Source organism: Pseudomonas lyxosi (assembly GCF_047758685.1).
GTDB classification, from domain to species: domain Bacteria; phylum Pseudomonadota; class Gammaproteobacteria; order Pseudomonadales; family Pseudomonadaceae; genus Aquipseudomonas; species Aquipseudomonas lyxosi.
The window spans coordinates 2,051,375-2,107,404 of record NZ_CP180481.1; the positions used below are offsets into that span (position 1 = coordinate 2,051,375).

At 60.0% G+C, this 56,030-nt stretch carries 54 protein-coding genes (2 of these 54 running past the window's edge); 29 read left to right on the forward strand and 25 right to left on the reverse strand.

Going from position 1 to position 56,030, the window contains the following annotated elements; all coding sequences use genetic code 11:
* The 11 genes from rnr to ACMXYI_RS09610 all read left to right on the forward strand — a co-directional run.
* Positions 1-1,498: the 3' portion of a ribonuclease R gene (rnr, locus tag ACMXYI_RS09560; protein ID WP_415773032.1), read on the forward strand. The gene continues 1,133 nt to the left of window position 1, outside the view; only the last 1,498 of its 2,631 coding nucleotides appear in the window; its start codon lies beyond the left edge, outside the window; the stop codon is at positions 1,496-1,498.
* Complete coding sequence (rlmB, locus tag ACMXYI_RS09565; RefSeq protein WP_415773033.1) at positions 1,495-2,262, forward strand: 23S rRNA (guanosine(2251)-2'-O)-methyltransferase RlmB; 768 nt, start codon at positions 1,495-1,497, stop codon at positions 2,260-2,262. Before rnr ends, rlmB begins: the two co-directional genes overlap by 4 nt.
* Before the next feature lie 314 nt (positions 2,263-2,576).
* Positions 2,577-2,999 carry a 30S ribosomal protein S6 gene (gene rpsF / locus ACMXYI_RS09570; protein ID WP_003217491.1) on the forward strand — a complete coding sequence of 141 codons (423 nt, stop codon included), beginning with the start codon at positions 2,577-2,579 and terminating at the stop codon, positions 2,997-2,999.
* A 28-nt stretch (positions 3,000-3,027) separates the two neighbouring features.
* Complete coding sequence (rpsR, locus tag ACMXYI_RS09575) at positions 3,028-3,258, forward strand: 30S ribosomal protein S18 (RefSeq protein ID WP_002551829.1); 231 nt, start codon at positions 3,028-3,030, stop codon at positions 3,256-3,258.
* A 36-nt stretch (positions 3,259-3,294) separates the two neighbouring features.
* Positions 3,295-4,188 carry a hypothetical protein gene (locus ACMXYI_RS09580; protein ID WP_415773034.1) on the forward strand — a complete coding sequence of 298 codons (894 nt, stop codon included), beginning with the start codon at positions 3,295-3,297 and terminating at the stop codon, positions 4,186-4,188.
* A 19-nt stretch (positions 4,189-4,207) separates the two neighbouring features.
* A complete protein-coding gene (gene rplI / locus ACMXYI_RS09585) occupies positions 4,208-4,654 on the forward strand; it encodes a 50S ribosomal protein L9 (protein WP_033055552.1) in 447 nt (148 codons plus the stop codon).
* A 119-nt stretch (positions 4,655-4,773) separates the two neighbouring features.
* A complete protein-coding gene (dnaB, locus tag ACMXYI_RS09590) occupies positions 4,774-6,168 on the forward strand; it encodes a replicative DNA helicase (RefSeq protein WP_033055553.1) in 1,395 nt (464 codons plus the stop codon).
* A gap of 101 nt (positions 6,169-6,269) precedes the next feature.
* Complete coding sequence (locus tag ACMXYI_RS09595; protein WP_415773035.1) at positions 6,270-8,573, forward strand: YgiQ family radical SAM protein; 2,304 nt, start codon at positions 6,270-6,272, stop codon at positions 8,571-8,573.
* A 320-nt stretch (positions 8,574-8,893) separates the two neighbouring features.
* On the forward strand, positions 8,894-12,169 hold the full coding sequence (locus ACMXYI_RS09600; RefSeq protein WP_415773036.1) for a DUF2126 domain-containing protein: 3,276 nt from the start codon (positions 8,894-8,896) through the stop codon (positions 12,167-12,169).
* Positions 12,170-12,257: 88 nt separating this feature from the next.
* Complete coding sequence (locus tag ACMXYI_RS09605; RefSeq protein WP_415773037.1) at positions 12,258-14,744, forward strand: circularly permuted type 2 ATP-grasp protein; 2,487 nt, start codon at positions 12,258-12,260, stop codon at positions 14,742-14,744.
* A complete protein-coding gene (locus ACMXYI_RS09610) occupies positions 14,744-15,646 on the forward strand; it encodes a transglutaminase family protein (protein ID WP_415773038.1) in 903 nt (300 codons plus the stop codon). Before ACMXYI_RS09605 ends, ACMXYI_RS09610 begins: the two co-directional genes overlap by 1 nt.
* A 90-nt stretch (positions 15,647-15,736) precedes the next feature.
* Here ACMXYI_RS09610 and ACMXYI_RS09615 read toward each other — a convergent pair whose 3' ends face one another.
* Positions 15,737-15,928 carry a hypothetical protein gene (locus ACMXYI_RS09615; RefSeq protein WP_018928487.1) on the reverse strand — a complete coding sequence of 64 codons (192 nt, stop codon included), beginning with the start codon at positions 15,926-15,928 and terminating at the stop codon, positions 15,737-15,739.
* A gap of 68 nt (positions 15,929-15,996) precedes the next feature.
* Positions 15,997-16,584: a TIGR00730 family Rossman fold protein gene (locus ACMXYI_RS09620; RefSeq protein ID WP_033055560.1), complete on the reverse strand. Its 588-nt coding sequence runs from the start codon at positions 16,582-16,584 to the stop codon at positions 15,997-15,999.
* A gap of 343 nt (positions 16,585-16,927) precedes the next feature.
* Between ACMXYI_RS09620 and azu the strand changes: the two genes are divergently transcribed.
* Positions 16,928-17,374: an azurin gene (gene azu / locus ACMXYI_RS09625; protein WP_046054918.1), complete on the forward strand. Its 447-nt coding sequence runs from the start codon at positions 16,928-16,930 to the stop codon at positions 17,372-17,374.
* 65 nt (positions 17,375-17,439) lie between these two features.
* On the opposite strand, the gene nadE is transcribed toward azu, so the two are convergent.
* From nadE to ACMXYI_RS09640, 3 genes are all read right to left on the reverse strand, one after another.
* On the reverse strand, positions 17,440-18,267 hold the full coding sequence (nadE, locus tag ACMXYI_RS09630) for an ammonia-dependent NAD(+) synthetase (RefSeq protein WP_415773039.1): 828 nt from the start codon (positions 18,265-18,267) through the stop codon (positions 17,440-17,442).
* A gap of 4 nt (positions 18,268-18,271) precedes the next feature.
* Entirely contained in the window at positions 18,272-19,507 is a 1,236-nt protein-coding gene (pncB, locus tag ACMXYI_RS09635; RefSeq protein ID WP_415773040.1) for a nicotinate phosphoribosyltransferase, read from the reverse strand.
* Between the two features lie 119 nt (positions 19,508-19,626).
* A complete protein-coding gene (locus ACMXYI_RS09640) occupies positions 19,627-20,532 on the reverse strand; it encodes a LysR family transcriptional regulator (protein ID WP_415773041.1) in 906 nt (301 codons plus the stop codon).
* A 174-nt stretch (positions 20,533-20,706) separates the two neighbouring features.
* Between ACMXYI_RS09640 and amaB the strand changes: the two genes are divergently transcribed.
* The 8 genes from amaB to ACMXYI_RS09680 all read left to right on the forward strand — a co-directional run bounded on the left by amaB (position 20,707) and on the right by ACMXYI_RS09680 (position 30,647).
* Entirely contained in the window at positions 20,707-22,197 is a 1,491-nt protein-coding gene (gene amaB / locus ACMXYI_RS09645; RefSeq protein ID WP_415773042.1) for an L-piperidine-6-carboxylate dehydrogenase, read from the forward strand.
* 213 nt (positions 22,198-22,410) lie between these two features.
* Entirely contained in the window at positions 22,411-23,694 is a 1,284-nt protein-coding gene (gene amaA, locus ACMXYI_RS09650) for an L-pipecolate oxidase (RefSeq protein ID WP_415773043.1), read from the forward strand.
* 364 nt (positions 23,695-24,058) lie between these two features.
* Complete coding sequence (locus tag ACMXYI_RS09655) at positions 24,059-25,192, forward strand: branched-chain amino acid ABC transporter substrate-binding protein (protein ID WP_033055567.1); 1,134 nt, start codon at positions 24,059-24,061, stop codon at positions 25,190-25,192.
* Positions 25,193-25,362: 170 nt separating this feature from the next.
* The gene (locus ACMXYI_RS09660) at positions 25,363-26,277 is read left to right on the forward strand and encodes an ABC transporter permease subunit (protein WP_309674883.1); all 915 of its coding nucleotides are present in this window, start codon (positions 25,363-25,365) and stop codon (positions 26,275-26,277) included.
* Positions 26,278-26,280: 3 nt separating this feature from the next.
* Positions 26,281-27,564 carry a high-affinity branched-chain amino acid ABC transporter permease LivM gene (gene livM / locus ACMXYI_RS09665; protein ID WP_415773044.1) on the forward strand — a complete coding sequence of 428 codons (1,284 nt, stop codon included), beginning with the start codon at positions 26,281-26,283 and terminating at the stop codon, positions 27,562-27,564.
* A complete protein-coding gene (locus tag ACMXYI_RS09670; protein WP_415758136.1) occupies positions 27,561-28,436 on the forward strand; it encodes an ABC transporter ATP-binding protein in 876 nt (291 codons plus the stop codon). The genes livM and ACMXYI_RS09670 overlap by 4 nt, the downstream gene beginning before the upstream one ends.
* The gene (locus tag ACMXYI_RS09675; protein ID WP_415773045.1) at positions 28,433-29,149 is read left to right on the forward strand and encodes an ABC transporter ATP-binding protein; all 717 of its coding nucleotides are present in this window, start codon (positions 28,433-28,435) and stop codon (positions 29,147-29,149) included. The genes ACMXYI_RS09670 and ACMXYI_RS09675 overlap by 4 nt, the downstream gene beginning before the upstream one ends.
* A 730-nt stretch (positions 29,150-29,879) precedes the next feature.
* Positions 29,880-30,647 (forward strand): SDR family oxidoreductase, encoded by a 768-nt coding sequence (locus ACMXYI_RS09680; protein ID WP_056746308.1) that lies wholly within the window; start codon positions 29,880-29,882, stop codon positions 30,645-30,647.
* 118 nt (positions 30,648-30,765) lie between these two features.
* Here the strand turns inward: ACMXYI_RS09680 and ACMXYI_RS09685 are convergent, their stop codons facing one another.
* From ACMXYI_RS09685 to ACMXYI_RS09715, 7 genes are all read right to left on the reverse strand, one after another.
* Positions 30,766-31,899, reverse strand: a complete 1,134-nt coding sequence (locus ACMXYI_RS09685; RefSeq protein WP_415773046.1) for an AGE family epimerase/isomerase — start codon at positions 31,897-31,899, stop codon at positions 30,766-30,768.
* Between the two features lie 177 nt (positions 31,900-32,076).
* Complete coding sequence (locus ACMXYI_RS09690) at positions 32,077-32,649, reverse strand: HupE/UreJ family protein (RefSeq protein WP_415773047.1); 573 nt, start codon at positions 32,647-32,649, stop codon at positions 32,077-32,079.
* Between the two features lie 35 nt (positions 32,650-32,684).
* Positions 32,685-33,299, reverse strand: a complete 615-nt coding sequence (gene ureG / locus ACMXYI_RS09695) for an urease accessory protein UreG (RefSeq protein ID WP_008157381.1) — start codon at positions 33,297-33,299, stop codon at positions 32,685-32,687.
* Positions 33,300-33,321: 22 nt separating this feature from the next.
* Complete coding sequence (locus ACMXYI_RS09700) at positions 33,322-33,996, reverse strand: urease accessory protein UreF (protein WP_415773048.1); 675 nt, start codon at positions 33,994-33,996, stop codon at positions 33,322-33,324.
* Complete coding sequence (gene ureE, locus ACMXYI_RS09705; protein ID WP_415773049.1) at positions 33,993-34,493, reverse strand: urease accessory protein UreE; 501 nt, start codon at positions 34,491-34,493, stop codon at positions 33,993-33,995. The genes ACMXYI_RS09700 and ureE overlap by 4 nt, the downstream gene beginning before the upstream one ends.
* Positions 34,494-34,743: 250 nt before the next feature.
* Positions 34,744-35,376 carry a TetR family transcriptional regulator gene (locus ACMXYI_RS09710; protein WP_415773050.1) on the reverse strand — a complete coding sequence of 211 codons (633 nt, stop codon included), beginning with the start codon at positions 35,374-35,376 and terminating at the stop codon, positions 34,744-34,746.
* A 156-nt stretch (positions 35,377-35,532) separates the two neighbouring features.
* A complete protein-coding gene (locus ACMXYI_RS09715) occupies positions 35,533-36,045 on the reverse strand; it encodes a hypothetical protein (protein WP_415773051.1) in 513 nt (170 codons plus the stop codon).
* 386 nt (positions 36,046-36,431) lie between these two features.
* On the opposite strand from ACMXYI_RS09715, the gene ACMXYI_RS09720 reads away from it, so the two are divergent.
* A complete protein-coding gene (locus tag ACMXYI_RS09720) occupies positions 36,432-38,507 on the forward strand; it encodes an AsmA family protein (protein ID WP_415773052.1) in 2,076 nt (691 codons plus the stop codon).
* A 113-nt stretch (positions 38,508-38,620) separates the two neighbouring features.
* Here ACMXYI_RS09720 and ACMXYI_RS09725 read toward each other — a convergent pair whose 3' ends face one another.
* Complete coding sequence (locus tag ACMXYI_RS09725; RefSeq protein ID WP_415773053.1) at positions 38,621-39,556, reverse strand: LysR substrate-binding domain-containing protein; 936 nt, start codon at positions 39,554-39,556, stop codon at positions 38,621-38,623.
* A 110-nt stretch (positions 39,557-39,666) separates the two neighbouring features.
* On the opposite strand from ACMXYI_RS09725, the gene ACMXYI_RS09730 reads away from it, so the two are divergent.
* From ACMXYI_RS09730 to ACMXYI_RS09740, 3 genes are all read left to right on the forward strand, one after another.
* Positions 39,667-40,305, forward strand: coding sequence for an FMN-dependent NADH-azoreductase (locus ACMXYI_RS09730; protein WP_415773054.1), 639 nt, complete (start codon positions 39,667-39,669; stop codon positions 40,303-40,305).
* Positions 40,306-40,611 (forward strand): DMT family transporter, encoded by a 306-nt coding sequence (locus tag ACMXYI_RS09735; RefSeq protein WP_008157366.1) that lies wholly within the window; start codon positions 40,306-40,308, stop codon positions 40,609-40,611.
* A 109-nt stretch (positions 40,612-40,720) separates the two neighbouring features.
* Positions 40,721-41,611, forward strand: a complete 891-nt coding sequence (locus ACMXYI_RS09740; RefSeq protein ID WP_415773055.1) for an alpha/beta fold hydrolase — start codon at positions 40,721-40,723, stop codon at positions 41,609-41,611.
* An 89-nt stretch (positions 41,612-41,700) separates the two neighbouring features.
* Here the strand turns inward: ACMXYI_RS09740 and ACMXYI_RS09745 are convergent, their stop codons facing one another.
* A complete protein-coding gene (locus ACMXYI_RS09745) occupies positions 41,701-42,588 on the reverse strand; it encodes a DMT family transporter (RefSeq protein WP_415773056.1) in 888 nt (295 codons plus the stop codon).
* Positions 42,589-42,684: 96 nt separating this feature from the next.
* Between ACMXYI_RS09745 and ACMXYI_RS09750 the strand changes: the two genes are divergently transcribed.
* The 3 genes from ACMXYI_RS09750 to ACMXYI_RS09760 all read left to right on the forward strand — a co-directional run bounded on the left by ACMXYI_RS09750 (position 42,685) and on the right by ACMXYI_RS09760 (position 45,106).
* Positions 42,685-43,479 carry an AraC family transcriptional regulator gene (locus ACMXYI_RS09750; RefSeq protein WP_415773057.1) on the forward strand — a complete coding sequence of 265 codons (795 nt, stop codon included), beginning with the start codon at positions 42,685-42,687 and terminating at the stop codon, positions 43,477-43,479.
* Positions 43,480-43,543: 64 nt separating this feature from the next.
* Entirely contained in the window at positions 43,544-43,849 is a 306-nt protein-coding gene (locus tag ACMXYI_RS09755; RefSeq protein WP_150656601.1) for a PsiF family protein, read from the forward strand.
* A 243-nt stretch (positions 43,850-44,092) separates the two neighbouring features.
* Positions 44,093-45,106 carry an AI-2E family transporter gene (locus ACMXYI_RS09760; RefSeq protein ID WP_149630185.1) on the forward strand — a complete coding sequence of 338 codons (1,014 nt, stop codon included), beginning with the start codon at positions 44,093-44,095 and terminating at the stop codon, positions 45,104-45,106.
* A 116-nt stretch (positions 45,107-45,222) separates the two neighbouring features.
* Here the strand turns inward: ACMXYI_RS09760 and ACMXYI_RS09765 are convergent, their stop codons facing one another.
* The gene (locus tag ACMXYI_RS09765) at positions 45,223-46,497 is read right to left on the reverse strand and encodes an Hsp70 family protein (protein ID WP_415773058.1); all 1,275 of its coding nucleotides are present in this window, start codon (positions 46,495-46,497) and stop codon (positions 45,223-45,225) included.
* Positions 46,498-46,794: 297 nt separating this feature from the next.
* Between ACMXYI_RS09765 and ACMXYI_RS09770 the strand changes: the two genes are divergently transcribed.
* A complete protein-coding gene (locus tag ACMXYI_RS09770; RefSeq protein WP_415773059.1) occupies positions 46,795-47,742 on the forward strand; it encodes a DnaJ C-terminal domain-containing protein in 948 nt (315 codons plus the stop codon).
* Positions 47,743-47,765: 23 nt separating this feature from the next.
* Positions 47,766-48,071 (forward strand): chaperone modulator CbpM, encoded by a 306-nt coding sequence (locus ACMXYI_RS09775; protein WP_415773060.1) that lies wholly within the window; start codon positions 47,766-47,768, stop codon positions 48,069-48,071.
* Positions 48,072-48,077: 6 nt separating this feature from the next.
* Here the strand turns inward: ACMXYI_RS09775 and ACMXYI_RS09780 are convergent, their stop codons facing one another.
* The 10 genes from ACMXYI_RS09780 to urtC form a co-directional block, all read right to left on the reverse strand.
* Complete coding sequence (locus ACMXYI_RS09780) at positions 48,078-49,205, reverse strand: sensor histidine kinase (RefSeq protein ID WP_415773061.1); 1,128 nt, start codon at positions 49,203-49,205, stop codon at positions 48,078-48,080.
* A 139-nt stretch (positions 49,206-49,344) separates the two neighbouring features.
* Entirely contained in the window at positions 49,345-51,045 is a 1,701-nt protein-coding gene (gene ureC / locus ACMXYI_RS09785) for an urease subunit alpha (protein WP_109627749.1), read from the reverse strand.
* Positions 51,046-51,220: 175 nt separating this feature from the next.
* Positions 51,221-51,529 (reverse strand): urease subunit beta, encoded by a 309-nt coding sequence (locus tag ACMXYI_RS09790; RefSeq protein ID WP_253416985.1) that lies wholly within the window; start codon positions 51,527-51,529, stop codon positions 51,221-51,223.
* Positions 51,529-52,062: a GNAT family N-acetyltransferase gene (locus tag ACMXYI_RS09795; RefSeq protein ID WP_415773062.1), complete on the reverse strand. Its 534-nt coding sequence runs from the start codon at positions 52,060-52,062 to the stop codon at positions 51,529-51,531. The genes ACMXYI_RS09790 and ACMXYI_RS09795 overlap by 1 nt, the downstream gene beginning before the upstream one ends.
* Positions 52,063-52,068: 6 nt before the next feature.
* On the reverse strand, positions 52,069-52,602 hold the full coding sequence (locus ACMXYI_RS09800) for a GNAT family N-acetyltransferase (RefSeq protein ID WP_415773063.1): 534 nt from the start codon (positions 52,600-52,602) through the stop codon (positions 52,069-52,071).
* Between the two features lie 9 nt (positions 52,603-52,611).
* Complete coding sequence (gene ureA, locus ACMXYI_RS09805; protein ID WP_007907366.1) at positions 52,612-52,914, reverse strand: urease subunit gamma; 303 nt, start codon at positions 52,912-52,914, stop codon at positions 52,612-52,614.
* A 45-nt stretch (positions 52,915-52,959) separates the two neighbouring features.
* Positions 52,960-53,799: an urease accessory protein UreD gene (locus ACMXYI_RS09810; protein ID WP_415773064.1), complete on the reverse strand. Its 840-nt coding sequence runs from the start codon at positions 53,797-53,799 to the stop codon at positions 52,960-52,962.
* Positions 53,800-53,829: 30 nt separating this feature from the next.
* Positions 53,830-54,528 carry an urea ABC transporter ATP-binding subunit UrtE gene (gene urtE / locus ACMXYI_RS09815; protein WP_123358638.1) on the reverse strand — a complete coding sequence of 233 codons (699 nt, stop codon included), beginning with the start codon at positions 54,526-54,528 and terminating at the stop codon, positions 53,830-53,832.
* A gap of 19 nt (positions 54,529-54,547) precedes the next feature.
* Positions 54,548-55,420, reverse strand: coding sequence for an urea ABC transporter ATP-binding protein UrtD (gene urtD, locus ACMXYI_RS09820; RefSeq protein ID WP_095127349.1), 873 nt, complete (start codon positions 55,418-55,420; stop codon positions 54,548-54,550).
* Positions 55,417-56,030: the 3' portion of an urea ABC transporter permease subunit UrtC gene (urtC, locus tag ACMXYI_RS09825; RefSeq protein WP_415773065.1), read on the reverse strand. It continues 466 nt past the right edge of the window; the window shows 614 of its 1,080 coding nt (coding positions 467-1,080); its start codon lies beyond the right edge, outside the window; the stop codon is at positions 55,417-55,419. The genes urtD and urtC overlap by 4 nt, the downstream gene beginning before the upstream one ends.

The window sequence follows — 56,030 nt, forward strand, 5'->3', positions numbered from 1 at the left end:
CTGCTTCTACGAAGCGGTGATTCACTCCCACGCTCGCCTGACCTACAACAAAGTCAGCGCGATGCTGGAAACGCCGAAACTCACCGAGGCGCGTCAGCTCCGTGGCGAGTACAACGACGTTCTGCCACACCTCAAGCAGCTTTACGCACTGTACAAAGTGCTGCTGGCCGCTCGTCACGTGCGTGGCGCGATCGATTTCGAAACGCAGGAAACCCGGATCATCTTCGGGACCGAGCGCAAGATTGCCGAAATCCGTCCAACCGTTCGTAACGACGCCCACAAGCTGATCGAGGAATGCATGCTGGCGGCCAACGTGGCCACCGCCGAATTCCTGAAAAAACACGAAATCCCTGCGCTGTACCGCGTCCACGATGGCCCGCCACCGGAGCGTCTGGAAAAACTGCGCGCCTTCCTTGGCGAGCTCGGCCTGTCCCTGCACAAAGGCAAGGACGGCCCGTCGCCGAAGGACTACCAGGCATTGCTGGCGAGCATCAAGGACCGTCCGGATTTCCATCTGATCCAGACCGTCATGCTGCGTTCGTTGAGTCAGGCGGTGTATAGCGCTGATAACCAGGGCCACTTCGGCCTGAATTACGAAGCCTATACCCACTTCACCTCGCCGATCCGCCGCTACCCGGACTTGCTCACGCACCGGGCGATTCGCAGCGTCATCCATTCGAAAATGGACACCCCGCACGTTCGCCGTGCTGGCGCGATGATCATTCCGAAAGCGCGCATCTATCCGTACGACGAAGCGATTCTGGAGCAGCTCGGCGAGCAGTGCTCGATGAGCGAGCGCCGTGCCGACGAAGCGACCCGCGACGTTGTGAACTGGCTCAAGTGCGAGTTCATGAAAGACCGTGTGGGCGAGTCGTTCCCGGGTGTGATCACTGCCGTGACCGGTTTTGGTCTGTTCGTAGAACTGACCGATATCTACGTCGAAGGCCTGGTGCACGTCACCGCGCTGCCGGGCGATTACTACCACTTCGATCCTGTGCACCACCGCCTGGCCGGTGAGCGTACCGGTCGCAGCTTCCGTCTTGGCGATACCGTTGAAGTGCGGGTCATGCGCGTCGACCTTGACGAGCGCAAGATCGACTTCGAGATGGCTGAAAAAACCATCAGCGCGCCGATTGGTCGCAAGAAGCGCGGAACTGAAACCGCTGCACCCGCTACCAAAACGGCTGCAGAGCCGGCCCCGGCGAAAACCGGTCGTCGTCCTGCCACGGAAAAAGCCGTAGAAGCCTATCGCCCGAGCGATGCCGCGGCGAAAAATGCTGAATTGCGCAAAAGCCGCGAAATGAAGCAGGCGTTGCTGTCTGAAGCGAAAAGCGGCGGTAAAGCGGCGTCTGGGGGAAAGACCGGACGGTCGGCGCCTGACAAGGCTCCCGGCGGCAAGCCAGCCAAACCGAGCAAACACCGTAAAGGCCCGCCGAAAGCGGGTTCTGCTCCGGCCGCCAAAAGCGGCGGGGCGCGTAAACCGAAGGCCAAGTCATGAGTCAGTTGGAAAAGATCTACGGCGTGCACGCTGTAGAAGCGTTGCTGCGTCACCACCCAAAACGCGTCAAGCAGATCTGGCTGGCTGAAGGCCGCAGCGATCCGCGGGTTCAGACGCTGATCGCGTTGGCAGCCGAAAATCGCGTCGCCGTCGGCAACGCTGAGCGTCGTGAACTCGACGCCTGGGTTGATGGCGTGCACCAGGGCGTGGTGGCGGACGTGAGTCCGAGCCAGGTCTGGGGCGAGGCAATGCTCGACGAACTGCTCGATCGATCCGAAGGTGCACCGCTGTTGCTGGTGCTCGACGGCGTGACCGACCCGCACAACCTCGGCGCTTGCCTGCGTTCGGCCGATGCGGCCGGTGCGTTGGCGGTGATCGTGCCGAAAGACAAGTCAGCCACGTTGACTCCGACGGTGCGAAAAGTCGCTTGTGGCGCGGCGGAAGTGATTCCGTTGGTTGCGGTGACCAACCTGGCGCGCACGCTTGAGAAACTCAAGCAGCGCGGCTTGTGGGTCGTCGGTACGGCGGGCGAGGCTGAGCAGAGTCTGTATCAGCAAGACATGACCGGCCCGACCATCCTGATCATGGGTGCGGAAGGCAGCGGCATGCGTCGCCTGACTCGCGATCTTTGCGATTATCTGGTGCACCTGCCGATGACTGGTAGCGTCAGCAGCCTCAACGTGTCTGTGGCGACTGGCGTTTGCCTGTTCGAGGCTCAGCGCCAGCGTAGCGTCAAAGCCGCCGGAACCGCCAAGAAGTCCTAAGCCAGTTGTAATCCCTGTGGGAGCGAGCTTGCTCGCGATAGCGGAGTAACATTCAGCATCAATGCCGAATGTTATGCCCTCATCGCGAGCAAGCTCGCTCCCACAGTAGTTTGTGGTGAGGCAAAAAATGGTGGGTGAACGAACTGTTCAAATAATCACCAATTGCCTTGCACCTCTTCTGTCCCTTCTCTACAATTGCGCCCCTTGCTGTGACGGCAGGCACGCATGTGTCTATCGCAAGCAAGTCCATAAGTGTCATTCACTCCTTGTCTGACCGCTTTTGAGCGGCAGGCTACAACCCGTAAGGAGCATTCATGCGTCATTACGAAATCATCTTTTTGGTCCACCCGGATCAAAGCGAGCAAGTCGGCGGCATGGTAGAGCGTTACACCAAGCTGATCGAAGAAGACGGCGGCAAAATCCACCGTCTGGAAGATTGGGGCCGTCGTCAACTGGCCTACGCAATCAACAATGTTCACAAGGCTCACTACGTGATGCTGAACGTTGAGTGCACTGGCAAGGCCCTGGCCGAGCTGGAAGACAACTTCCGCTACAACGATGCAGTGATCCGTAACCTGGTCATCCGTCGCGAAGAAGCCGTTACCGGCCAATCCGAGATGCTCAAGGCTGAAGAAAACCGCAGTGAGCGCCGTGAGCGTCGCGACCGTCCTGAGCACGAAGGCGCTGAAAGCGCTGATAGTGATGACAGCGACAACAGCGATAACGCTGACGAGTAATCCACGGACCTTTTGAGGAGCCTATTACATGGCACGTTTCTTCCGTCGTCGTAAATTCTGCCGCTTCACCGCTGAAGACGTGAAAGAGATCGATTACAAAGATCTCAACACTCTGAAAGCTTATGTATCCGAGACCGGCAAAATCGTTCCAAGCCGTATCACCGGTACCAAAGCACGTTATCAGCGTCAGCTGGCCACCGCTATCAAGCGCGCCCGCTTCCTGGCCCTGCTGGCCTACACCGACAGCCACGGCCGCTGAGACCGGGCAGTCGACACGTAGCAAAGGATTGAAAGCATGCGTGCCATAGCTGAGTTCATCATGCGCGGCCGTATGCAGGCCACTCTCGTAGTGGCCGGATGCGCAATATTGCCGTTGTTGTATTGGTTGGGTGCTGCCGCTGGTTGCCTTGTGCTCCTGCGGCGCGGATTGAAGGACGCCCTGGGCGTTCTTGCTCTGGGACTGCTGCCGGCGTTGATCTGGTGGCTTTACTCCGATGACCCACGGGCACTTCTGGTGCTGCTGGGGGCTTGGAGCCTTGCGTTGGTTTTACGCGCAAGCGAATCCTGGAACCGCGTGCTGCTGGTCAGCATAGCGATGGGAGTGGTGTTTTCAGTGGTGCTGGGGACGGCTTTTGGTCCCCAAATCGAGATGCTGGCGCAGGCTTTGATAAAAGTCATGCCGTCGCTACTCGGTGATGTCTACCAGAAGTTGTCGGTAGACGAGCAAGCGCATTTTGCGTCCCTGATTGCACCGGTCCTGACCGGCCTGATTGCGGCCTTGTTGCAAATCGTCAGTGTGCTGAGCCTGCTTGTCGGGCGCTACTGGCAGGCGTTGTTGTACAACCCGGGTGGTTTTGGTCGCGAGTTTCGCGCCATCCGATTCCCGCTGGGGCTGGCGATGTTACTGCTGGCGTTCATGCTTCTGGGACCGAACATCGGTCCGCAGATGGCCATGTTGACGCCGTTGTGCAGTGTACCGCTGGTGTTCGCCGGGCTGGCCCTGATTCACGGGCTGGTGGCGCAAAAGCGACTGGCCAGGTTCTGGCTGGTGGGGTTGTACGTCACGCTGTTGCTGTTCATGCAGCTGATCTATCCGTTGCTGGTGGTCTTGGCCATCGTCGACAGCCTGATTGATTTTCGCGGTCGTTCGACGCCGAAAGACGTCGATAGCGCGAACGGTGAAGGTTAAAAGTTAAGAGGATTTTCACATGCAACTGATCCTTCTGGAAAAAGTCACCAACCTGGGCAACCTGGGTGACAAAGTGAACGTTAAGGCTGGTTACGGTCGTAACTACCTGCTGCCTTACGGCAAAGCTACCGCTGCGACCGCTGCCAACCTGGCTGCGTTCGAAGAGCGTCGCGCTGAGCTGGAAAAAGCCGCAGCAGATCGTAAAATTTCGGCTGAAAGCCGCGCTGCCCAACTGGCTGAGCTGGAAGTGACTATCACTGCCACCGCTGGCGACGAAGGCAAGCTGTTCGGTTCGATCGGTACTCACGACATCGCTGATGCACTGACCGCCTCTGGCGTTGAAGTTGCAAAAAGCGAAGTTCGTCTGCCGAACGGCACTATCCGCAACGTAGGCGAATTCGACGTAGCCGTGCACCTGCACGCCGAAGTTGAAGCCACCGTACGCGTTGTCGTGGTAGCAGCTTAAGCAGCACTTGTCGGCTGGCACCCTCGGGTGCTTGCCGGTAACATCGGGCACGATCCTGTTTACAGGTCGTGCCCTTTGTCTTTCTGCAGTTCCTGATTTTCACAACTATTCAAGTGGCCATGAACGATATCTCCGCTCCCGAGCAATACGATCTGCAAACCGCTGCCCTGAAGGTGCCGCCGCATTCCATCGAGGCCGAACAGGCCGTGCTCGGTGGTTTGATGCTGGACAACAACGCCTGGGAACGCGTGTTGGATCAGGTGTCGGACGGCGATTTCTATCGACATGACCACCGTTTGATCTTCCGCGCGATCGCCAAGCTCGCCGACCAGAACTCGCCGATTGACGTCGTGACCCTTGCCGAGCAATTGGACAAGGAAGGTCAGACCTCGCAAGTCGGCGGCCTCGGATACCTTGGCGAACTGGCAAAAAACACGCCGTCCGTCGCCAACATCAAGGCTTATGCCCAGATCGTCCGTGCACGGGCGACGTTGCGACAATTGATCGGCATCGCCACCGAAATCGCCGACAGCGCCTTCAACCCGGAAGGCCGCTCGGCTGAAGAGATTCTCGACGAAGCCGAACGCCAAATCTTCCAGATCGCCGAGGCCCGGCCAAAAACCGGCGGCCCGGTGAGCGTGAATGACCTGTTGACCAAGGCCATCGACCGTATCGACACCTTGTTCAACACCGATAACGCCATTACCGGCCTGTCCACCGGTTACACCGACCTCGACGGTATGACCAGCGGCCTGCAACCGTCTGACCTGATCATCGTCGCCGGCCGTCCATCCATGGGTAAAACCACCTTTGCGATGAACCTGGTGGAAAACGCCGTGCTGCGCAGCGACAAATGCGTATTGGTCTACTCGCTGGAGATGCCAGGCGAATCGCTGATCATGCGTATGTTGTCGTCCCTCGGCCGTATCGACCAGACCAAGGTCCGTGCCGGTCGCCTGGAAGACGACGATTGGCCGCGCCTGACATCGGCGGTCAATTTGCTCAACGATCGCAAGCTGTTCATTGACGATACGGCCGGTATCAGCCCATCGGAAATGCGCGCACGGACCCGGCGTCTGGTGCGTGAACACGGCGATATCGCCCTGATCATGATCGACTACCTGCAATTGATGCAGATCCCGGGTTCTGGCGGTGACAACCGGACCAACGAGATTTCCGAGATCTCTCGTTCCTTGAAAGCCCTGGCCAAGGAATTCAACTGCCCGGTAGTGGCGTTGTCCCAGCTCAACCGCTCCCTGGAGCAGCGACCGAACAAACGCCCGATCAACTCCGACCTCCGGGAATCCGGAGCGATCGAGCAGGATGCCGACGTGATCATGTTCGTGTACCGGGACGAGGTGTATCACCCGGAAACCGAACACAAAGGCATCGCCGAGATCATCATCGGCAAGCAGCGGAACGGCCCGATCGGTACGTCACGACTAGCGTTCATCGGCAAGTACACCCGTTTCGAAAACCTGGCGCCGGGCAGCTACAACTTCGACGACGAGTAAGTTGCCGAGGGTTTCAATTTCCGACCATAGCCGTCGGAATTGGTTATTTTTTGTGCTATATTCCGCGCCCGCGATTTTTCATCTCAACACCGGTCATCGTCATGCAAACAGCCAAGCCGTTATTTGACTATCCCAAGTACTGGGCCGAATGTTTCGGTCCCGCGCCATTCCTGCCGATGAGCAGGGAGGAGATGGATCAGCTTGGCTGGGATTCATGCGACATCATCATCGTCACCGGTGATGCGTACGTTGACCATCCGTCGTTCGGCATGGCAATCATCGGCCGGCTGCTGGAGTCGCAAGGCTTCCGCGTCGGGATCATTGCCCAGCCAAACTGGCAGTCCAAAGACGACTTCATGAAGCTCGGCGAGCCGAACCTGTTCTTCGGCGTCGCGGCCGGCAACATGGACTCGATGATCAACCGCTACACCGCCGACAAGAAAATCCGCTCCGATGACGCCTACACTCCCGGCGGCATGGCGGGCAAACGTCCGGACCGCGCGAGCCTGGTTTACAGCCAGCGCTGCAAGGAAGCCTACAAGAACGTGCCGATCGTTCTCGGTGGCATCGAAGCTTCCCTGCGCCGCATCGCCCACTACGATTACTGGCAGGACCGGGTTCGCAACTCGATCCTGATCGACGCCTGCGCCGACATCCTGCTCTACGGCAACGCCGAGCGTGCGATCGTCGAAGTCGCCCAGCGTCTGTCCTACGGTCACAAGATCGAAGACATCACCGACGTGCGCGGTACCGCGTTCATTCGTCGCGACACGCCGAAAGACTGGTACGAAGTCGATTCCACGCGCATCGACCGTCCGGGCAAGATCGACAAGATCATCAACCCGTACGTGAATACCCAGGACACCCAGGCTTGCGCTATTGAGCAGGAAAAGGGTCCGGTTGAAGACCCGAGCGAAGCCAAGGTCGTGCAGATCCTGGCCAGTCCGAAGATGACTCGCGACAAGACCGTGATTCGTCTGCCCTCGGTTGAGAAAGTCCGCGGTGACGCGGTTCTTTATGCTCACGCCAACCGCGTGCTTCACCTGGAAACCAACCCGGGCAACGCCCGTGCGCTGGTGCAGAAGCACGGCGAAGTCGACGTCTGGTTCAACCCGCCTCCGATTCCGATGACCACCGAAGAAATGGACTACGTGTTCGGCATGCCCTATGCGCGCATTCCGCACCCGGCGTACGGCAAGGAAAAGATCCCTGCCTACGACATGATCCGCTTCTCGGTGAACATCATGCGTGGCTGCTTCGGCGGCTGCACCTTCTGCTCGATCACCGAGCACGAAGGCCGGATCATCCAGAACCGTTCCGAAGAGTCGATCATTCGTGAAATCGAAGAGATCCGCGACAAGGTCCCCGGCTTCACCGGCGTCATTTCCGACCTCGGCGGCCCGACCGCGAACATGTACCGCATCGCCTGCAAGACCCCGGAAATCGAATCCGCGTGCCGCAAGCCTTCGTGCGTGTTCCCGGGCATTTGCCCGAACCTGAACACCGATCACTCGTCGCTGATTCAGCTGTACCGCAGCGCCCGTGCCTTGCCGGGTGTGAAGAAGATCCTGATCGCTTCCGGTCTGCGCTACGACCTCGCGGTCGAGTCGCCGGAGTACGTCAAAGAGCTGGTGACCCACCACGTCGGTGGTTACCTGAAGATCGCCCCGGAACACACCGAGGAAGGTCCGCTCAATCAGATGATGAAACCGGGCATCGGCAGCTATGACAAGTTCAAGCGCATGTTCGAGAAGTACTCCAAGGAAGCCGGGAAAGAGCAGTACCTGATTCCGTACTTCATCGCCGCTCACCCGGGCACCACCGACGAAGACATGATGAACCTGGCCTTGTGGCTCAAGGGCAACGGCTTCCGTGCCGACCAGGTGCAAGCGTTCTACCCGTCGCCGATGGCCACTGCCACCGCGATGTACCACTCGGGCAAGAACCCGCTGCGTAAGGTCACTTACAAGAGTGACGCCGTGACCATCGTCAAGAGCGAAGAGCAGCGTCGTCTGCACAAGGCGTTCTTGCGTTATCACGACCCGAAAGGCTGGCCGATGCTGCGTGAGGCGCTGACCCGCATGGGCCGCGCCGACCTGATCGGGCCGGGCAAGAACCAGTTGATCCCGCTGCACCAGCCGGCGACCGACAGCTACCAGAGCGCCCGTCGCAAGAACTCGACTCCGGCCGGCAGCCATAAAGTGGCCGGGGAAAAGACCACCAAGATCCTGACCCAGCACACCGGTCTGCCACCGCGCGCCAGTGATGGCGGCAACCCGTGGGACAAGCGCGAACAGGCCAAGGCAGCGGCGTTCGCCCGCAACCAGCAGGCGGCCAAGGATCGCAAGGACGCGGCCAAAGGCAAGGGCCCGAAGCCTGCGCGTAAGCCGGTTGTACCGCGCTAAACGCTGACCGCTGATAACAGAACGCCAACCTTCGGGTTGGCGTTTTTTTTGTCTGCCGATCGTTCCCATGCTCTGCGTGGGAATGCCTCTAGGGACGCTCCGCGTCCAGTGACGCAGCGTCACGGGCTGCATTCCCACGCGGGAGTGTGGGAACGATCATTGGAACGCCACAATTATGTGCAAACGTCCCAATGCAAAATCTCCCATCGCCCGATTTTGGTGCTGTACTGCCTCAAGCAACCGGAGAAAGCGCCAGCGCCGCTGGATGGCATAAGTCTTGCGCGCTTTCGATAACGCTTAAGGCTCGCAGGAGGCACGCCGTGTCGATTCATGTCGCATTGCACCACGTCACGCATTACCGCTACGACCGCGCCGTCGAGCTCGGTCCGCAGATCGTTCGCCTGCGCCCGGCTGCCCACAGTCGCACGCGGATTTTGTCCTATGCGCTGAAAGTCTCGCCCGAGCAGCACTTCATCAACTGGCAGCAGGACCCCCAGGGCAATTACCTGGCGCGGTTGGTGTTTCCGGAGAAAACCGATGAGCTGCGGATCGAAGTCGATCTGCTGGCGGAGATGGCGGTCTTCAATCCGTTCGACTTCTTCCTTGAGCCCTACGCGGAAAAGATCCCGTTCGCCTACGCCGCGGATGAGCGCAAGGAGCTGGCGCCGTACCTGGAAACCTTGCCCCTGACGCCGAAGTTCAAGGCCTATCTGGATGGCATCGACCGTACCCCGCTGCCCAGTGTGGATTTCCTCGTCGCACTCAATCAGCGCCTGAGCGAAGACATTGGCTACCTGATTCGCATGGAGCCGGGCGTGCAAACGCCCGAACACACTCTGGAACATGCCTCCGGTTCTTGCCGCGACTCTGCGTGGTTGCTGGTGCAATTGCTGCGCAACCTCGGTCTGGCGGCGCGTTTCGTCTCCGGCTACCTGATTCAACTGACCGCCGACGTCAAAAGCCTCGACGGCCCGTCGGGCACTGACGTGGACTTCACCGATCTGCACGCCTGGTGCGAGGTCTATTTGCCCGGTGCCGGCTGGATCGGCCTGGACGCGACGTCAGGGCTGTTTGCCGGTGAAGGACACATTCCGTTGGCCTGCAGCCCCGATCCGGGCTCTGCGGCACCGATCAGTGGCTTGGTTGAACCGTGCGAGTGCGAATTCACCCACGAAATGTCCGTGGAGCGGATTTGGGAAGCGCCACGGGTAACGAAGCCCTACACCGAAGAGCAATGGCTGGCGATCCAGGCGTTGGGTCGGCAGATCGATGCCGACCTGCTGGAGGGCGATGTACGCCTGACCATGGGCGGCGAACCGACTTTTGTTTCCATCGACGACCCGGACGGTGCCGAGTGGAACACGGCGGCACTGGGGCCAGACAAGCGGCGTCTGTCCGCCGAATTGTTCCAGCGCATGCGCAAACACTACGCGCCCAAAGGCCTGGTGCATTTCGGTCAGGGCAAGTGGTACCCCGGCGAGCAATTGCCGCGCTGGTCGCTGAACTGCTACTGGCGCCGCGACGATGTGCCGATCTGGCACAACAGCGCGCTGATTGCCGATGAGCAGGAAGACTACGGTGCCAATGGCGAGCTGGCCGGACGCTTTCTAGCCAGCGTCGCCGAACGCCTGAAAATTCCGACACGCTTTGTATTTCCGGCCTACGAAGACAATTTCTATTACCTCTGGCGCGAAGGCACTTTGCCGCAGAACGTCAGCGCCGAAGACTCGCGTCTTGAAGAGCCTCTGGAGCGTGCGCGCCTGCGTAAAGTCTTCAGCCAGGGTCTGGACAAAGTCATCGGTCAGGTCCTGCCGCTGGCGCGCACCGCCAAGGGCGATCAGTGGCAAAGCGGCCGCTGGTATCTGCGCGATGAGCATTGCCGACTGGTGCCAGGGGATTCGCCGCTGGGCTATCGCTTGCCGCTCGGCTCGCAGCCTTGGGTGAAAGCGGCGGAGTACCCGTTCATTCATCCGGTGGACCCGAATCAGGATTTCCCTGCACTGCCCGACACGGCACAACTTCAGAGCCAAGGCGCTGCTGCCGTTGCTGAAGAGCGTGAGCCGAAGATCGACGAATCCGCCGACTGGCTGACCCGCACGGCGTTCTGCGCCGAAGCGCGAGAAGGGCGGTTGTACCTGTTCATGCCGCCGCTGGAGCGGGTCGAGGATTATCTGGAACTGGTCAGTGCCATCGAAGCCACCGCCGAGGAATTGCATTGCCCGGTATTGCTGGAAGGCTATGAGCCGCCGAGCGATCCGCGCCTGAGCAATTTCCGCATCACGCCCGATCCGGGTGTGATCGAGGTCAACGTGCAGCCGTCCTCCACGTGGGATGAATTGGTTGAGCGCACCGAGTTCCTTTACGAAGAGGCACGCCAGACCCGATTGACCACCGAGAAATTCATGATCGACGGCCGGCACACCGGCACCGGCGGCGGTAACCATTTCGTACTGGGTGGCGCGACGCCGGCTGACTCGCCGTTTCTACGCCGTCCGGATTTGCTGCGCAGCCTGATCAGCTATTGGCATAACCACCCGTCCTTGTCCTACCTGTTTTCCGGATTGTTCATCGGCCCGACGTCTCAGGCGCCACGGGTCGACGAAGCACGCAACGATGCCTTGTATGAACTGGAAATCGCCTTCGCCCAGATGCCTGAGCCGGGTGAGGAGTGCGCGCCTTGGCTAGTGGATCGACTGCTGCGCAACTTGCTGATCGACGTGACCGGCAACACTCACCGTGCCGAATTTTGCATCGACAAACTGTATTCACCGGACGGTGCTACCGGTCGCCTTGGATTGCTCGAATTGCGAGCCTTCGAAATGCCGCCCCATGCGCGCATGAGTCTGGCGCAGCAGTTGTTGCTGCGGGCCCTGGTGGCTCGATTCTGGCGCGAGCCTTATGCGCCGCCAAAACTGGCGCGCTGGGGCACTGAGCTGCACGATCGGTTCCTGTTGCCGCACTTTATCGAGCAGGACTTCGCCGACGTCATCGTCGACCTCAATGCCGCCGGTTATCCCGTGCGCGCCGAGTGGTTTGCGGCGCATCTGGAATTTCGTTTTCCCAAGGTCGGTGATTACGCCGTCAGCGGCATAGAGCTGCAATTGCGCCAGGCGCTGGAGCCCTGGCATGTGCTGGGCGAGGAGGGCGCAGTCGGCGGCACGGTACGTTATGTGGATTCGTCGCTGGAACGCTTGCAGGTCAAACTCACGGGCTTGGCGCCGCAGCGTTATCTGCTGACGTGCAACGGCATCCCGGTGCCATTGCAACCCACCGGGCGGGTCGGCGAGTTTGTCGCTGGCGTGCGTTTCCGCGCCTGGCAACCGGCCAACTGCCTGCAGCCGACCATCCCGGTCCACGCGCCGTTGGTGTTCGACCTGCTCGACACCTGGATGCAGCGTTCGCTGGGTGGCTGTCAGTACCACGTCGCCCACCCGGGTGGGCGCAACTACGACAGCTTGCCGGTGAACGCCAATGAGGCAGAGAGCCGGCGCATGGCGCGTTTTTTCCGCATCGGACATACGCCAGGGAAACTTCCTATACCCAATATGGAAATTAACGACGAGCTACCGATGACTCTCGATTTACGACGTTTCTAAACCGTACGCGACGCTCGGATTTTTCGTATATCCGGGCGTCATGAGCCTGCGTTAGTCTGACCGTTCTTTGCTGTCTGCCGAGCTTTCCATGCCTGACCTGCTTGACCGCTACCCGCTGACGGCGGGCACTTATCACGAACTGCTCGACGACAGCGGCGCGGTGCGCCCGCACTGGCGTCGGTTGTTCGACCAATTGCAACGCAGCACACCAACGCAATTGGTGCAGCGTCAGGCGCTGCTGACCCGGCAGATCCAGGAAAACGGCGTGACGTACAACGTCTACGCCGACCCCAAGGGTGCCGATCGGCCGTGGGAGCTCGATCTGCTTCCGCATGTGATTGCTGCTGATGAATGGCAACAGCTATCGGCCGGGATCGCCCAGCGGGCACGCTTGCTCAATGCTGTGCTGGCAGATTTGTACGGCCCGCAACGCTTGATCGCCGAGGGCTTGCTGCCTGCTGAGCTGGTCTTCGGTCACAACAACTTCCTCTGGCCCTGTCAGGGCATCACGCCGCCCGACGGGGCTTTTCTGCATCTGTACGCCGTGGATCTGGCACGCACGCCTGACGGTCGCTGGTGGGTGACAGCGGATCGGACGCAAGCACCGTCCGGTGCCGGTTATGCGCTGGAAAACCGCACCATCGTGTCCCGGGCCTTTCCCGAGTTGTACCGCGATTTGAAAGTGCAGCACCTGGCCGGATTCTTCCGCACGCTTCAGGAAACCCTGGCCCGTCAGGCGCCGAGTGATGATGAAGCGCCGCTGATCGTGCTGCTGACACCGGGACGTTTCAACGAAAGCTATTTTGAACATTTGTATCTGGCGCGCCAGCTCGGTTATCCACTGGTAGAGGGCGGCGACCTGACCGTCCGGGATGCCACGGTCTACCTGAAAACCTTGAGCGGACTGCGCCGGGTCCACGCGATCATGCGGCGGCTCGACGATGACTTCTGCGATCCGCTGGAGCTGCGCACCGACTCGGCCCTTGGCGTGCCAGGATTGCTGGAAGCGGTACGCCAAGGGCGGGTGCTGGTGGCCAATGCCCTCGGCAGTGGTGTGCTGGAGTCACCGGGATTGTTGGGCTTCCTGCCGAGGATCAATCAATTCCTGTTCGGCGAAGAACTGATTCTGCCCTCCATCGCGACCTGGTGGTGCGGTGAAGCACCGGTGCTGGCTCAGGCCCTGGAAAAATTGCCGGAGTTGTTGATCAAACCGGCTTTCCCATCACAGAGCTTCACGCCAGTATTTGGCCGTGATTTGAGTGAAAAACAGCGTCAGGAGCTGGCCGAGCGCATGCAGGCCCGGCCTTACGCCTATGTCGCGCAAGAATTGGCTCAGCTCTCTCAAGCCCCGATCTGGCAGGCTGAAGACGGTCATCTGCAACCTCGGGCTATTGGCATGCGCGTGTACGCCGTGGCCAGCCGTGAGGGTTATCGGGTTCTGCCCGGCGGCCTTACCCGGGTTGCCGCCGAGGCTGACGCCGAAGTAGTGTCGATGCAGCGTGGTGGCGCGAGCAAAGACACCTGGGTGCTGGGGGATCGTCCGCCGAGCGGTGAGCAATGGAAAACCCAGCGTACGATCGGTGTGCACGACCTGGTAAGACGTGATCCGTACCTGCCGTCGCGGGTGGTGGAAAACCTGTTCTGGTTCGGCCGTTACTGCGAGCGCTGCGATGACAGCGCGCGGCTGCTGCGAATCATGCTGGCGCGGTATGTCGATGGCGATGACCCGCAAGCCCTGGGGGCGGCGGTCGATCTGGGCGAACGATTGATGTTGTTGCCCGATGAAGGCGAGTTGCCGGAGCGTTTGCTGGCGGCATTGCTCGGCGACGACTGGTCGTTCAGCCTGCGCTCCAACCTGCAACGTTTGCAGTGGGCGGCATCGCAAGTGCGCGGCAAGCTCTCGCGGGAAAACTGGCAAGCGCTGGTGGAGTTGCAGCGCGAGGCCATGGAGCTGGAAGCCGAAGAGCCAGATTTCGGCGAATTGCTGGATTTCCTCAACCGTTTGGTGATGTCCCTGGCGGCGTTATCCGGTTTCGCCCTCGACGACATGACCCGGGACGAAGGCTGGCGATTCCTGATGATCGGCCGCCGGATCGAACGTCTGCAATTTCTCAGCGCCAGCCTGGCGGCATTTCTGCGCGGTGCCGGTGCTTTCGATCAGGCCGGACTGGAATGGCTGCTGGAGCTGGGCAACAGCAGCATCACTTACCGTTCGCGGTATCTGGCGGTGGCGCAACTGATCCCGGTGCTTGACCTGTTGCTGCTCGACGAGCAGAACCCCCATGCCGTGCTGTTTCAGTTGAAACTGGTGACTCGTACCTTGAAACGCTTGAATGACGACTTCGGTGTGCCTCGCGAAGCGGGCTTGCCGCAGTTGGTGGAACGCTTGGCACAGTTCAATCTGGGATGCCTGGAGAACTCATTGTTCGGCGAAGCCAGCGTTCGGGCGGCCATTGAGGGGCTGGCCGACCTGTTGCAAGAAATCGCCGACGCCAGCGGGCAAGTTTCGGATCGTCTGGCCTTGCGCCATTTCGCCCACGTCGATGACGTCAGCCAGCGCACGGTGTCCGTTTGATGAGCGCCCATTACCAGATTCTCCACGACACCCATTATCACTACGACAGCCCGGTCTCTCTGGCTCAGCAGCTCGCGCACCTGTGGCCGCGGTCGTGTGCCTGGCAGCGCTGCACCGAGCAGCAACTGCAGATCAGTCCCGACCCGACTTCGCGCCGCGATGAGCTGGATGTGTTTGGTAATCCGCTGACCCGGTTGGCGTTCGAGCGGCCGCACGATGAATTGCTGGTCAACGCCCGGCTCACCGTCGAAGTGCTGGCCCGGCCGGCTCTGGATTTCAATCAATCCCCCGCGTGGGAAGAAACCCGCAACGCGCTGACCTACAGCAGTCAGCCGCTTTCCCCCGAATTGCTGGAAGCGTGTCGTTACCGGTTCGAATCACCCTACGTGCATTTGAAGCGCAACTTCGTCGAGTTTTCCGAAAGCTGTTTTCCTCCGGGTCGGCCGCTGCTGTTGGGGGTTCAGGCGCTGATGGAGAAGATTTTCAGCGAATTCACCTTCGACGCTGAAGCGACCCAAGTGGCGACGCCGCTGGTGGAAGTGCTGGAGCGCCGGCGCGGTGTTTGTCAGGACTTCGCTCACCTGATGCTCGCGTGTGTGCGCTCCCGAGGGTTGGCGGCGCGGTACATCAGTGGCTACCTGCTGACCCAGCCACCACCGGGCCAGCCGCGACTGATCGGCGCCGATGCGTCTCATGCGTGGGTTTCAGTGTTTTGCCCGGTGCTTGGTTGGGTGGATTTCGATCCGACCAATAACGTGCAGCCGGCGCTGGAACACATCACCTTGGCCTGGGGCCGGGATTTTTCCGATGTCTCGCCGCTGCGTGGGGTGATTCTTGGGGGCGGCAGCCATGATCCCGAGGTTCGGGTGACGGTGATGCCTTTGGATGAACGTCGTTCGTGATTGCGGGGGATTTGTGAGGGTCAGCAACATCGTTGCTGACCCTGGACACAGATCCGGTGGGCCTGATCAGATCATCGGGCCCTGAGGGTCTCAGGCGTCGGGCGCCTGATCTTTCGGTGCTTCAACATCATCTTCTGCGGCCACTTCACCTTCTGCATCCGGGTTCAGTGCGGCGGCTTCTTCTTCAGCTGTAGCTTTCTTGCGCTGAAGCTTTTCCTCTTTCTTCTGCTCCTTGGCCAAGTCTCTCTGACGTTTGGCGAAGGAATAATTGGGTTTAGCCATGGGCGATCCTCTGGGGTCGAAGGTGAGGTTGAGCGGCGCGTATTCTGCCCTGTATCGATGCCCAGCCGTTAGCTGGGTTTTTGCTCGAGCCACTTTGGCACCACTGTCGGCTGCCAGGCGTCGAGTGCATCGAGCAGGGTTTGCGGCGATTCGCTCACTTGCAGCATGTCACGGTGCGGTTCCCGAACGAAGCCTTCGCCGACGATATGATCGAGAAAAGACGTCAATTTGCTGTAGAAACCGTTCACTTCCAGCAGCCCCAGCGGTTTGCCGTGGTAGCCGAGCTGGCCCCAGGTCCAGACTTCGAACAGTTCTTCCAGTGTGCCCAGGCCGCCGGGCAGGGCGATAAAGGCGTCACTGAGCTCGGCCATCCGCGCCTTGCGCGCATGCATGCCGTCGACCACTTCCAGACGAGTCAGGCCGCTGTGACCGATTTCCTTGTCTTTGAGGCTTTGCGGGATGATCCCGATCACTTCACCGCCGGCCGCCAGCGCAGCATCGGCGACGATGCCCATCAGCCCGACGGCACCGCCGCCATAGACCAGAGTCAGCTTACGCTCGGCCAATGCTCGCCCCAAGGCGACAGCCGCTTCACGATAAGCCGGGTTGGTGCCAGTGCTGGCACCGCAAAATACACAAACGGACGCTAAAGACATGCCTTACTCCATGGTCAGGATGGCCACAGAGTAAAGGCAGGCACGCGGCGTTCCAAGGTCTACACTTCGCGTTCAGGTGTTTCAAAGGTTCCGCTGGCGCCACAGGCGTAGGCGGCGAGCAAACTGCGCAACAGGCTGTTAAGGGACATGACTGACGCTCCAGATGGGTGAGTACGACCTGATGATAGGGCCGCACCAGACGTCTGGCTGGTAGATTGTTTCGATAGGTGTCATAGCCCGAAAGTTGTATACAATTTTTGATTCAGGTCATAGGAACTTGCGAAGTTTTCAGGCAGTCTTCTGTCCATTCGCACTTTTGTTAACCCTGCCTTGGAGATTCACCATGTTTGCCAAACTTGTTGCGGTATCCCTGCTGACACTGGCCAGCAGCCAATTGATGGCTGCTGAATGCAAGGTCACTGTCGATTCGACTGATCAAATGTCCTTCGATACCAAGGAAATCAGCATCGACAAGAGCTGCAAGACGTTCACCGTGGAGCTGAAACACTCCGGCAACCTGCCGAAAAACGTCATGGGTCATAACTGGGTGCTGAGTAAAGAGGCTGATATGCAGCCGATCGCCACCGCGGGCCTGGCCGCAGGCATCGAAAAGAACTACCTGCCGGAAGGTGACGCGCGCATCATCGCCCACACCAAAATCATCGGCGCCAAGGAAACCGACTCGGTGACCTTCGACGTATCGAAGCTCGATGCTGCCGAGAAGTACGGTTTTTTCTGCTCGTTCCCTGGCCACATCTCGATGATGAAAGGCACTGTTGTCCTGAAGTAATCGAATCCTTCTCATAAAAAAAGCGTCCACATGGACGCTTTTTTTGTGCCTGTCTGTTCGCTCAATCAAGGCGCGAACGGCATCACTCGCTTGTGATGAGTCTTTTTATACGTGTCACAAATGATCTTGAACGCTTCCTCACGCACCGGTTCGCCGTGCAGGAACGCGTCGATCTCGGCGTAGGTCACGCCGTGGGACGCTTCGTCCGGTTTGCCGGGCGACAGGTCTTCAAGGTCGGCCGTCGGGATTTTTTCCACCAGCGACTCCGGCGCGCCAAAGCTGCGGGCGATGTTCCGGACCTGGTTTTTTACCAGACCGCTCAGTGGCGCCAGGTCGCAAGCGCCGTCACCGAACTTGGTGAAGAAGCCCATCACCGCTTCCGCCGCGTGGTCGGTGCCGATCACCAGGCCCTGGGCTGCACCGGCGATGGTGTATTGGGCGACCATGCGCATCCGCGCCTTGGTGTTGCCGAGCACGAAATCCACCGAGACCGCGTGCTTGCCTTCGAAGGCCGCTACTTCACTGGCCAGGGCTTTGACCGCCGGGCCGATGTTCACGGTGTGGCGCTCGTCCGGGGCGATGAAATCCACCGAAGCCTGGGCGTCGTGTTCGTCAAACTGGGTTTCGTACGGCAAACGCACAGCGATGAACTTGTAGCTGTTGTCGCCTGTGCGTGTGCGCAGTTCGCGCATCGCACGCTGGGCCAACAGGCCGGCGGTCAGGGAGTCGACGCCGCCGCTGATGCCGAGTACCAGGGTCTTGAGCCCGGAGTTGACCAGGCAGTCCTGGATGAAGGTAATCCGCCGGGCGACTTCAGCCTCGAGGGCGGCCTGGTCGGCGAACGGCGGCTGGACCTTGAGCTGTTCAGCAATCTCACGCTGTTCGGCTTGCATGAATTCACTCCTTGCTAGATGTGCTTGATGTGCTGGAAAGGGCGGCAGGTACTTTGAAAACGTGTCGCAAATAGGCGACGAAATTCGGGTCTTTGCAGTGAGTCTTGCCAGGCTCATCGGAAATCTTTGCCACGGGCTGGCCGTTGCAGGCGGCCATTTTAAGCACGATGCTCATCGGTTCAACACCCGGAATATCGCACGTCAGGTTGGTGCCGATGCCAAAGCTGACATTGATCCGACCGCGCAGCGCCCGAAAAATCTCCAGGGATTTTGGCAGCGTCAGGCTGTCGGAGAACACCAGCGTCTTGCTCATCGGGTCGATGCCGAGCTTGTGGTAATGGGCAATGGCCTTTTCCGCCCAGAGCACCGGATCACCGGAATCATGGCGCAGGCCGTCAAACAGCTTGGCGAAGTACAGGTCGAAATCGCTGAGAAAGGCATCGGTGGTGATGCAGTCGGTGAGGGCGATCCCCAACAGGCCACGGTACTCGCGGACCCAGCAATCGAGGGCGGCAATCTGACTGTCGATCAGCCGCGGGCCGAGTTGTTGGTGGGCCATGATCCATTCGTGGGCCATGGTGCCCAACGGCTTCATGTCCAGCTCCCGTGAAAGGTGCACGTTGCTGGTGCCGACAAAACGACCGGGGAAATCGTGCTTGAGCACGTTCACCACTTCTTCCTGCACGCGGTACGAGAAGCGACGGCGAGTGCCGAAATCGGCGACCTGCAACTCGGACAATTCCTCCGCGCTGGCGTTGGCGGTGAGCCAGTCGAACTTGCGGTAGAGCTGCTCGCGCGCCTGTTCCAGGACGATCTCACGGTAGCGATAGCGGTTGCGCACTTCGCTGACGATGGACAGAAGCGGTACTTCGAACAGGATCACGTGCAGCCATGGCCCGCGCAGGCGGATGAACAGCTCGCCGTTTTCGATACCGGTGTGGACGTAGCGCAGATTGAAGCGGAATAACCCGAGAAAACGCAGGAAATCCGGCTTCATGAAGCTGATGCGCTCCATGAAGCTCAACTGGTCGGCGCTCAGGCTCAATTCGGCAAGGCGCTCGATCTGGAAGCGGATTTCCGCCAGATACGGGCGCAAATCTTCACTGTTACGGCAACGAAACTCCCATTCGACTTCCACGTTCGGGTAGTTGTGCAGCACCGCCTGCATCATCGTCAGTTTGTAGAAGTCGGTGTCGAGCAGGTTCTGCACGATGCGATCGCCAAACACGCTCTCGCTCATAACGGGGTTCTCCAGGCTGGCCGCGGCCCGTGGCAGCGACGTTGCAGCTGTTTCAATGAATGGGGCTAGTGGCGCATATCAGTGGTGAGGATTGCCAGTGTTTTTTGTGGATGACGTCCTCAAGGTGTCGCAGGGCTATCAATCTGCTCCAGCATCCACTTCACAAAATCCCGCACTTTTGGCACTTCCGCCGAATGCTCCGGGTACGCCAGGTAATAGGCATCGGTGCTCGGCATCGCGTGCTGCCAGGGTATGACCAGTTTGCCGTCGGCCAATTCCTCTTCCACCAGAAACCGCGGCAACAGCGCTACACCGCAGCCGACCTGGGCTGCACGGATGCACATGTAAAAGGTTTCGAAACGCGGGCCGTGGTAGCTGTGTTCGGTGTGGTAGCCCTGACTGTCGAACCAGTCGTGCCAGGCCTGCGGCCGGGAGGCGTTTTGCAGCAGGACCAGGTCGGTGAGTTGCGTAGGATCGGTGAACGGCGTGTCCGGCAGACTACCCGGTGCGCAGACCGGCACCAGCTCTTCGCCGAACAGCTTCAGGCATTCAGTGCCGGGGCGTGAGCCCTGGCCGAAGTAGAACGCCAGGTCGCTGCGACCTTGCAGCAGATCGTCGGCTTCCTGTTCGCTGCACAGGTCCAGATGGATCGAGGGATGGCGCAGACGCCAGCCTTTCAAGCGTGGCACTAGCCAGCGCGCGCCGAAGGTCGGAGGCGTCGAGACGCGCAGGACTTCGGTTTCACCGCCGTAGGAGCGCAGGTAGTGGGTCGACATCTCGACCTGCGTGAGGATTTTTCTTACCTCCACCAGATACAAATCACCGGCCGGGGTCATTTGCAGGCGACGGCGTACCCGGCGGAACAACAGGTGCTGCAGCAATTCTTCGAGTTGCGCGACCTGTTTGCTGACAGCACTCTGGGTCAGGTTCAGCTCTTCAGCCGCCCGGGTGAAGCTCAAATGCCGGGTCACGGCTTCAAAACACTGCAGCGCGGTGATCGACGGCAAGTAGCGTTTATTCAGCATTGGTTGTCCTTTTTCTTGTTTCTTTCTTACCAGCAATTCGCAGCATGAATAAACGGAATGATATCTCTCTTAAAGGTCGTTTGTTGGGTAACGTCGGGAGCGCTAAAACTACAGACCTCACCAGCCGAATTAATCCGGCTGCACGTTTTCTGTTTTTCGCTTGAGGAGTGACCCATGGTTGCCGCATTGCTTGATCGTCTTGGTGTGAACCCGGCCCTGTACCAGAACGGCAAAGTGCCGGTGCATTCGCCGATCGATGGCAGCCAGATCGCCGCCGTGAACTGGGAAGGCGCCGCTGAAGTCGAGCAGCACATCAGTCGTGCAGATCATGCGTTCGAATTGTGGCGCAAGGTCCCGGCCCCACGCCGTGGCGAACTGGTCCGCCAACTGGGCGATATTCTGCGTGAATACAAGGCCGACCTTGGCGAGCTGGTGTCCTGGGAAGCCGGCAAGATCACTCAGGAAGGTCTGGGTGAAGTTCAGGAAATGATCGACATCTGCGATTTCGCCGTCGGCCTGTCCCGTCAGCTGTACGGTTTGACCATCGCTTCCGAGCGTCCTGGCCACCACATGCGCGAAACCTGGCACCCCCTGGGCGTCGTTGGCGTCATCAGTGCGTTCAACTTCCCGGTTGCGGTCTGGGCCTGGAACACCGCGCTGGCGCTGGTCTGCGGTAACCCGGTGATCTGGAAACCGTCGGAGAAAACCCCGCTGACCGCCCTGGCCTGCCAGGCGCTGTTCGACCGCGTACTGAAGAACTTCAGCGACGCGCCGCCGCACCTGAGCCAAGTCATCATCGGCGGTCGCGATGCCGGCGAAGCCCTGGTCGATGACCCGCGTGTCGCGCTGATCAGCGCCACCGGCAGCACCCGCATGGGCCGCGAAGTGGCGCCGAAAATCGCCGCACGTTTCGCTCGCAGCATTCTGGAACTGGGCGGCAACAACGCAATGATCCTCGGCCCAAGCGCCGACCTGGACATGGCCGTACGAGCCATCCTGTTTAGCGCCGTCGGCACTGCCGGTCAGCGTTGCACCACGTTGCGTCGCCTGATTGCCCATGAATCGGTGAAAGAAGAAATCGTCACCCGCCTGAAAGCCGCTTACTCCAAAGTGCGTATTGGCAACCCGCTGGAAGGCAACCTGATCGGTCCGCTGATCGACAGGCACAGCTTCGAAAACATGCAGGACGCGCTTGAACAGGCCTTGAGCGAAGGCGGCCGGGTGTTCGGCGGCAAGCGTCAACTGGAAGACAAATTCCCTAACGCTTATTACGTCTCGCCGGCCATCGTTGAAATGCCGGAGCAGAGCGATGTGGTTTGCCACGAAACCTTCGCGCCGATTCTGTACGTGGTCGGTTACAAGGATTTCGACGAAGCGCTGCGCCTGAACAACGCCGTGCCACAAGGCCTGTCGTCGTGCATCTTCACCACTGACGTGCGTGAAGCCGAGCAGTTCATGTCGGCGGTGGGCAGCGACTGCGGTATCGCCAACGTCAACATTGGCCCGAGCGGCGCGGAAATCGGCGGGGCGTTTGGCGGTGAGAAAGAAACGGGCGGCGGTCGTGAATCCGGTTCCGATGCATGGCGCGGCTACATGCGCCGTCAGACCAACACCGTGAACTATTCGCTGGAATTGCCGTTGGCTCAGGGCATTACGTTCGACTGAGGTTTGAGTCAAACGGAGATCCCCTGTGGGCGCGGGCTTTTGTGGCGAGGGGATTTAGCGAATCGTCGCCGCCCCGTTGGACTGCGCAGCAGTCCCATTATTAGGGGCCGCTTCGCAGCCCAACGGGGCGGCGACGATTCGCTAAATCCCCTCGCCACATAGATCATCCACATTCAATGAATGTTTTTGTTAGGTTTCTGTTGGAGTCTGGCAATGCCGTTACGCGAAGAGTGTCTGTGGGAAAAACTGACGCCGCAAAGGCCTGACAACGCGGCGCTCAAGGGCGAAGTCACGGTCGATGTCTGCGTCATCGGCGCCGGTTTCACCGGTCTGTCGGCGGCGGTGCATCTGCTGGAAAAAGGCAAAAGTGTCTGTGTACTGGAGGCCCATCGCGCTGGTCATGGCGGTTCGGGGCGCAACGTCGGGCTGGTCAATGCCGGGATGTGGATTCCACCGGACGAGATCGAAGCCGGTTTCGGCGTGGCGGTCGGCAGTCAGCTCAATCGCATGCTCGGTGCGGCACCGTCCCTGGTGTTCAGCCTTGTGGATAAGTACAACATCGATTGCCAGTTACGCCGCGAAGGCACGCTGCACATGGCGCACAACGCCCGTGGCGAGGCGGACTTGCGCAGTCGTGAAGAACAATGGAAACGTCGCGGCGCGCCGGTGGAACTGCTGACCGGTCAAGCCTGCGAACAAGCGACGGGTACCAAAAAGATTGCCGCTGCGCTGCTCGATCGACGTGCCGGCACGATCAATCCAATGGCTTACACGTCGGGGCTGGCCAAAGCAGCCATCGGTCTTGGCGGTCAGTTGTTTGATCATTCCCCGGTGACCCGACTCGAACGTCAGGGCCAACGCTGGTCGGTACAAACCGCTCAAGGTTCGGTGCTTGCCGAGCAAGTCGTGATTGCCTCGAATGCTTATACCGAAGGTGACTGGACGGAATTGCGGCGTAACTTCTTCCCCGGTTATTACTATCAAGTGGCGTCGGTCCCGCTGACCGAAGAGGCCGCCCAGCAAATTCTCCCCGGTGGACAGGGTTCCTGGGACACCCGCCAGGTCCTCAGCAGTGTTCGTCGGGATAAGGATGGCCGTCTGCTGCTCGGCAGTCTCGGCAATGGCAATCAGAAACCGACCTGGTTCCTCAAAGCTTGGGCCGACCGGGTTCAGCAGCACTATTTTCCTTATCTCAAACCGGTGGAATGGGAGTGCACCTGGACCGGTTGCATCGCCTTCACCCCCGATCATTTGATGCGTTTGTTCGAGCCGGCGCCCGGTTTAGTGGCAGTCACCGGTTACAACGGCCGGGGCGTCACTACTGGCACTGTCGTCGGCAAAGCCTTTGCCGATTATCTGTGTAACGGAAATCCTCAAGCGCTGCCGATTCCCTTTGCGCCCATGCAGCCATTGGCGGGAGTGGGATTGCGCAGCTGTCTGTACGAGGCCGGATTCTCGCTGTATCACGCAGGCCAGTGCCTGCGGATCGTTATTTGATTGTTGAAATTTGTTGCTGGAAGCGGCGCTTTTTCGCGCAGCGACTAGCCTGTAAAAGGTGCGGGTTGTAGCAGTTCCGCACCAGCAGTGTGCACTTCGGTGACGCACGTTGTTACAGGCTGGTTGCACGTCGTTTAGCGCCGCGGTTGCAATGATGGCGCGCTCGGGTTGCGCCTTTAAAAATAAATGGTTTCACCTTCCGCGGTTTAGACGGTTGCACGCCCAATGAAAATGGGATCGAAACAGTCGAAATAACAATAAAGCAGCGACTTTTCTCAGAATAAAAAACCGATGGCACGGCCCTTGCTCTGAGCATTCAGGAAGTCGCAGTGCCAACTAAAAAAAAACCTTGGAGCACCACCTCATGTCCCAGACGTTTTACAAAAAAGGCTTTTTGGCCCTCGCAGTGGCAACTGCGTTGGGTGTTTCTGCGTTTGCACAGGCTGATGTGAAAATCGGCGTGGCGGGACCGATGACAGGCGCCAACGCGGCATTTGGCGAGCAGTACATGAAGGGTGCACAGGCTGCGGCCGATGCGGTCAACGCAGCGGGCGGCGTAAACGGGGAAAAAATCGTACTGGTCAAAGGCGACGACGCCTGCGAACCGAAACAGGCTGTGACGGTCGCCAAGGACCTGACCAACCAGAAAGTCGCTGGCGTAGTCGGTCACTTCTGCTCCTCCTCGACCATCCCGGCCTCGGAAATCTACGACGAAGCGGGCATCATCGCGATCACTCCAGGCTCCACCAACCCACAGGTTACCGAACGCGGCCTGGCTGCCATGTTCCGTATGTGCGGTCGTGACGACCAGCAAGGCATCGTGGCCGGCGACTACATCGTCGACGTGCTCAAAGGCAAGAAAGTCGTTGTCCTGCACGACAAAGACACCTACGGCCAAGGTCTGGCGGACGCCACCAAGGCACAGCTGGTCAAGCGCGGCGTAACGCCGGTGCTGTACGAAGGCCTGACCCGCGGCGAGAAAGACTTCAGCGCCGTGGTGACCAAGATCCGTGCGGCCGGTGCCGACGTGGTCTACTTCGGCGGCTTGCACCCGGAAGCCGGTCCACTGGTTCGCCAACTGCGTGAACAAGGCCTCAAAGACGTCAAGTTCATGTCCGATGACGGCATCGTGACCGACGAACTGGTGACCACCGCCGGTGGCCCGCAGAACGTTGACGGCGTGTACATGACCTTCGGCGCCGACCCGCGCCTGCTGCCAGACAGCAAGACGGTAGTGGACGAGTTCCGCAAAAAAGGCACCGAGCCTGAAGGCTACACCCTGTACGCCTACGCTTCGGTCCAGACCCTGGCAGCTGCCTTCAATGGCGCCAAGTCCAACAAGGGCGACGACGCTGCCAAATGGCTGAAAGCCAACAAGGTCCAAACCGTGATGGGCGAGAAGACCTGGGACGCCAAGGGCGACCTGAAAGTCTCCGACTACGTGGTTTACCAGTGGGACAAGGACGGCAAATACCACCAACTGGAAAAACAGAAGTGATATGAACTGCTGATTGCCCGGCGCCTTGTGCGCCGGGCCATCAATCAACATGTCCGTGCAGTACCTGTCTTTTCTCGTAGAGCTGCACACAACCGTGTTGCGCCGGCGGCTGAACCCCGGTCCGTCGTACACGGCTTCTGTGCAGTCTCTCAAATGCGTGAGATTGCGTTATGGATGGTATTTTCCTGCAGCAACTGGTCAACGGCCTGACCCTCGGGTCGGTCTATGGCCTGATCGCCATCGGCTACACAATGGTCTATGGCATCATCGGCATGATCAACTTCGCCCACGGCGAGGTTTACATGATTTCCGCTTACCTCGCGGCGATCAGTCTGGCTCTGCTGGCTTACTTCGGTATTGAATCCTTCCCTCTGCTGATGCTCGGCACACTGGTCTTCACCATCATCGTCACGGCGGTGTATGGCTGGGTCATCGAGCGCGTCGCCTACAAACCGTTGCGTAACTCCACACGACTGGCACCGCTGATCAGCGCCATCGGTATTTCCCTGATCCTGCAAAACTATGCACAGATCGCCCAGGGCGCCCGCCAACAGGGTGTACCCACACTGCTGACCGGTGCATGGCGAGTTGAAGTCGGGACCGGCTTCGTTCAGCTCACCTACACCAAGATCTTTATTCTGATCGCCGCATTTGCCGGGATGGCCCTGCTGACCTACGTCATCAAGTACACCAAGCTCGGCCGCATGTGCCGCGCCACCCAGCAAGACCGCAAGATGGCTTCGATCCTGGGGATCAACACCGACCGTGTAATTTCCTATGTGTTCATCATCGGTGCAGCGATGGCGGCCCTGGCCGGCGTGCTGATCACCATGAACTACGGCACGTTCGACTTCTACGCAGGCTTCGTCATCGGGATCAAGGCGTTCACTGCCGCGGTACTCGGCGGGATCGGTTCGCTGCCTGGCGCCATGCTCGGCGGGATTATTCTGGGGATCTCCGAATCACTGTTCTCAGGTCTGGTGAACTCGGACTACAAAGACGTTTTCAGCTTCTCTCTGCTCGTTCTTGTTCTGGTCTTTCGGCCTCAAGGCCTGCTCGGCCGTCCTCTTGTGTCGAAGGTGTAAGCGATGTCTTCAACCACTAAAAAAACCATTGATCTCAAAAGAAGCCTGGTTGACGCGATTCTTGCCGGTCTGGTGGCCCTGATTGTGTTCGGCCCGATTGTCGGGATCGTCCTCGACGGCTACGGCTTCAACCTGGAAACGACCCGGGTGGCGTGGATTGTCGCCATCGTCATGGCCGGCCGCTTTGCCTTGAGCCTGTTCCTGCAAACCCCCAAGGGCCTGAGAATTCTCGAAGGCTTTGAAAGCACCGGCTCCGGCGTTCATGTACTGCCACCTGATTACAAAACCCGGTTGCGCTGGATCATTCCGGTGTTGATTGTCGTCGCCGTGGTGTTTCCGTTTTTCTCCAACTCCTACCTGCTGGGCGTGGTCATCCTCGGGCTGATCTACGTGCTGCTGGGCCTGGGGCTGAACATCGTGGTCGGCCTGGCCGGTCTGCTCGACCTGGGTTACGTGGCGTTCTACGCCATCGGTGCCTACGGGTTGGCGCTCGGTTACCAATACCTCGGTCTGGGCTTCTGGACGGTGCTGCCGCTGGCGGCGATCACCGCCGGCCTTGCCGGGTGCATCCTCGGTTTCCCGGTACTGCGCCTGCACGGTGACTACCTGGCGATCGTGACCCTGGGCTTCGGTGAAATCATCCGGTTGATCCTCAATAACTGGTTGTCCCTGACCGGCGGCCCAAATGGTATGGCCGCTCCGTTGCCAACCTTCTTCGGCATCGAGTTCGGCAAAAGGGCGAAAGAGGGCGGGGTGCCGTTCCATGAGTTCTTTGGCATCGCCTATAACCCGGACGTGAAGTACTACTTCATCTACGCGGTGTTGTTCCTGGTGGTTTTGGCCGTATTGCACATCAAGCACCGCTTGACCCGCATGCCGGTCGGTCGCGCCTGGGAAGCCTTGCGTGAAGACGAAATCGCTTGCCGCTCCATGGGTCTGAACCACGTACTGGTCAAACTCTCGGCGTTCACCATCGGTGCATCGACGGCCGGTCTGGCCGGCGTGTTCTTCGCCACCTACCAAGGCTTCGTCAACCCGACCTCGTTCACCTTTTTCGAATCGGCATTGATCCTCGCCATCGTGGTTCTCGGCGGCATGGGCTCGACCATTGGCGTGGTGATTGCGGCCTTCGTGCTGACTGTCGCCCCGGAACTGCTGCGTGGTTTCGCGGAATATCGCGTGCTGCTGTTCGGTATCCTGATGGTGTTGATGATGATCTGGCGACCGCGCGGCCTGATTCGGATCAGCCGTACCGGTGTGACCCCGCGTAAAGGAGTAGCGCCATGAGCGAAGTCGTACTCTCGGTCGAGAAGCTGATGATGCACTTCGGCGGCATCAAGGCGTTGAACGATGTCAGCCTGAAGGTCAAACGCAACTCGATCTTCGCCCTGATCGGCCCCAATGGCGCCGGCAAGACCACCGTGTTCAACTGCCTGACCGGGTTCTACAAGGCCTCGGGCGGCAAGATCGAACTCAATGTGCGTGGCGAGCAAACCAACGTTATCAAGCTGCTGGGTGAATCATTCAAACCCACCGATTTCGTCTCGCCGAAATCCTTCGCCAGTCGGATGTACTACAAGATGTTCGGCGGCACCCACCTGGTGAACCGTGCCGGCCTGGCGCGGACGTTCCAGAACATTCGCCTGTTCAAGGAAATGTCGGTGCTGGAAAACCTGCTGGTGGCCCAACACATGTGGGTCAACCGCAGCATGCTGGCCGGGATCCTCAACACCAAGGGTTATCGCAAAGCCGAAAGCGATGCGCTGGATCACGCGTTCTACTGGCTGGAAGTGGTGGACCTGGTGGACTGCGCCAACCGTCTGGCCGGTGAGCTGTCCTATGGTCAGCAACGTCGTCTGGAAATCGCCCGGGCCATGTGCACCCGGCCGCAGATCATCTGTCTCGACGAGCCGGCCGCCGGCCTCAACCCTCAGGAAACCGAAGCGCTGAGCGCGATGATCCGGCTGCTGCGCGACGAGCACGATCTGACCGTGGTGCTGATCGAACACGACATGGGCATGGTAATGAGCATTTCCGACCACATCGTAGTGCTGGACCACGGCATCGTCATCGCCGAGGGCGGGCCTGATGCGATTCGTAACGATCCGAAAGTGATTGCGGCCTACCTGGGCGCCGATGAAGAGGAAGTGGTGCTATGAGCCAACCCATCCTCGAACTGAAGGATTTGGATGTGTTTTACGGGCCGATCCAGGCCCTGAAGAAAGTTTCGCTGCAGATCAATGAAGGTGAAACCGTCAGCCTGATCGGCTCCAACGGTGCCGGCAAATCGACCCTGCTGATGTCGATTTTCGGTCAGCCTCGGGCGGCGGATGGGCAGATCATCTATCAGGGTGTGGATATCACCCATAAGTCGTCCCACTACATCGCGTCCAACGGCATCGCTCAATCGCCGGAAGGACGGCGGGTGTTCCCTGACATGACCGTCGAGGAAAACCTGCTGATGGGCACCATTCCTATCGGTGACAAGTACGTCAAGGAAGACATGCAACGCATGTTCGAGTTGTTCCCGCGACTCGAAGAGCGGCGCACCCAGCGGGCGATGACCATGTCCGGCGGCGAGCAGCAAATGCTCGCCATCGCACGTGCCCTGATGAGCCGGCCGAAACTGTTGCTGCTGGACGAGCCGAGCCTGGGTCTGGCGCCGATTGTGGTGAAACAGATCTTCGCGACCCTGCGGGAACTGGCCAAAACCGGCATGACGATCTTCCTGGTAGAGCAGAACGCCAACCACGCCCTCAAGCTGTCGGATCGGGCGTATGTGATGGTCAACGGCGAGATCCGCATCACAGGCACCGGCAAGGAACTGCTGGTTAACGAGGAAGTGCGTAACGCTTATCTCGGCGGCCACTAAACAGCTGATCGCATAAAAAACGCCCTGACGAATCCACGTCAGGGCGTTTTTTTATGCCGGTCGTAAAGCTTTTTTGAAATTGTGGAAAACAATATTCACAAGCTCTTAAAGCGCGACATAAAGCCGCTGCAAATAGTTGTTTTGTCACGGTTTTGACTTGTCCCCGTTTGCTGTGGAGCTGGCTGTGAATAACGTGGGAGTAGCTGGCTGAAAGCCTTTGAAACCGTGGCTTGCAGAGTTGTGGTTGTTTTTTGATCAGGCGTTTTTGCGGGACCGCGAGCGGGCTTTGTCAACCTTTTTGTTGGTGACGAAAACGGACCGAAATGGAGTGGGGCTGCCTGTGGATAAGTCTGTGGTTAAACTCTGGAAAGACTCGGCTGAAGGCCGTAGTTACTGGCTTGGCGCCATCGTCGGTATGACCGGTCAATCGTGCAAAATGCCATGGGCTACACAGCCGGCGTTCCAGGGTCAAGCAAAAAAATTTCCAATTTGCCCGCAAAGCCTTGTGCACAGCGGCTTACAGCTTTTCCACTTGCCCCCGGAAACTGTGGACCGGTCTGTGGATAAGGTGCGCGCACATGGCTGAAAGCCACGGCAGGTAAGGCGCGGCAACGTTTGATCGTTTTTTGTACAGCTCGTAAGGTAGTTGCCGCTGTGGGCAAGGCCGGGCATGCTGGCTGCTGATTTTCTATTCCAGTGGCTGCCGATCAGCCGAAGCAAGGAGAACACGATGTCCAACACCCTGTTTATTACCGGCGCGACCTCCGGTTTTGGTGAAGCCTGCGCCCGTCGTTTTGCCGAAGCCGGCTGGAAACTGGTGCTGACCGGCCGTCGTGAAGAGCGCCTCAATGCGCTGTGCGCCGAGTTGTCGAAGCAGACCGAGGTCCATGGCCTGGTGCTCGACGTGCGTGATCGCAAGGCCATGGAGGAGGCGATTGCCAACCTGCCGCCGTCCTTCGCCAAACTGCGCGGGCTGATCAACAACGCCGGGCTGGCCCTGGGTGTTGACCCGGCGCCCAAGTGCGACCTCGACGATTGGGACACCATGGTCGACACCAACATCAAAGGCCTGATGTACAGCACTCGTCTGTTGTTGCCCCGCCTGATCGCTCACGGTCGTGGCGCCGGCATCGTCAACCTCGGCTCCATCGCCGGCAACTACCCGTACCCGGGCAGCCATGTGTATGGCGCGAGCAAGGCGTTCGTCAAACAGTTCTCCCTGAACCTGCGCTGCGACCTGCAAGGTACGGGCGTGCGGGTCAGCAATATCGAGCCGGGCCTGTGCGAAAGCGAGTTCTCACTGGTGCGTTTCGCCGGTGACCAGGAGCGTTACAACGCGACCTACGCCGGTGCCGAGCCGATCCAGCCGCAAGACATCGCCGACACCATTTTCTGGGTGCTCAATGCCCCGGCGCACATCAACATCAACAGCCTGGAGCTGATGCCGGTGAGCCAGACGTGGAGCGGGTTTGCGATTGAGCGTAATGCCAAGGCTTAAGGCCGCGTAACGGCTATCGCGGGCAAGCCACGCTCCCACAGGATTTGTGTTGAATCGCCATTTCGCGAACGACACAAACCCTGTGGGAACGAGCTTGCTCGCGATAGCGATCTATCAATCAGCGAAGATAATCGGCCAGCCCGCGATAACACGTGGCCAAGTGATAAGGCGTGGTCGACGGCATGTCCCGACGGGTCACATCCCCGTTCTCATCACGACACTCATACCAGCCCCCCGCATGCAGGGAACGCTGCTGCAGCGCCTGCAATTGGCGCAGCACCACGGCTTCGCTGTCTGGCCGCAAGGTCAGGGCGCGCAGGTATTCAGCCTGAGCCCAGATTCGCTGTGTAGCGTCCCGAGGTGGGCCGTTCGGTTCCAGGTCAAGCATGGCCCGCACGGCGCCGGTCTGTTGATCGACACCCAGCTGTTCGGTGAACGCAAAGGCGCGTTCCAGAGAAGCATGCAGTGTCGAACCGCGCAGTAGCGAAGACGATTCCAGCAGGAAATACCACTCGAACTGATGCCCCGGTTCAAACCAGTTATCCACAGCACCCAGCGGTTTCTCCATCAACACACTGTGTTGCGGGTCGATAAATCTCTTCTGCATGGCTGTGCACAACTCGACGAGTGCATCTTGCACGGCGAGGTCTTTGCGCACCGACAGCGTGGCGAGGAAGGCTTCGGCCAAGTGCATCAGGGGATTTTGCAGCGGCCCGGACTCGAGCGACGACCAGTCACGGTCGAGGCTGGCTTCGTACAGGCCGTCGCCCGTGGCAAAGCGCTGCGCGACCACTTCCAGTACGGCGTTGAGCACCGATTCCACCAGCGGCTCGCGGACTTTGTCCCAGTAATGGGCGCAGGCGAACAGGATGAAGGCGTGGGTGTAGAGGTCTTTGCGCTGATCCAGGGGCGCGCCCTGCGGGTCGACGCTGTAGAACCAGCCGCCATGCTCGGCATCATGGAAATGCTGCTGCAAGGAACGGAACAGCGCTGCGGCGCGCTCTTCGGCGGCCGGTACCTGACCGATCAGGCTGGAAAACAGGTAAAGCTGCCGCGCGCAGGCCATGGCCCGGTAGCGTTGGGGCGGCAGCGGTTGATGCTCGGCGTCCAGCGCCTCATAGGGCAGCGCCATGTCGGCATTCCAGCCGGGGCCTTGCCAGAGTGGCACGATCACGTCCTGGAAGTGCTGTTGCACCGAGGCAAACAGAGCGGTCAATTCAGGCTGGGAGGCAGAGCGGGAAACAGGCGGCATTGGCTGGCGTCGTCACGGCAGGGTTGATTGCGCGACATGTTAGCAGAGAGAACGCGTCGATCGTTCCCATGCTCCGCGTGGGAATGCCTCATTGGACGCTCCGCGTCCGCTTGGAAAGGGACGCGGAGCGTCCTGGGCTGCATTCCCACGCAGAGCGTGGGAACGATCTTTGGGCATTTAGCCTGCCAGCAACCACACGCCAGTCGCCGCCGAAGCTGCGCCCGCCAGTCGAACCAACGGCGCCGATGCTTGCGGCAACAACCGCACTGCCGCATAACCCAATCCATGCAACGCAGCCGTCGCGGCTACAAAACCCGCCGCATACGCCCAAGGGCTCGACATCTGCGGCAACTCCAGCCCGTGCGCCACCCCGTGAAACAACGCAAACAAAGCGGTTGCCGCAACGGCCAGGCTCAACGGCGGGCGCACGGCCAAAGCCACCGCCAGACCCAGCGCCAGTACCGACGCCGCAATCCCGCTCTCCAGCGCCGGCAGGTTCAGCCCTTCAAACCCCAGCAACCCGCCGATCAGCATGATGCCGACGAATGTGCTCGGCAGCGCCCAGCGTGCAGCGCCTTTCTGTTGTGCCGCCCACAAACCGACCGCAACCATCGCCAACAAGTGATCGAGGCCCCCGATCGGGTGGCTGATGCCCGCGATCAAACCGTTGTCGCCATGCCCCGGGTGGGCGAAGGCGATGGCCGGGGTCAGCAGCAGGGCCATGGCGCCCAGAATGCGTGTAAGTGTCATGGATAAGCTTCCTTGTTGATAAAAGTTGATCGTGTTCACGCCGCTGTCAGCAGGCCCTGGCGTTCGATGAAGGCGATGATTTCTTCCAGGCCGAGGCCGGTTTTCTGGTTGCTGAAAACGAATGGCTTGCCGTTGCGCATGCGCTTGGTGTCGCTGTCCATCAGTTCCAGCGACGCACCCACCAATGGCGCGAGGTCGATCTTGTTGATCACCAGCAAGTCGGATTTGCAGATCCCCGGCCCACCCTTGCGCGGCAGCTTGTCGCCGGCCGAGACGTCGATCACGTAGATGGTCAGGTCGGACAGTTCAGGGCTGAAGGTGGCGGACAGGTTGTCGCCACCGGATTCCACAAGAATCAGGTCCAGCCCCGGAAAGCGACGGTTCAGTTGATCCACAGCTTCGAGGTTGATCGAGGCGTCTTCGCGAATTGCTGTGTGCGGGCAGCCGCCGGTTTCCACGCCGATGATCCGCTCCGGCGCCAATGCTTCGTTGCGCACCAGAAAGTCGGCGTCTTCACGGGTGTAGATGTCGTTGGTGACCACCGCCAGGTTGTAGCGGTCGCGCAGCGCCAGGCACAGGGCCAAAGTCAGTGCGGTTTTGCCGGAACCGACCGGGCCGCCGATACCGACGCGCAGAGGTTGTGTGTTCATGTGATTCTCCAAAATAAAGGCCCTAGGAACGGAATAGACGGCTGTACTGGCGCTCATGGGCCATGCACGCCAGGGACAGGCCGAAAGCAGCGCTGCCATAGTGTTCGGGGTTGATTCGGGTGGCGTTCTGCTGGGCTTGTTGCAGCAGCGGCAGCAATTGGCTGGTCAGGCGTTGCGCGGCTTGCTGGCCCAGTGGCAGGGTTTTCATCAGCACCGCCAGTTGGTTTTCCAGCCAACTCCAGAGCCACGCCGCCAGCGCGTCCTGCGGGCTGATATTCCAGGCGCGAGCGGCCAGTGCCCAGCCGAGGGCCAAGTGCGGCTCGGGACGTTGTTCAAGAAAGGCGGGGGCCGGGGCATCGAGTTCTGGCAAGCCGTTGAGCAGTTGCTGCAACGAATAGCCCATCTGCCGGCTCTCCTGATGCAACTCGCGGGTTTCCCGGCTGGCGCGATGCTCTTCGCAGCGTTGCAGTAACTCGCCCCAGTTTTCCTCTGCTGCAGCCACGCAATGGGCAAGCAGCAGCGGTGCTTCGAAGCGTGCGAGATTCAGGATTAGCTGATCGCTGATCCAGCGTCGCGCACTGTCGGAATCATTCACGCGGCCGTTATCCACAGCCATTTCCAGGCCTTGGGAATAGCTGTAACCGCCAATCGGCAACTGCGGACTGGCCAAGCGCAACAGCGCCCAGGCTGGGTTCATGGCCGCACGCCGAACTGGTGCAGTTTCGGTGGGTAGTTGAAGTCTTCATCGCCGTGCCGCGAATGGTGGTGGCCGCCGCCATAGGCACCGTGTTCCGGCTGGAACGGCGCTTCGATGTTTTCGACCTTGGCATCAAGCTGTTCGAGCATGGCCTTGAGCACGTAGTCGTCGAGCAGGCGCAACCAGCCATCACCGACTTGCAGGGCAACGTGGCGGTTGCCGAGGTGATAGGCCGCGCGAGTCAGTTCGAAAGCATTGGCGCAGGTGACGTGCAGCAGTTGTTCGGCGCGGGCGCAGACGCGGACGATGCGCCCATCTTCGGCTTGCAGGCATTCGCCGTCATACAGCGGTGGCTGACCGCGCTCCAAAAACAGACCGACGTCTTCACCCTCGGCACTGAAACAGCGCAAACGGCTTTTGCTCCGGGCTTCGAAGGTCAGGTGCAACTCGGCGGCCCAGACGGGTTGAGGGTCGATTCTGCGATGAATCACCAGCATCGGAAGGCTTCCAGCAATGGACAATGCTTAGGCTAGAGCAAGGGGCTTGCCAATCGGGCGATACGTAGGAAATGCCTGTCGGAGCTCAGTGAGTGTGCCAAGGCGTCGCGGCAATTCGGATGAATTTGGTGCGGTGCAGAGCTGCGCGCACCAAATTGCGGCGCACAAAAAAAGATCGCAGCCTTCGGCAGCTCCTACAGAGAAATGCGATCCATGTAGGCGCTGCCGAAGGCTGCGATCTTTTAGAGGGTCACTCGGTGCTGCCGAGTCCTTGCCAATGCTTCAGGCCGATAAAGATGAATCGCAACTGCTGAGTGATTTTCGCCTGTGGCGTCAGATGCTCAGGCAGCGCCTGCGCCGGGGGATCAATGATGTCCGGCAAGGTCGCGAACACGCTTTTAACAATCAGATCGGCCATGACGCTCAGGCCGGCGATGTCCAGGTGTTGCAGCTTCGGCATCAAGGACAAGTCGGCCGCCAGGTCCGAACTGATGTCTTCGCGCAAACGGCCGATGGCCTGGCGCACTGGCAGCGAGCCGCCGTACTGCTCGCGAGCGAGAAACAGGAACTGCGAGCGATTGGCCGTGACCACGTCGAGAAAGATCCGCACCGAGGCGTCAATGATGCCGCCCATGACGAACTCGTTGTGGCGCACCAGGCGAATGGTTTCGCGGAAGGTTTGACCGACTTCACTCACCAGTACCAGGCCCAGTTCATCCATATCGGCGAAATGCCGGTAGAAACCGGTGGGCACAATCCCGGCGGTTCTGGTGACTTCGCGCAGGCTCAGGCTGCCGAATCCTCGGCCGCATTCCATCAAGTGGCGGGCAGCGTCCATCAGGGCGTTGCGGGTCTGTTGTTTCTGTTCGGCGCGGGGCAGCATCGCAAGGGTGTTTTCTGGATAAGACAGCGACGCACTCTAGCAAATCGGCTTTGCCGGCGTCGAATGACTATCGGGGGATCAAGCGGGGAAGTGAGGCATCTATAACGTCAAAAGCCCAATCCGGGGATTGGGCTTTTTTTCAGGGCCGCCATGGGCTTAGCTCAAAGCGCTGTTGCGTTCGATGACACGGTCACCACCACCTTCAGCGAGGGTTTGACCTTGTGGAGTGCGGTCGGAACCGTCAGCAGCGAGGGTTTGACCTTGTGGAGTGCGGTCGGAACCGTCAGCAGCCAGGGTTTGACCTTGTGGAGTGCGGTCGGAACCGTCAGCAGCCAGGGTTTGACCTTGTGGAGTGCGGTCGGAACCGTCAGCAGCCAGGGTTTGACCTTGTGGAGTGCGATCGGAACCGTCAGCAGCCAGGGTTTGACCTTGTGGAGTGCGATCGGAACCATCAGCAGCCAGGGTTTGGCCTTGTGGAGTACGGTCCGAACCATCCTGGGTGATCAGGCCTTTTTCTTTCAGGCGATCATTACCACCTTCGGCAACGGTTTGGCTGAACTCCGAGTGGGTGGATTTGACTTGTGGGGTCGCCTGGTCAGCAGCTGGCAGGGCAAAAGCTGTGCTGGCCAGCATTGAGAGGGTAAGGCTAAACAGTAATTGGCGTTTCATGATTGGGTGCTCCGTAGGAGGGCGATAAAGTGGGTACGAGGGCAATGCTACTCTCGATAAGTCGATATAAAAGTTCATAAACGCAATGGTAATAATCAACGGAATTGATTGTTCCGTGATACGGCTCTAAATCGGGCGTTTCCGGCGGATGTTTTTGCGCTGAGATGGGTATTTTCCACTCACTTGCGCCTTGCAAAAGTGCGGGCCGGTAACGCTGGATTGAGGGAGCATCCTGTCGCCGACCGATTATTTGAGTGTTAAGCGGTATTTCGGTTAAACCTGCACGCCATTTCCCAGTCCTAGACTCCATGGCAGGCCGGTTCTGGCCTAACGTTTCAAACGTGCGTCGCAGTCAGGACGCTCAGTCGTATCAGGAGCCCTGTGCAATGACGCGCACTCGTAAAATTTTTACCTGGACCCTCGCCAGCCTTGTTGTCCTGCTGGCCGTACTGGTTCTGATCATCGCGTTCTTCGATTGGAACCGGATCAAACCACCGCTTAACGCCAAAGTTTCCGAAGAGCTGCACCGCCCGTTCGCCATCAACGGCAACCTCGCGGTGGTCTGGCAGCGCGAACCCGACGAGGGCGGCTGGCGCGCGTGGGTGCCATGGCCGCATGTCGTGGCGGAGGACTTGAGCCTGGGCAACCCGGACTGGTCGAAGAGGCCGCAGATGGTCACCCTCAAGCGCGTCGAGTTGCGCCTCTCGCCCCTGGCCTTGCTGGCGCAGCGCGTGGTGATCCCGCGTATTGACCTGACCGAACCGAATGCTGACCTCCAGCGCCTTGCCGATGGTCGCGCTAACTGGACCTTCAAGTTCGACCCCAAAGACCCGAACGCCGAGCCTTCAAACTGGGTAGTGGACATCGGTGCGATCGGCTTCGACAAAGGCCATGTCACCCTCGACGACCAGAACCTGAAGACTCAGCTCGATTTGATCATCGACCCGCTGGGCAAACCGATTCCGTTCAGTGACATCGTCGGTGACAAAGCCGCGAAAACCGCGTCGGAAAAGGGTGCTGCGCCGCAGGATTACGCGTTCGCGCTGAAGGTCAAAGGCCAATACCACGGTCAGAAACTCGATGGAGAAGGCAAGGTCGGCGGCCTGCTGGCGTTGCAGGACGCGGCAATGCCGTTTCCGCTTCAGGCTCAAGTGACGATCGCTGACACCCGCGTCGAACTGGCCGGCACCCTCACCGATCCACTGAACCTCGGCGCCCTCGACTTGCGCCTGAAACTGGCCGGCACCAGCCTGGGCAATCTCTACCCGCTGACCGGCGTGACCCTGCCGGACACACCTCCGTATGAGACTGACGGGCACTTGATTGCCAAGCTGCATGAAGCAGACGGCGCGGTGTTCCGTTACGAAGACTTCAACGGCAAGATCGGTCAGAGCGACATCCATGGCAGCCTGGCCTATGTCGCCAGTCAGCCGCGCCCGAAACTCAGCGGCTCATTGCTATCCAATCAACTGCTGTTTGCCGACCTGGCCCCGTTGATCGGTGCCGATTCCAACGCCAAACAAAAGGCCCGTGGTGGCGAAAGCAAGCAGCCGGCGGACAAGGTATTGCCGGTCGAAGAGTTTAAAACCGAGCGCTGGCGCGATATGGACGCTGACGTCGAGTTCACTGGCAAGCGCATCGTCCACAGCGAAAAGCTGCCGTTCAACGATCTCTACACCCATCTGATACTCACCGACGGCGTGCTCAGCCTTGAACCCCTGCGCTTCGGTGTCGCTGGCGGCAACCTGGATGCGCAGATTCGCCTCAATGGCCGAACCGAACCGCTGGAAGGCCGGGCCAAACTCACCGCACGCAAGTTCAAACTCAAGCAGTTATTCCCGACCTTTGAACCGATGAAAACCAGCTTCGGCGAGCTCAATGGCGATGCCGACATCACCGGTCGTGGCAACTCGGTGGCCAAACTGCTGGGCACTGCCAATGGCAATCTGAAGATGCTGATCAATGACGGTGCCATCAGCCGCGAGTTGATGGAGCTGGCCGGGCTCAACGTCGGCAACTATGTGGTGGGCAAGATCTTTGGCGACAAGGAAGTGAAGATCAACTGCGCTGCCGCCGACTTCGATATCAAGACCGGACTGGCGACCACGCGTCTGTTTGTCTTCGATACTGAAAACGCGATCATCTACATCGATGGCACGGCCAACATGGCGACTGAGCAACTGGACCTGACCATCAGCCCGGAATCGAAGGGCTGGCGTTTGATTTCGCTGCGTTCGCCGTTGTACGTGCGGGGCAAGTTCATCAAGCCTGATGCGGGTGTGAAGGCTGTGCCGCTGATGCTGCGCGGGGCCGGGATGGTGGCGTTGGGTGTGATTGCGGCGCCGGCGGCGGGGTTGCTGGCGCTGGTGGCGCCGAGCGGTGGCGAACCGAATCAGTGCGCGCCGTTGCTGGAGCAGATGAAGGCCGGCAAGGCACCCGTGACCGTCAAACCCACCCGGTAACCAGAGATCGTCCCCACGCTCTGCGTGGGAATGCTTCTACGGACGCTCCGCGTTCGGCTTTGGTGGGACGCAGAGCATCCCGGGCTGCATTCCCACGCAGAGCGTGGGAACGATCAGTCATCTGCCGAAGTCCGCGATCTTGGCATTAGCCCCGACAGCGCTGCTTCCTCCTGCAACCACGCAAAAAACGCCCGGACCGGCGGATGCCGTTCGCGCCCCGGCACACACAGTGCAGCGTAACCGGCACCATCGACCTGAACCTTCTCCTTGTAAGCCACCAGCAAACCACTGGCCACGCTCTCGGACACCAGAATATTGCTCGCCAACACCAGGCCTTGACCGGCAATCGCCGCTTGCAGGGCGTAATGTTCTTCGTCGTATTCACGGACCGCTGGTTGCCCCGCAAGCCAGTTCTCGCCGGATTGTGCGCACCAGGCCTCCCAGCCGTGGGCGTACAGTTTGGAGTTGTGCCAGCGCACGCTGATCAGCGTCGGCGCTCGGCTGGCGGCCAGGGCGACTTGCTCCGGCGAGCCATAAACACCGAAGGATTCGTCGAACAGGCACAGGCCATAAAGGTTCGGGTAATCACCGAGGCTATAGCGCAGCACCAGATCGACGCTGGCGTCCTGATGCAAATCGATGACTTCGCAATGGGTATCGAGCCGCAGGCTGATGTTCGGGTGCCGGGCATAGAACCGGCCCAGCCGCGGCACCAGCCACAACGCAGCGAAAGCGGCGGTGGTAGAGATCGTCAGGCTCGCGCCGCTGCGTTGTGGGCGCAAGGTATCGACACTTTGCGCCACTTCCAGCAAGGCACCGTGCAAGCTGTGGAACAGCCGTTCACCGCAATCCGTCAGGCGAACTTGCCGTGGCAGTCGCTCGAATAACGGCACACCGAGCCAAGTCTCCAGCGAACGGATCTGATGAGAAACCGCCGTCGGCGTCACCGAGAGTTCTTCGGCGGCTGCCTTGAAGCTCAGCAGGCGCGAGGCGGATTCAAAGGCGCGCAGGGCGGTCAGCGGCAGCGAGGCAAACATTGAAAGCTCCATGGATGAAATCAATTCATCCAGACTGATTTTTGCTCATTTGAAGAGGGGCGGCTACGCGCTTCAAGCTGCAAGCCACAAGCAGTTTGAGTTTAGTCCTTCAGGAGATTCAGATGAGCACAATTCTTGCCGTACATGCCAGCCCCCGTGGCGACCGTTCTCACTCCCGGCGCTTGGCCGAGGTGTTTCTTTCAGCCTGGCAGGCGGCCAATCCTCAGTCGCACCTGACCCGTCGCGAAGTTGGTCGAGCGTTGATTCCGCCGGTCAACGAGGCTTTTGTGGCCGCCGCGTTTTACCCGGAGCCCGATGCGCGACCGCTGTCGATGCAGGCTGACCTGGCGTTCAGCGATGAACTGGTGGGCGAGTTACTCGGTCACGATTTGTTGGTGATTTCCACGCCGATGCACAACTTCAGCGTGCCCAGCGGCCTCAAGGCCTGGATCGATCAGATTGTGCGACTGGGGCTGACCTTCAATCACACCCTGGACAATGGCGTCGCTCAATACGAGCCGCTGGTGCAGGGCAAGAAGGCGTTGATCGTCACCAGTCGCGGCGGGTTCGGTTTCGGGCCCGGTGGAGAACTTGAGGCGATGAACCATGCCGATCCGCTGTTGCGAACGGCATTGGGGTTCATCGGCATCACCGACATCACGGTCGTGGCCGCCGAAGGCGAAGAATCCGAAGCGCGCACCTTCCAGATCTCCGCCGCCGAGGCCGAGCAGCGCTTGCTGGCGCTGGCCAGGGAGTTCTAGATGGCCTGGCTGTTTTTGCTGATCGCCGCCGGCTTCGAAGTTACCTTTGCCATGGGCATGAAGTACGCCGAAGGCTTCACCCGGCTCTGGCCGTCGATGATCACGGTGGTGGCCGCGGTGGGCGGGATCTACTTCCTGACCTTGGCCATGCGCGAGTTGCCGGTGAGCATCGCTTACCCGATCTGGACCGCCATCGGCTCACTGGGCACGGTGTTTCTCGGGTTCGCGCTGCTTGGCGAAAGCCTGACGGCGGTCAAACTGGTGTCGGTCGGATTGATCGTGGCGGGGGTGGTGGGGCTGAAGTAGGGCTGGATGTCATAGACTGGTCGTCGAGTTGTCATCTTCGATGCCGATGCTTGGCTGATGTCTTGCATTCAGCCTTGCGTCACCTCACCGATCACAAGGACGTTCGCCCATGTCGCAAGGTTCCGCCACGCGTTATCCGTTGGTGCTGGTCCCGGGAATGCTCGGGTTTATCCGTCTGCTGCTCTATCCGTATTGGTACGGGATTATCTCGGCGTTGCGCCGGGGTGGGGCTTTGGTGTTTGCGGTGCAGGTTTCTCCGCTCAATTCCAGCGAGGTACGTGGCGAGCAGTTGCTGGCGCGGATCGAGGAGATTCTGCGCGAAACCGGGGCCGAGAAGGTCAACCTGATCGGCCATAGCCAGGGCTCTCTCACCGCCCGTTACGCCGCCGCCAAACGCCCGGATCGGGTGGCTTCGGTGACGTCGGTGGCAGGACCCAATCACGGTTCAGAGCTGGCGGATTACCTGCAAAAACACTATCCGGGAGACAGCGCCAAGGGGCGTTTGCTCAGCGTTTTGCTGCGCTGGATCAGTGCGCTGATGAGCCTGTTGGATACCGGTTATCGCGGACCGAAATTGCCGGTGGATATCCATGCCTCTCATCATTCCCTGACGACGGAAGGCGTGGCGCTGTTCAACCAGCGTTATCCACAGGGCTTGCCTGAAACCTGGGGTGGGCATGGGCCGGAAGAGGTCAACGGCGTGCGGTATTACTCCTGGTCCGGGACCTTGCAGCCGGGCAAGACCGATCGCGGGCGAAACCTGTTTGATGGGACCAACCGCAGTTGTCGGTTGTTTGCCAGAACCTTCGTTCGAGAAGTCGGGCATTGCGACGGGATGGTCGGGCGTTACAGCTCACATCTGGGGACGGTGATCGGCGATGAGTATCCAATGGATCACTTCGACATCGTCAATCAGTCGTTGGGTTTGGTGGGCAAGGGCGCGGAGCCGGTGCGGTTGTTTGTCGAGCATGCTGCACGGTTGAAAGCGGCTGGGGTTTAGACCGCGTTATCGTTCATCGCGGGCAAGCCCGCTCCCACAGGGATATCACCGTCCTTGTGGGAGCGTGGCTTGCCCGCGATGGCGTCGGGTCAGGCAACCCTGACCTTACGGCCGAACACCGTGGTCCAGCGCTCCGACAAAATCACCCCACCCAACGTCAACATCCCACCCACCAGGTGATACATCGCCAACTGTTCATGCAGCACCACCGCCGCAATCAGCGCAGTAATCAGCGGCAGCAGATTGAAAAACAGCGTGGTCCGGCTCGGACCCAGGCGCACCACGGCCTGCATCCACGCCAATGGCGCAACCATCGAGGCCAGCAGGCAGGCGTAAAGCACCAGCGGAATGTTCTGCAGCGTCGGGCCGATCTTCGGTGACGCGAGGAACAGCGGAAACAACACCACTACCGCCACCCATACCTGCAAGTACAGCAACACCAGCGGCGGTAAACGCAGCTGCCACTTTTTCAGCAGCGTGCTGTAGATCGCGTAGGCCAGGGTGGCGATCAGCATCATCGCGTCACCCAGGTTCACCCCGTGTTGGAGCAGCGCACCAAGGCTGCCGGATGAGACGACCACCAAAACCCCCGCGAACGACAGCACCGCACCGGCCAGGGCTCCGATGGTCAGGCGCTGGCCCAGGCTAATGATCGCCATGGCCAGTGACATCAACGGCATCAGCGACAGGATGATCCCCATGTTGGTGGCCGAGGTCAGGCTCGCGGCGAAGTACGCCAGGCTTTGGTAAACAGCCATGCCGAGCACGCCGAGCACAAAGATCTTGCCCAGGTTCGGGCGGATCGCTGGCCAATGGGCGATCACCGGTTTGAGCATAAAGGGTGTGAACAGCAGTCCGGCAAGCAGCCAGCGGTAAAAACCGATCTCGGCGGGAAAGATCGCCCCGGCCGACATTTTGGTGATCACGGTGTTGCCGGCCCAGATGAAAATGGCCAACAGGGGATAAGCGTATTGCATGGGGAAAAACCAGAACGTTAATGAGGGGTGATTATCGCCTGTCTGGATACAAGCCTATACTTCGATCCAGACAACCTGCCCCTGATGACGGACAGCATGAACGGTAAACACATCGACCTGCTCGACTTCAGCGAACTGCCTGCCCCGGTGTACTTCCGGTATGCCGATTTTGATGCGCATCGTTATGCCTCGGCGCACCGTCATCCGTGGGGCACGCTGGAGTATTCGGCCCACGGCGTATTGCACATGGATATCGGTGGCAGCCGCTTCATGTCACCGCCGCAATATGCGGTGTGGGTGCCGCCGCAGACCGAGCACAGCTTCTACAGCCATCAGCCAATCAACTATCGCGCGGTCTGCCTGGCTCCGCCGATGTGCCACGACCTGCCGCAACAGGCCTGCACCCTGGCCATCAGCGACATCCTCAAAGCGATCCTCAAAGACTTTGCCGCACGCGATGTGAAGATTCCCGAACACGACGCTGACAAACGTCTCGCTCAGGTGTTGGTGGATCAGCTGCAACAGGCGCCCATCCACGAGTGTTATCTGCCCTACGCCAGCAGCCCCGGCTTGCTCGGGATACTCGAAGCCTTGCAGGCCGAGCCGGGTGATAACCGGCCCTTGGCGGAGTGGGCCGCGCAGATCCATGTCAGCGAACGCACCCTGGCGCGGCGGTTCGTGCGTGAGTTGGGCATGAGTTTTGGTGAGTGGCGGCAGCGGTTGCGGTTTCTGGCGGCGATCGAAGCGCTGGATAGCCATCGCAGCATTCAGGAGATCGCCTTCGACATGGGCTACAGCACCGGTTCAGCGTTTATCGCGATGTTTCAACGCCAGGCGGAGTGCACGCCGGAACAGTATCGACGCAGTCACCTTGAGGCCAGGAAGGTGTAACAGGTGTTGTCTACACTCCAGAGCGAGGCCGTGCTCGTCGGTGCGGCAACAAGGAGAAAACTCCATGAAGATGTTGCGTGTCCCTTTGTTGATGATCGGTTTGCTGCTCTGCGCCCAGGGCTTCGCCGCCACCGAGCAACAGAACAAGATGACCACCTGCAATGCTGACGCTACCGCGAAAACCCTCAAGGGAGACGAACGTAAAGCCTTCATGAGCAATTGCCTCAAAGCTGCACCCGCCGCCGATGCCGCCAAACCCCTGACGCCTCAGCAAGAAAAAATGAAAACCTGCAACGCCGATGCCGCCACTCAAGCGCTCAAGGGCGATGCGCGCAAAACCTTCATGAGCGATTGCCTGAAGAAAAAATAAACATTGGACCGGGATATGTGGGGGCTGTCAGGGCCTCATCGCGGGCAAGCCCGCTCCCACAGGGATTTCGGATGTCAGCACATTTTTTGTTAAGCACAGATACCGTGTGGGAGCGGGCTTGCCCGCGATGAGGCCTGAAAGGACGCTGAAAATCCCACTAAGGTCGACCTACACAATCCCTAGTGCTGGCATCGGAACGCTGGCAGACTGCCAATCCTTTTACGCCGTTCGTTTTGAGGCTGTATGCCAACGTTTTCTCAGCGTCACGTTTTGCTGCTAATCAGTTGGGTCATCATTTTCGGCGGTTTGTTGCTGGTGATACCGCTGCGGTTGCTGCCCAGTCTGCTGGCCGGGCTGCTGGTGTTCGAACTGGTCAACATGCTCACCCCGCAATTGCAGCGCCTGATCGAAGGTCGGCGTGCGCGCTGGCTGGCGGTGGCGTTGTTGGGAACGCTAGTGGTCAGTGTGTTGACGCTGATCTTTGCCGGTGCCTTCAGCTTTCTGCTGCATGAAGCGGAAAACCCCGGCGCTTCTCTCGACAAATTCATGGGTGTGGTTGATCGGGCGCGCGGGCAACTGCCGCCGTTCATCGACGCCTATCTGCCTGCCAGCGCTGCCGAGTTCCGCGTGGCGATTGGCGAGTGGGTGAGCAAGCACCTCAGCGACTTGCAGCTGGTGGGCAAGGACGCGGCGCACATGTTTGTGACGCTGCTGATCGGCATGGTGCTGGGGGCGATCATTGCCTTGCAGCGCGTGCCGGACGTGACCAAGCGCAAACCATTGGCCGCCGCGCTGTTCGACCGCTTGCACCTGCTGGTCCAGGCGTTTCGCAACATCGTGTTCGCCCAGATCAAGATTTCCCTGCTCAACACCTTCTTCACCGGGATTTTCCTGGCGGTGGTCCTGCCGATGTTCGGGATCAAGCTGCCACTGACCAAAACCCTGATCGTACTGACGTTCCTGCTCGGCCTGCTGCCGGTGATCGGCAACCTGATGTCGAACACCCTGATCACCATCGTCGGTCTGTCGCTGTCGATCTGGGTGGCCGTGGCGGCGCTGGGGTACCTGATTTTTATCCACAAGCTCGAATACTTTCTCAACGCGCGCATCGTTGGCGGGCAGATCAGTGCCAAGTCGTGGGAGTTGCTGCTGGCGATGCTGGTGTTCGAGGCCGCGTTCGGCCTGCCGGGGGTGGTGGCGGGGCCGATTTATTACGCGTACCTGAAGAGTGAGTTGAAGCAGGTGGGGATGGTTTGATCCAAGGCATGCAGTGCCTGATCTGACGCTATCGCGGGCAAGCCCGCTCCCACAAAGGCAGCGCATGACCCTGTGGGAGCGTGGCTTGCTCGCGATGGGGGCGCCCTGGTTTTGGATCAGTCCATGTTGCCGTAGCGCTTCATCGCTTCAATCGCCAAGCCACTGCCGATACTGCCGAAGATGTTCCCTTCCACATGCTGCGCGTTAGGCAACATCGCCGAGACGCTGTTGCGCAGTGCCGGAATCCCGCTCGAACCCCCGGTGAAAAACACCGTATCCACCTGATCGACCCGCACATTGGCGTCGTTCAGCAGTTGGGTCACGCTGTTGCGCACGCGCTCCAGCAAGTTGTCGATGGCCGATTCGAACAGTGCCCGGCTCAACTCCACACTCAAACCCGGTTCGATGCGATCCAGCGGCACATGGCGGCTGTCGGCGTGGGTCAGCTGGATCTTGGTTTCTTCCACTTCCATGGCCAGCCAGTGGCCGGCGCGCTGGTCGATCAGCTTGAACAGGCGATCGATGCCGCCCGTGTCTTCGATGTCGTAACGCATGCTGCCCAGCGCCAGGGTCGACTTCTGCGAGTACACCGAGTTGATGGTGTGCCAGGTCGCCAGGTTCATGTGGTGGCTGGTCGGCATGTAAGCGCCGCTCTTCATCCGGCTACCGTAGCCGAACAGCGGCATCAGGCCTTGCAGGCTCAGCTGCTTGTCGAAATCGGTCCCGCCGATGTGTACGCCGCCGGTGGCGAGGATGTCATCGTGACGGTTGTCGTGGGTACGGCGTTCAGGGGACAGGCGCACCAGCGAGAAGTCTGACGTACCACCGCCGATGTCGACGATCAGTACCAGCTCTTCTTTTTCAATGGTCGACTCATAGTCGAAGGCCGCCGCAATCGGTTCGTACTGGAACGAAACGTCCTTGAAGCCGATGGCGCGTGCCACATCGACCAAGGTGTTTTCAGCTTCCTGGTCGGCCAATTCATCGTCATCGACGAAGAACACCGGACGACCGAGCACCACTTCCTCGAACTCGCGACCGGCGGCGGTTTCGGCGCGCTTCTTCAGTTGGCCGATAAACAACCCAAGCAAATCCTTGAACGGCATCGCCGTGCCGAGGACGCTGGTGTCGTGTTTGATCAGCTTGGAGCCCAGCAGGCTCTTGAGCGAGCGCATCAACCGGCCTTCATAACCTTCCAGGTACTCGTGCAGCGCGAGGCGGCCGTACACCGGGCGGCGTTCTTCCATGTTGAAGAAGACCACCGAAGGCAGGGTGATCTTGTCGTCCTCCAGCGCGATCAGCGTTTCCATGCCGGGGCGCAGCCAGCCGACGGTGGAGTTGGACGTGCCGAAGTCGATACCACAGGCACGGGCTGGAGATGCGTTTTTCATGTCTTTCGAGTTCCGGTTAAAAAACGGCCGCGCAGTGTATGTCAGTGCGGCGCAGATTCGAAGGCCGACTATCCGCTAAATCTCAGCGATTAGCGCCTTGATAAGACGGACAGATGCCCCAAACTTGTCTGCATTGGGCCTGGCAGCCATCGGACGGTCGCAAGAACCGTCCTCCGCTGCCGATAAACTTCTGATGCGCTACCCGGTCACAACCTTGAGATCGGTCAACCTCGCGGCTGCCAATAAGCGCATGCTGCCGGTGGTGGCGCGATATCGATAACGGATGGTGATCCTTAGATGGACTTCAAAGACTATTACAAGATTCTCGGTGTGGAACCGACCGCGGACGATAAGACGATCAAGGCCGCCTATCGCAAGCTGGCGCGCAAGTATCACCCGGACGTCAGCAAGGAAAAGGACGCCGAGTCCAAATTCAAAGACGCCTCGGAAGCCTATGAAGCGCTGAAAAGCGCCGACAAGCGCGCCGAATACGACGACTTGCGCAAATACGGCCAGCACGGCCAACCGTTCCAGGGCCCGCCGGGTTGGCAGGGGCGTGGCGCAGGCGGTTTCGGCGGTGGTCAGGACACAGGCGATTTTTCGGACTTCTTCAGTTCGATTTTCGGCAACCGTGGCCCTGGTTTTGGTGGTGGACAGTCGGGCCGCAGCGCCGGGCGTCGAGGGCAAGACGTGGAAATGGAACTTGGGATTTTTCTGGAAGAAACCCTCTCGAACGAATCGAAGAAGGTCACCTTCCAGGTGCCGCAGTACAACGCTGCCGGCCAGCATGTCAGCAACACCAGCAAAAGCCTGAACGTGAAGATCCCGGCCGGCGTGGCTGACGGCGAGCGCATCCGCCTCAAGGGCCAGGGTGCACCGGGCACTGGTGGCGGGGCCAATGGCGACTTGTTCCTGATCATTCGCTTTGCGCCGCACCCCAAGTTCGACGTCGAAGGCGAGAACCTGATCATTACCTTGCCGCTGGCCCCCTGGGAGTTGGCATTAGGTACTGAGGTGGCAGTGCCTACACTGACAGGCAAGATCAACCTCAAGATTCCGGCCGGCAGTCAGAATGGCCAGCGCATGCGCGCCAAGGGCCACGGTTTGCTGAACAAGGCCGGTCATCGTGGTTATCTGTTTGTACAACTCAAGGCCGTCATGCCTAAAGCCTCGGACGACGAGGTCAAGGCGTTGTGGCAGGAACTGGCGAAAAAAGCGGCTTTCAACCCCAGAGAAAACTTCTGATCCAAGAGACGGAGTAGCCCATCATGAGCAACCCCCTGATCGTTCAACTGGACATGGCAGAATTCTGTGAGGCGACCGACCTGTCGGACGTCTACGTGATCGAGATCGTCGAGCACGGCATCCTCGAACCTCAGGGTAACCAGCCCAAGGATTGGCGTTTCAACGATTATGAGTTGGCGCTGGCCAAACGTGCCGCCAAGCTGCGGCACGATCTGGAGCTGGAATGGGAAGGCGTCGCCCTGGCGCTGGACCTGCTGGAAGAGGTCCAGCAACTGCGGGCCGAGAACCGCATGCTCAAGCAGCGGTTGGCTCGGTTGGTGATCGAATAAGGTCCATCACGCCTGGCGCGGTAGCACCACGGTAAACAGCGTGCCATCAGCCTCGTTCGAGCTGACCTCGATCGTCCCGGAATGGGCGTTGACCACTTCCTTGACGATAAACAGGCCCAAACCGAGGCTGGTGGATGGCTGGCCCAGTTCTTCGTCGGCGCTGCGCACCAGTGGATCGAAGATCGTGCCGATAGCGTCCTCGGGAATCGGCGCTCCGTAGTTATGCACCGTGAGGCGAACCGTGTCGGGTTCGCCGCTGAGGGTGACTGTCACGTCACGCTTGTTCAAACCATGTTGCAACGCATTGCCGATCAGGTTCTGCAGCAGTTGGTCAAGCCGCCCGGCATCCCACACACCGCGGGTGTCACCCTGCACGTTCACCGTCAGATCGCATTCCGGGTTGCCGGCGCACGCTTCGGCAATCGCAGCGTGCGCCGCATCGGCCAGGTCCATGGGCGCCGGTTCGATTGGCAGGCTCTTGCCCAGGCGACTGCGCACAAGCTCCAGTAAATCGCTGACCATCACCGCCATGTGCCGTGCGCCGCGCTTGATATGGATCGCGCAGGTCAGCGCATCGCCTTCGAGCGGCGCTTTGCGCAGCAGCAACTCTGTGGACATGCTGATCGCTTGCAGCGGCGCGCGCAGATCGTGGCCGAGGATTGCCAGGAAAATATCTCGTGAGCGATTGACCTGCTCGGCATAAGCCGCCGTCGATTCGGCGAGGGCTTCATCGATCGCTTCGTTGAAACGGATCATGTCCTGGAAGTACGCCAGGTCCGGCGAGTCCAGGCTGTTGACCCACAGACGAATCACACAAGCCCGCAGGTGGCGGAATTCGCTGGTCATCTGCACCAGGTCGAAGCCCACGGTATGCCGTAGCTCGCCGTGGCTGGCGCTGGCTTTGTCCAGACTCGGGGTTTTCTCCGGACCTTCACCCTTGGCTTTTGCCAGCTGTTCGCTGGCGGTCTGGGGCTTGGTCATGTCCCGCGCTGCCGCCAGCAGAATCGCCTTGGCATGGTCGCGCAAGGCCGCGCGGTCCATGTTTTCGGCTGCCGGGGTGATCGTTTTGGCGAACTGTTCCCATTCATCGACGATACGGTCAACGTGCTGGACGATGAAATCACTGAGGCGCATGGGCATTTACCTGAAGCGCAAAGGGCGGGTGGCGCATCTTAAGCCCCCTATCTGACTCTAGCGAATATTCCGGATGACGTACGTGCCCGGACGAGCCCGACCTCAGGGCTGGTGCCGCTTGAAGTCGGGCCTTGCGGATTCAGAACAGGAAATACCGCTGGGCCATCGGCAACACATCCGCCGGTTCACACCACAACAGCACGCCATCGGCCTTGACCTGATAAGTCTGCGGATCGACGTCGATGTTCGGCAGGTAATCGTTGTGTATCAGGTCGGTTTTCTGCACCTCGCGGCAACCTTTGACCACAGCGATTTTCTTCTTCAAACCCAGGGCTTCTGGAAGCCCGGCCTCCTGCGCCGCCTGGCTGATAAAGGTCAGGCTGGTGGCATGCAGCGAACCCCCGTAGCTGGCAAACATCGGGCGGTAATGCACCGGTTGCGGTGTCGGGATCGACGCGTTGGCATCGCCCATCAGGCTGGCCGCGATGGCGCCGCCCTTGAGAATCAGCGTCGGTTTGACCCCGAAAAACGCCGGGCGCCAGAGCACCAGATCGGCCCATTTACCCACTTCGACTGAGCCCACTTCATGGCTGATGCCGTGGGTGATCGCCGGGTTGATGGTGTACTTGGCGATGTAGCGTTTGGCGCGGAAGTTGTCGTTGCCTTCGCCATCACCGGGCAATGGGCCGCGCTGCTTTTTCATCTTGTCGGCGGTTTGCCAGGTGCGGGTGATGACTTCTCCAACGCGGCCCATGGCCTGGCTGTCGGAGCTGATCATCGAGAACGCGCCGAGGTCGTGGAGGATGTCTTCGGCGGCGATGGTTTCACGGCGGATGCGGCTTTCGGCGAACGCTACGTCTTCGGCAATGCTTGGGTCCAGGTGATGGCAGACCATCAGCATGTCGAGGTGTTCGTCGATGGTATTACGGGTGAACGGCCGGGTCGGGTTGGTGGAACTCGGCAGCACGTTGGCAAACCCGCAGGCCTTGATGATGTCCGGCGCGTGACCGCCACCGGCGCCTTCGGTGTGATAGGTGTGGATGGTGCGGCCCTTGAAGGCGGCGAGGGTGGTTTCGACGAAGCCCGATTCGTTGAGCGTGTCGGTGTGGATCGCCACTTGTACGTCGTACTGGTCGGCGACGTTGAGGCAGTTGTCGATGCTCGCCGGCGTGGTGCCCCAGTCTTCGTGCAACTTCAGGCCGATGGCGCCAGCCTTGACCTGCTCGATCAACGGCTCCGGCAGGCTGGCGTTGCCCTTGCCGGTGAAGCCAATGTTCATCGGGAACGCATCGGCGGCCTGGAGCATGCGCGCCAAGTGCCACGGCCCGGACGTGCAGGTGGTTGCGTTGGTGCCGGTGGCCGGGCCGGTGCCGCCGCCGATCATGGTGGTGACGCCGCTCATCAATGCTTCTTCGATCTGCTGCGGGCAGATGAAATGGATGTGCGTGTCGATGCCACCCGCGGTGAGGATCATGCCTTCACCGGCGATGACTTCGGTGCTGGCGCCGACTGCGATGGTCACGTTCGGCTGGATATCCGGATTGCCGGCCTTGCCGATGGCGGCGATGCGCCCGTCCTTGAGGCCGACATCGGCCTTGACGATGCCCCAGTGGTCGATGATCAGCGCGTTGGTGATCAGGGTGTCGACGACCTCTGCGGCGAGTAATTGGCTTTGGCCCTGGCCGTCGCGGATGACTTTACCGCCGCCGAATTTCACTTCTTCACCGTAGGTGGTGAAGTCCTTTTCTACTTCGATCCACAGTTCAGTGTCGGCCAGACGGACCTTGTCACCGACGGTGGGACCGAACATGTCGGCGTAGGCTTGTCTCGAGATTTTCATGCGCTTGCCTTGGGATTCAATTGATTTTGAGACCGCTCGCGTAGCTCGCTATCGCAGCCTCGCTCCGCTCGACAGCTCCTACAGAGGAGTTCGCATAAAATTTCGGTTGTCCTCGGCCCCTGTAGGAGCTGTCGAGCGAAGCGAGGCTGCGATCTTTTTGGGTGCACCGCAGATATCAGTCGAGTTCACCCATGATCCGCCCGGCAAACCCGAACACCCGGCGATGCCCGGCCAGGTCTACCAACTCGACCTCGCGGCTCTGTCCCGGTTCGAAGCGCACGGCGGTGCCGGCGGGGATGTTCAGGCGCATGCCGCGGCTGGCGGCGCGGTCGAACGTCAGCGCATCGTTGGTTTCGAAGAAGTGGTAATGCGAGCCGACCTGGATCGGGCGGTCGCCGCTGTTGGCCACTTTCAGGCTGAGGGTGCGACGGCCAACGTTAAGTTCGATGTCGCCGGGCTGGATCTGGTATTCACCGGGAATCATCAATGGGCTCCTTGGAGAATCTTGTAGTAGAGCGCGGTCGGTTTGTAACGACCGATCGGGTCGCAGGCATAGTCGGGGATTTCGCCGGCGCGGGTGTAACCCAGGGCCTTGTAGAAGTCTTCGGCAGGGGAGCCGGCTTCGGTGTCGAGGTAGAGCATGCCGCGCTTGTGCTGGAGAGCGGCCGTTTCCAGCGCACTCATCAACTGCTGCCCCAGACCCCGGCGACGCGCATGTTCGCGTACCAGCAGTTTTTGCACTTCGGCGCGGTTCAGGCCATTGGCTTTCTGGCACAGGGTCAGTTGCACGCTGGCCTGCACTTGCTCGTCCTTGACCACCACCCACAGCAGCACGTTGCCCTTGTTCAGGTTCTCCTGGACATCATCGAAATAGGCTCGGGCCTGGGTGGCGTCAAGATTGGCCATGAACCCGACGCTGGCGCCATAGCCGACGGCGTCGAGCAGCAGATCAATCAAACCCTGACGATAGTGCGCAAAGCTTTCAACATTGACGCGGCGCAGTTGGGCGGCGTTCATGGCAAATTACTCCTTGTTGGCGGTCGGCGGTTCCGCGCCAGGATTGAGGGTCAGTTGCATGAAGGTCAGGTCCAGCCAGCGACCGAACTTGGTGCCCACCTGGGGCATCTGGCCGGTCGTCACGAAACCGGCTCGTTCATGCAGGCGAATAGAAGCGGCGTTACCGCTTTCGATGGCGGCGACCATCACATGTTTGTCGCAGTCTTTGGCGCGCTCGATCAACACGGTCATCAATTGCGGGCCGAGACCATTGCCACGCTGGTCGCTGCGCACGTAAACCGAGTGCTCGACGGTGTGGCGGAACCCGTCGAACGGCCGCCAGTCACCGAATGAAGCGTAGCCCAGCACAGTGTTGTCGCCGTCGACGATCACCAGAATCGGGTAGCCCTGGGATTGGCGGGCGCTGAACCAGGCCTGGCGGTTACCCAAATCCACGGCCTGTTCGTTCCAGATGGCCGTGGTGTTGAGCACGGCGTCGTTGTAGATGTCGCGGATCGCCGGCAAGTCGGCATGCGCTGCATCGCGGATGTGGTAAGTCATGGCGCGGCCTCAGGCGATCGGTTGGTGAACGGTGACCAGTTTGGTGCCGTCGGGAAAGGTCGCTTCGACCTGGATCTCCGGGATCATTTCCGGGATGCCTTCCATCACTTGTTCGCGGCTGAGCAGGGTGGTGCCGAAATGCATCAGCTCGGCCACGGTCTGGCCGTCACGCGCGCCTTCGAGCAGCGCTGCGGAAATGTAAGCCATGGCTTCCGGGTAGTTGAGTTTCACGCCGCGCGCCAAACGCCGCTCGGCCACGAGGCCGGCGGTGAAGATCAACAGCTTGTCTTTTTCGCGTGGGGTCAGGTCCATCGTTTGGAATCCATTGTTGGCAGAATGAAAATCTAATGTCTTGGTTCAGGTGGCCCATATTCGCGGCGGGACGGCTTCACGGCCTAATAGTGCCGGGCGCAATAATCGCCACAAATCAATCAGCCAACCGCGCGCCAGCAGCGCTTCACTGGCCAGGCAACGAGCGACTAACAGCCCCGGCAACTGGGTCAGATCTCCGCGCACGTCATGGGGCAGCGAACGGCAACGCTCCAGTAAGTCGCTATCGATGTCCCCGGTCACCAACAGCGTCGCAAACACCGGTTGCCCATCCAGGCCAATCGGCGAATCAAGCAAACCATCACCCCCGACAATGCGCTGGCGTTCATGCCAGAGCAACTGGCCGTCGCGGCGGATGTCCAGCTGCGCCTGAAAATGCCCGCGGTCGAAGCGCTCGCCACTGGCCGGGCGACCCAGCGCCACCACGTCCCAATAAAACACCCGCGCATCGCCTTCCAGATCAATCGAAGTGCTGAGTTCAGCCTGGGCGGCGCTGAAGATAATCGTCTCTTGTGGCAGCCATTCCAGTGTCGCGCCGGCGGCTACTTTCAAGTCGAGCTTCTGATAGGCGGGCCCCGCTGCGCGATACCACTTGGCCGCGCCGGGGCTGGTGATTTGCGCCCAGGCATCGCGCCCGACACTGGCCGAGATGTCCAGCCGATCACCGCCGGCAATCCCGCCCGGCGGGTGCACGATGATGTGCTGGCAAACTTCCGGCCCTTCGGCATACAGATGCTTCTGCACCCGCAGCGGGCCTTTGTGGCGGCGCTGAACCGGGCGCGTACTGTCGCCGAATCGGGCGTAGCCGAGTTCCAGCTCGGCGCGCCAACTGGGGGTAAACACGGCAGTGGGAACAGGTAAATTCATGATGTCTAATTATCGTTAGGGCGCTACAGATTAGATCGTAACCAGACCGCGAACACCCTCGGCCTCCATATTTTCTCCGCGACCCTGTTGCACGATTTCGCCCCGGGACATCACCAGGTACTGATCGGCCAGTTCGGCGGCGAAATCGTAGAACTGCTCCACCAGCAAAATCGCCATATCACCACGGGCCGCAAGCTTCTTGATCACTGCGCCGATTTCCTTGATAACCGATGGCTGGATGCCTTCGGTGGGCTCGTCGAGAATCAGCAGGCGTGGACGGCTGGCCAATGCGCGGCCGATCGCCAATTGCTGCTGCTGACCACCGGACAAGTCGCCGCCGCGCCGTTGCTTCATCTGCAGCAGCACCGGAAACAGTTCGTAGATGAACGCCGGGACTTCCTTGGCTTCAGCACCGGGAAATCGCGACAGGCCCATCAACAGGTTTTCCTCCACGGTCAGCCGGCCGAAAATTTCCCGACCCTGAGGCACGTAAGCGATCCCGGCGTGAACCCGCTGGTGTGGCTTGAACGTGGTAATCGGTTTGCCTTCCCAGTTCACCGCGCCTTCTTTGGCCGGCAGCAAACCCATGAGGCACTTGAGCAAGGTGGTCTTGCCCACACCGTTGCGCCCGAGCAGGCAGGTGACTTCGCCGACCTTCACCTCAAACGTCAGGCCGCGCAGGATGTGGCTACCGCCGTAATACTGGTGCAGCTTGTCGACTTGCAGCATGTTCAAATTCTCCTGAAAGCTAGCGACCGAGGTACACCTCGATGACGCGCTCGTTTTCCTGCACCTGTTCCAGCGACCCTTCGGCCAGCACGCTGCCCTGGTGCAACACGGTGACGTGGTCGGCAATGGAGCCGACAAAACCCATGTCGTGTTCCACCACCATCAGCGAATGCTTGCCCGCGAGGCTCTTGAACAGCTCGGCGGTGAATTCGGTTTCGGCGTCGGTCATGCCCGCTACCGGCTCGTCGAGCAGCAGCAGTTGCGGGTCCTGCATCAGCAACATGCCGATCTCCAGAAACTGCTTCTGACCGTGGGACAACAAACCCGCCGGACGATTGACCGACGTGGTCAGGCGAATGGTCTCCAGCACTTCGCTGATGCGATCTTTCTGTTCGCCACTCAGGCGAGCCCGCAGGCTGGCCCACACCGATTTGTCGGTTTTCTGCGCCAGCTCCAGGTTTTCAAAAACGCTCAAGGCTTCGAACACTGTCGGCTTCTGGAACTTGCGACCGATGCCGGCCTGGGCGATTTGCACTTCGCTCATCTGCGTCAGGTCGAGGGTTTCACCGAACCAGGCCTTGCCGTGACTCGGACGGGTCTTGCCGGTGATCACGTCCATCAGCGTGGTCTTGCCCGCGCCGTTGGGGCCGATGATGCAGCGCAGTTCGCCGACACCGATGTACAGGTTCAGATCGTTCAGCGCCTTGAAACCATCGAAGCTGACGCTGATGTCTTCCAGGGTCAGGATGGTGCCATGGCGAGTGTTCAGGCCGGGGCCGACGCGCTGGCCGAGGCCGATGGCGTCGCGGCTGCTGCCGGCGTCCCTGTTCGGTTCGAGGGGCGGAAAAAACGCCGGTTCGAGCATGAATTCAGCCGTCGCAGTCACTCTCATTGCTCACCCCTTTTTTTAAGCAGACCGATCACGCCTTTGGGCAGGTACAGGGTCACGACGATGAACAGCGCACCGAGGAAGAACAGCCAGTATTCCGGGAAAGCCACGGTGAACCAGCTCTTCATTCCGTTGACCACACCGGCACCGAGCAACGGGCCGATCAGCGTGCCGCGACCACCCAGCGCCACCCACACGGCGGCTTCAATGGAGTTGGTCGGTGACATTTCACTCGGGTTGATAATCCCGACTTGCGGCACGTACAACGCGCCGGCCAGGCCGCACAACACTGCGCTCAACACCCAGACGAACAGCTTGAAACCACGTGGGTCATACCCACAAAACATCAGGCGGTTTTCCGCATCCCGCAGGGCGGTCAACACCCGGCCGAACTTGCTCTGCGCCAGCCGCCAACCGATGAACAGGCTTGCCACCAGCAACACCACCGTGGCGAAAAACAACACCGCGCGAGTGCCCGGTTCGGTGATGCCAAACCCGAGAATGGTGCGGAAATTGGTGAAGCCGTTGTTGCCGCCAAACCCCGTTTCGTTGCGAAAGAACAGCAGCATTCCGGCGAAGGTCAGGGCCTGGGTCATGATCGAGAAATACACGC

What these genes read in the sequence shown, in the direction of transcription:
- rlmB (WP_415773033.1), top strand. Translation starts at nt 1,495, where the DNA reads ATGAGTCAGTTGGAAAAGATCTACGGCGTGCACGCTGTAGAAGCGTTG.
- rpsF (WP_003217491.1), top strand. Translation starts at nt 2,577, where the DNA reads ATGCGTCATTACGAAATCATCTTTTTGGTCCACCCGGATCAAAGCGAG.
- rpsR (WP_002551829.1), top strand. Translation starts at nt 3,028, where the DNA reads ATGGCACGTTTCTTCCGTCGTCGTAAATTCTGCCGCTTCACCGCTGAA.
- ACMXYI_RS09580 (WP_415773034.1), top strand. Translation starts at nt 3,295, where the DNA reads ATGCGTGCCATAGCTGAGTTCATCATGCGCGGCCGTATGCAGGCCACT.
- rplI (WP_033055552.1), top strand. Translation starts at nt 4,208, where the DNA reads ATGCAACTGATCCTTCTGGAAAAAGTCACCAACCTGGGCAACCTGGGT.
- dnaB (WP_033055553.1), top strand. Translation starts at nt 4,774, where the DNA reads ATGAACGATATCTCCGCTCCCGAGCAATACGATCTGCAAACCGCTGCC.
- ACMXYI_RS09595 (WP_415773035.1), top strand. Translation starts at nt 6,270, where the DNA reads ATGCAAACAGCCAAGCCGTTATTTGACTATCCCAAGTACTGGGCCGAA.
- ACMXYI_RS09605 (WP_415773037.1), top strand. Translation starts at nt 12,258, where the DNA reads ATGCCTGACCTGCTTGACCGCTACCCGCTGACGGCGGGCACTTATCAC.
- ACMXYI_RS09610 (WP_415773038.1), top strand. Translation starts at nt 14,744, where the DNA reads ATGAGCGCCCATTACCAGATTCTCCACGACACCCATTATCACTACGAC.
- ACMXYI_RS09615 (WP_018928487.1), bottom strand. Translation starts at nt 15,928, where the DNA reads ATGGCTAAACCCAATTATTCCTTCGCCAAACGTCAGAGAGACTTGGCC.
- ACMXYI_RS09620 (WP_033055560.1), bottom strand. Translation starts at nt 16,584, where the DNA reads ATGTCTTTAGCGTCCGTTTGTGTATTTTGCGGTGCCAGCACTGGCACC.
- azu (WP_046054918.1), top strand. Translation starts at nt 16,928, where the DNA reads ATGTTTGCCAAACTTGTTGCGGTATCCCTGCTGACACTGGCCAGCAGC.
- nadE (WP_415773039.1), bottom strand. Translation starts at nt 18,267, where the DNA reads ATGCAAGCCGAACAGCGTGAGATTGCTGAACAGCTCAAGGTCCAGCCG.
- pncB (WP_415773040.1), bottom strand. Translation starts at nt 19,507, where the DNA reads ATGAGCGAGAGCGTGTTTGGCGATCGCATCGTGCAGAACCTGCTCGAC.
- ACMXYI_RS09640 (WP_415773041.1), bottom strand. Translation starts at nt 20,532, where the DNA reads ATGCTGAATAAACGCTACTTGCCGTCGATCACCGCGCTGCAGTGTTTT.
- amaB (WP_415773042.1), top strand. Translation starts at nt 20,707, where the DNA reads ATGGTTGCCGCATTGCTTGATCGTCTTGGTGTGAACCCGGCCCTGTAC.
- amaA (WP_415773043.1), top strand. Translation starts at nt 22,411, where the DNA reads ATGCCGTTACGCGAAGAGTGTCTGTGGGAAAAACTGACGCCGCAAAGG.
- ACMXYI_RS09655 (WP_033055567.1), top strand. Translation starts at nt 24,059, where the DNA reads ATGTCCCAGACGTTTTACAAAAAAGGCTTTTTGGCCCTCGCAGTGGCA.
- ACMXYI_RS09660 (WP_309674883.1), top strand. Translation starts at nt 25,363, where the DNA reads ATGGATGGTATTTTCCTGCAGCAACTGGTCAACGGCCTGACCCTCGGG.
- livM (WP_415773044.1), top strand. Translation starts at nt 26,281, where the DNA reads ATGTCTTCAACCACTAAAAAAACCATTGATCTCAAAAGAAGCCTGGTT.
- ACMXYI_RS09670 (WP_415758136.1), top strand. Translation starts at nt 27,561, where the DNA reads ATGAGCGAAGTCGTACTCTCGGTCGAGAAGCTGATGATGCACTTCGGC.
- ACMXYI_RS09675 (WP_415773045.1), top strand. Translation starts at nt 28,433, where the DNA reads ATGAGCCAACCCATCCTCGAACTGAAGGATTTGGATGTGTTTTACGGG.
- ACMXYI_RS09680 (WP_056746308.1), top strand. Translation starts at nt 29,880, where the DNA reads ATGTCCAACACCCTGTTTATTACCGGCGCGACCTCCGGTTTTGGTGAA.
- ACMXYI_RS09685 (WP_415773046.1), bottom strand. Translation starts at nt 31,899, where the DNA reads ATGCCGCCTGTTTCCCGCTCTGCCTCCCAGCCTGAATTGACCGCTCTG.
- ACMXYI_RS09690 (WP_415773047.1), bottom strand. Translation starts at nt 32,649, where the DNA reads ATGACACTTACACGCATTCTGGGCGCCATGGCCCTGCTGCTGACCCCG.
- ureG (WP_008157381.1), bottom strand. Translation starts at nt 33,299, where the DNA reads ATGAACACACAACCTCTGCGCGTCGGTATCGGCGGCCCGGTCGGTTCC.
- ACMXYI_RS09700 (WP_415773048.1), bottom strand. Translation starts at nt 33,996, where the DNA reads ATGAACCCAGCCTGGGCGCTGTTGCGCTTGGCCAGTCCGCAGTTGCCG.
- ureE (WP_415773049.1), bottom strand. Translation starts at nt 34,493, where the DNA reads ATGCTGGTGATTCATCGCAGAATCGACCCTCAACCCGTCTGGGCCGCC.
- ACMXYI_RS09710 (WP_415773050.1), bottom strand. Translation starts at nt 35,376, where the DNA reads ATGCTGCCCCGCGCCGAACAGAAACAACAGACCCGCAACGCCCTGATG.
- ACMXYI_RS09715 (WP_415773051.1), bottom strand. Translation starts at nt 36,045, where the DNA reads ATGAAACGCCAATTACTGTTTAGCCTTACCCTCTCAATGCTGGCCAGC.
- ACMXYI_RS09720 (WP_415773052.1), top strand. Translation starts at nt 36,432, where the DNA reads ATGACGCGCACTCGTAAAATTTTTACCTGGACCCTCGCCAGCCTTGTT.
- ACMXYI_RS09725 (WP_415773053.1), bottom strand. Translation starts at nt 39,556, where the DNA reads ATGGAGCTTTCAATGTTTGCCTCGCTGCCGCTGACCGCCCTGCGCGCC.
- ACMXYI_RS09730 (WP_415773054.1), top strand. Translation starts at nt 39,667, where the DNA reads ATGAGCACAATTCTTGCCGTACATGCCAGCCCCCGTGGCGACCGTTCT.
- ACMXYI_RS09735 (WP_008157366.1), top strand. Translation starts at nt 40,306, where the DNA reads ATGGCCTGGCTGTTTTTGCTGATCGCCGCCGGCTTCGAAGTTACCTTT.
- ACMXYI_RS09740 (WP_415773055.1), top strand. Translation starts at nt 40,721, where the DNA reads ATGTCGCAAGGTTCCGCCACGCGTTATCCGTTGGTGCTGGTCCCGGGA.
- ACMXYI_RS09745 (WP_415773056.1), bottom strand. Translation starts at nt 42,588, where the DNA reads ATGCAATACGCTTATCCCCTGTTGGCCATTTTCATCTGGGCCGGCAAC.
- ACMXYI_RS09750 (WP_415773057.1), top strand. Translation starts at nt 42,685, where the DNA reads ATGAACGGTAAACACATCGACCTGCTCGACTTCAGCGAACTGCCTGCC.
- ACMXYI_RS09755 (WP_150656601.1), top strand. Translation starts at nt 43,544, where the DNA reads ATGAAGATGTTGCGTGTCCCTTTGTTGATGATCGGTTTGCTGCTCTGC.
- ACMXYI_RS09760 (WP_149630185.1), top strand. Translation starts at nt 44,093, where the DNA reads ATGCCAACGTTTTCTCAGCGTCACGTTTTGCTGCTAATCAGTTGGGTC.
- ACMXYI_RS09765 (WP_415773058.1), bottom strand. Translation starts at nt 46,497, where the DNA reads ATGAAAAACGCATCTCCAGCCCGTGCCTGTGGTATCGACTTCGGCACG.
- ACMXYI_RS09770 (WP_415773059.1), top strand. Translation starts at nt 46,795, where the DNA reads ATGGACTTCAAAGACTATTACAAGATTCTCGGTGTGGAACCGACCGCG.
- ACMXYI_RS09775 (WP_415773060.1), top strand. Translation starts at nt 47,766, where the DNA reads ATGAGCAACCCCCTGATCGTTCAACTGGACATGGCAGAATTCTGTGAG.
- ACMXYI_RS09780 (WP_415773061.1), bottom strand. Translation starts at nt 49,205, where the DNA reads ATGCGCCTCAGTGATTTCATCGTCCAGCACGTTGACCGTATCGTCGAT.
- ureC (WP_109627749.1), bottom strand. Translation starts at nt 51,045, where the DNA reads ATGAAAATCTCGAGACAAGCCTACGCCGACATGTTCGGTCCCACCGTC.
- ACMXYI_RS09790 (WP_253416985.1), bottom strand. Translation starts at nt 51,529, where the DNA reads ATGATTCCCGGTGAATACCAGATCCAGCCCGGCGACATCGAACTTAAC.
- ACMXYI_RS09795 (WP_415773062.1), bottom strand. Translation starts at nt 52,062, where the DNA reads ATGAACGCCGCCCAACTGCGCCGCGTCAATGTTGAAAGCTTTGCGCAC.
- ACMXYI_RS09800 (WP_415773063.1), bottom strand. Translation starts at nt 52,602, where the DNA reads ATGACTTACCACATCCGCGATGCAGCGCATGCCGACTTGCCGGCGATC.
- ureA (WP_007907366.1), bottom strand. Translation starts at nt 52,914, where the DNA reads ATGGACCTGACCCCACGCGAAAAAGACAAGCTGTTGATCTTCACCGCC.
- ACMXYI_RS09810 (WP_415773064.1), bottom strand. Translation starts at nt 53,799, where the DNA reads ATGAATTTACCTGTTCCCACTGCCGTGTTTACCCCCAGTTGGCGCGCC.
- urtE (WP_123358638.1), bottom strand. Translation starts at nt 54,528, where the DNA reads ATGCTGCAAGTCGACAAGCTGCACCAGTATTACGGCGGTAGCCACATC.
- urtD (WP_095127349.1), bottom strand. Translation starts at nt 55,420, where the DNA reads ATGAGAGTGACTGCGACGGCTGAATTCATGCTCGAACCGGCGTTTTTT.